Source organism: Variovorax sp. KK3 (assembly GCF_001984055.1).
Lineage (GTDB): Bacteria > Pseudomonadota > Gammaproteobacteria > Burkholderiales > Burkholderiaceae_C > Variovorax.
This window is the reverse complement of the sequence record NZ_LYVO01000001.1, coordinates 111,811-166,258: the sequence shown is the minus strand read 5'-3', so window position 1 is coordinate 166,258 and position 54,448 is coordinate 111,811. Positions and strand designations below refer to the sequence as shown.

Genomic DNA, 54,448 nt, shown 5'->3' with positions numbered 1-54,448 from the left:
TCTTGCCGCGCCAAGGCTCCAGCAGGGCGCGCTCTTCGGCCGAAGGCAAGCCCTCGGCCGCGCAGTCGGTGTTGCCGAACAGGTCCTTCACGCGCGGATACCCGCCGTAGAACATCTGGCGGTTCATCCACTCGTAGTCGAGCGCCAGGCCCAGGGCTTCGCGCACGCGCGGGTCCTTCAGGCGATCGCGGCGCGAATTCAGCACATAGCTCTGAAAGCCGGAAGGCTGCTTGTGCTGAAACGCGTACTTGACCAGTTCGCCCGTGTCGAAGCGCCTGCCGTTCACGCGGCGCGCCCAATCGCCGGCCGAATAGAAGGTCATCATGTCGAACTCGCCGGCCTTCAGCGCCTCCAGGCGTGCCGTGCTGTCCTTGTAGATCTTGACGGTGATGCGGTCGAAGTTGCCGGTGCCGCGCTTGACGCCGAGGTCGCGCGCCCAGTAGTTCGGGTCGCGCACGTAGGTGATGTCCTTGCCGAAGCGCACTGGCCCGATTTTGTAAGGGCCGCTTCCGATGGGGATGTCCATCACGACCTGGTCGAAGGGCTTGGCCTTGCCGTTCTCCATGCCCCACTTGCGGCTGAAGACCGGCAACCCGCCCACCACCAGCGGCAGTTCGCGGTTCGGCTTCTTGAAGCGGAACTTGACGGTGCGCCCGTCGAGCACGTCGACGCCCTCCACCTCGTCGAGCAGCGTCTTGTAGCCCGGCTGGGCGAAGGGGCTGATGAGCGTGTCGTAGCTGTGCTTGACGTCGGCGGCCTCGACCGGCGAACCGTCGTGGAAGCGCGCCTCGGGCCGCAGCCGGAAAGTGGCGCTCAAACGGTCGGCCGCCACGCTGACGTCTTCGGCCAGCAAGCCGTAGCCCGATGCAGTCTCGTCCATCGAGCCTGCCAGCAACGTGTCGAACAGCATGCCGGCCAGATAGGCGGGCGCCGAACCCTTGATCGTGAAGGGGTTGTACTTGTCGAAGGTGGAGTAGCGCAGGTTGCTCACCAGACGCAGTTCGCCACCTTTGGGCGCCTCGGCGTTCACGTAGTCGAAGGACCTGAAGCCCTGGGGGTATTTCAAGTCGTCCCAAAGCGCGTATCCATGCGCAGCCCAGGCGGGCATCGCACACCAAGACAGACACAGGAGCCAGAGAACCCGCATGCGAGAATTCTGCCCAAGATTTTCACGAGGTCGCTCCATGGGCTTTCTTTCTGGCAAAAAATTTCTGATCACCGGCGTGCTGAGCAACCGCTCCATCGCCTACGGCATCGCCAAGGCCTGCCACGCGCAGGGCGCCGAACTCGCCTTCAGCTACGTGGGCGAGCGCTTCAAGGACCGCATCACCGAGTTCGCCGCCGACTTCGACTCCAAGCTGGTGTTCGACTGCGACGTCGGCGACGACGCGCAGATCGCCAAGCTCTTCGGCGACCTGTCGCAGACCTGGCCCAAGTTCGACGGCTTCGTCCACAGCATCGGCTTCGCGCCGCGCGAGGCGATCGCCGGAGACTTCCTCGACGGCCTGTCGCGCGAGGGCTTCAAGGTGGCCCACGACATCAGTGCGTACAGCTTCCCGGCCATGGCGAAGGCTGCCCTGCCCTATCTCAACGACAAATCGGCCTTGCTCACGCTGACTTACCTGGGCTCCATCCGCGCCCTGCCCAACTACAACACGATGGGCCTGGCCAAGGCCTCGCTCGAGGCTTCGGTGCGCTACCTCGCCGAGTCGATCGGGCCCAAGGGCATGCGCGTCAACGGCATCAGCGCAGGGCCCATCAAGACGCTGGCCGCCAGCGGCATCAAGGGCTTCGGCAAGATCCTCTCGGTGGTGGCCGAGGTCTCGCCGATTCGCCGCAACGTGACCATCGACGAAGTCGGCAACGTCGCCGCCTTTTTGCTGAGCGACCTGGCCAGCGGCGTCACGGCCGAGATCACCTACGTGGACGGCGGATTCAGCCAGGTGGTCGGCGGCATCGCCGAGTAGTCGGTGCGCCGGGGCCGGCAACGTGCCGGCCGGAAGTGAACAAGAAAAGCGTCAACAGGGAATCACACATGGATCGTCGAAAGCTCCTGCTCCTGGGGCCAGCTCTCGCGCTGGCACCTTTGCTGGCCACCCACGCGGCGGCACCACCTTCGCTGATGCTGGCCGACGTCTACCGCCGTGGCATGCCGCTCGCGGACTACTGGGTCAGCGAAAAATACGACGGCGTGCGTGGCTATTGGGACGGCAAGCAGCTCTGGACACGAGGTGGAGCGCTGGTCGTGGCACCGGCCTGGTTCACCGCCACATTGCCGAACGTGCCGATGGATGGTGAGCTCTGGGCCGGGCGCGGCCGCTTCGCCAAGACGGTGTCGATCATCCGCAGCCAGACGCCCGACGACACGGCTTGGCGTGAGATCCGTTTCATGGTCTTCGACCTGCCGGCAGAGGCAGGCGACTTCACGACGCGCCTTGCGGCCCTGCGCCGTCTGCTTCCGTCGCCAGCCGCGCCGTGGGCGGTGGCGGTGCCCCAATTGCGCGCCTCCACGCACGAAGACCTGCAGGCCCTGCTCGACAAGACGGTACGCATGGGCGGCGAAGGCTTGATGCTGCACCGGGGCTCGTCGACGTACCGTGCAGAGCGCTCCGCCGACCTGTTGAAGGTCAAGCCCTTCGACGAGGCCGATGCGCGCGTGCTCGCGCAGTTGCCGGGCCAGGGCCGGCACGCGAAGCGCATGGGCGCCTTGCTCGTCGAGACACCGGAGGGCAAGCGCTTCAAGCTCGGCGGTGGCTTCAGCGACGCGCAGCGAGCGCATCCTCCGGCCATCGGCAGCTGGGTCAGCTATCGCTACACCGGCACCACGGGCAGCGGCCTGCCGCGCTTCGCACGCTTTCTGCGCGTGCGGGACGACCTCGCCTCGTCCTGAGGCGCCCCGCCCAGGTTCGACTTACTTCGGCAGCAGCACCTTGTCGACGACGTGGATCACGCCGTTGGACTGGTAGACGTCCGCGGTGCTCACAGTGGCCCAACCACCGTTCTCGTCGCCGACCATGATCTTGCCGCCGCTCTGCTTGACCATGAGGGTGCCGCCGGCTGCGGTCTTGAGCGTGGCCATGCCCTTGCCGTCCATGATCTGGCTGCCGAGGGCGGAAGCGTCCAGTTTGCCCGGCACGACGTGGTAGGTCAGCACCGTCGTGAGCTTGCCCTTGTTCTCGGGCTTCAGCAGCGTGTCCACCGTGCCCGCGGGCAGTGCGGCAAACGCAGCGTTGGTCGGCGCGAAGACGGTGAACGGACCTGGGCCCTTGAGCGTCTCGACCAGGCCGGCCGCCTTGACTGCAGCGACCAGCGTCGTGTGGTCCTTCGAGTTGACTGCGTTGTCGATGATGTCCTTGGTGGCATACATCGGCGCGCCGCCGACCATGACCTGGGCGGTCGCGACGACAGCGCCGGTAGCCATCGCGACGGCCAGGGTGAAAGATGCGAGACGGTGGAACTTGCTGCTCATGATGGAATGCTCCTTCGGGGGTTGAGACCGTCGCCCGATTGGCGATGGCTGCAAGGAGTACGGCGCCTGCGCGCAATCGGATTCGCATTCGTCGCAACACTTGGAACGCATGCGATGCATAGCGTGCGATGGCGATGCGATCGCGATGCTTTGGCGCCTCGTTACCATCGCGGGCATGCTTCCGCGTCCGCTTCCGCCGAACCACCCGCCCCGCCCTGTCGACCACTCCTGCTGCACAGCGGGCCGCACGTGGCGTTGAGCGGTCCCGTCGTGCTGGCGGTGCTCTTCGCCGCGCTGCTGCACGCCGGCTGGAATGCGCTCATCAAGTCGGGGGAAGACAAGGCACTCGACACCGGTCTGGTCCACAGCGTCGGCATCCTGCTCGCCATTCCGCTGCTGATGCACACGGGGCTGCCGCCGGTGGCCGCATGGCCCTACATGGCGACCTCGCTGCTGATCCACATCGGCTACTACATCGCCCTCACCGGTGCCTACAAGCACGGCGACCTGAGCCTCACCTATCCCGTGATGCGCGGATGCGCGCCGTTGCTGGTCGCGCTCGGCAGCCTCGTGGTCATCGGCGAGGCCATCTCGACGACGGCCTGGGCCGGCATCGTTCTGTTGTGCGTCGGCGTGGTGACGCTCGGGTTGTCGCGCTCCGCGCTGAGCGATGGCCACGATGCGCAGCGCGGCAAGGCACTGGCCTTCGCACTCGCGAACGCCGGCATCATCGCGCTCTACACCGTGGTCGACGGCATCGGCGTTCGCATCGCCGGCGATGCCGTGGCCTACGTCGCCACGCTCTTCCTCTTCGATGGCATTCCGTTTCTGCTGCTCGTGCTGTGGCGCCGCCCTGGCCGCCGCCGCGACGCGCTGACGTACATGGCGGGGCGATGGAAGATCGCCCTGGTCGGCAGCGCCGCGTCGCTCGCCAGTTACGGCATCGCGCTGTGGGCCATGACGCGCGCGCCGGTGGCCGTGGTAGCCGCGCTGCGCGAGACCTCGGTGCTGTTCGCGGCCGTGATCGGCGTGCTGTTTCTGCGCGAAGCCTTCGGCTGGCAGCGCGCCGCCGGCACGCTGGTCATCGTCGGCGGCGTCGCGCTTCTCCGGCTCGGCTGACTCAGCCGGCCTTCACGCAGTCGGCGTAGTAGCGCTTGCGGCCCTTCTCGTCGACGCGCGCCACCAGGCCGTGGATGTCGGTCTCGAAGCCCGGACATTCCTTGTTGAACTCGCGCGCGAACTTGAGGTAGTCGACGATCCGCTTGTTGAACACCTCGCCCGGGATCAGCAGCGGAATGCCGGGCGGGTACGGCGTGATCAGGCTGGTCGTGATGCGGCCTTCGAGCTTGTCGATCTCCACGCGCTCGGTCTTGCGGTGCGCGATGTGCGCGAACGCGTCGCTGGGCTTCATGGCCGGCGTCAGGTCGCTCAGGTACATCTCGGTGGTGAGGCGCGCGACGTCGTGGCGCGCATAGAGCGCATGCACGTGCTGGCACAAGTCGCGCAGGCCGAGGCGCTCGTAGCCCGGCTGGGCCTGGCAGAACTCCGGCATGATGCGCCACATCGGCTGGTTGCGGGCGTAGTCGTCCTTGAACTGCTGCAGCGCCGTCAACAGCGTGTTCCAGCGGCCCTTGGTAATGCCGATGGTGAACATGATGAAGAAGCTGTAGAGCCCGGTCTTCTCGACGATCACGCCGTGCTCCGCGAGGAACTTGGTGACGATGCTTGCCGGAATGCCGGTGGGCGCGAACTTGCCGTTGAGATCCAGGCCCGGCGTCACGATGGTCGACTTGATCGGGTCGAGCATGTTGAAGCCGTCGGCCAGCTTGCCGAAGCCGTGCCAGTTGCGCGCGCCGTTCTTCGCCTTCGCGCCGCTGCGGGTTTCGCCCTGCATGATCCAGTCGCTGCTGCGGCCGATGCCCTCCTCGACGAGTTTCTCGGGACCCCAGACCTTGAACCACCATTCGTCGGCGCCGAACTCCTCTTCGACCTTGCGCATGGCGCGGCGGAAGTCCAGCGCTTCGAGGATGCTTTCTTCCACCAGCGCAGTGCCGCCAGGCGGCTCCATCATCGCGGCCGCGACGTCGCAGCTGGCGATGATGGCGTACTGCGGGCTGGTCGACGAATGCATCAGGTAAGCCTCGTTGAACAGGTCGCGGTCGAGCGCGCGGTTCTGCGAGTCCTGCACCAGCACGTGGCTGGCCTGGCTGATGCCGGCCAGCAGCTTGTGCGTGGACTGCGTGGCGAACACCAGCGACTCCTTCGGCCGCACGCGGCGCTTGCCCATCGCATGGTATGCGCCATAGAAAGGATGAAAGGCCGCATGGGGCAGCCAGGCCTCGTCGAAGTGCAACGTGTCGACGTAGCCGTCGAGCATGCCCTTGATGGTCTCGGTGTTGTAGATCACGCCATCGTAGGTCGACTGCGTGAGCGTCATCACGCGCGGCTTGACGTTGTCGGCATCGACATGCGACAGCAGCGGATTGGCGCGGATCTTGGCCTGGATGGCCTCGGGCTCGAACTCGCTCTGCGGAATCGGGCCGATGATGCCGAAGTGGTTGCGCGTCGGCTTCATGAACACCGGAATCGCGCCGGTCATGATGATCGCGTGCAGGATCGACTTGTGGCAGTTGCGGTCGACCACCACCACGTCGTCGGGCGCCACCGTGTGGTGCCACACCATCTTGTTGCTGGTGCTGGTGCCGTTGGTCACGAAGAAGCAATGGTCAGCGTTGAAGATGCGCGCCGCATTGCGCTCGCTGGCCGCCACCGGGCCGGTATGGTCGAGCAGCTGGCCCAGTTCCTCCACCGCATTGCAAACGTCGGCACGCAGCATGTTCTCGCCGAAGAACTGATGGAACATCTGGCCCACCGGGCTCTTCAGGAAGGCGACGCCGCCGGAATGGCCCGGGCAGTGCCACGAATACGAACCGTCTTCCGCGTAGTCGATCAGCGCCTTGAAGAACGGCGGCTGCACGCCTTCGAGGTACGACTTGGCTTCGCGGATGATGTGGCGCGCCACGAACTCCGGCGTGTCCTCGAACATGTGGATGAAGCCGTGCAGCTCGCGCAGGATGTCGTTGGGCAGGTGACGCGAGGTCTTCGTCTCGCCGTAGATGTAGATCGGCACGTCGGCGTTCTTGCGCCGCACTTCGCCGATGAAGTTACGCAGGTTGAGCACCGCCGGGTCGAGGTCGGGGCCGGGGGTGAACTCCTCGTCGTCGATCGACAGGATGAACGCGCTGGCCCGGCTTTGCTGCTGGGCGAACTGGCTCAGGTCGCCGTAGCTGGTGACGCCGAGCACTTCGAACCCCTCGCTCTCGAAGGCCTGGGCCAGGGCACGGATGCTGAGCCCCGAGGTGTTCTCGGAGCGGAAGTCCTCGTCGATGATGACGATGGGAAAGCGAAATTTCATGAGGCGGCTCCGGGGAGAGGCGACGGGCAAATAGGCGCGAAGTGTACGGAATTCAGATGAACCTTCTGTCGCTTTGACAGAATGGCATGAGTTCAATCAGACAAAGAGGAGTCGAGTCATGGCGAGTTCCACCATCTGGTGGCTGGCGGCAGGGGCGGCAATCGTGCTCGAGCTGCTTTCCGGTACCGTGTATCTGCTGCTCATGGGCGCTGGCTTCGCGGCGGCAGCCATCGCGGCCCATGCCGGCGCCGGCCTCGGCACGCAGCTCGTCGTGGCGGCGGTCGTCGGGGTGGGCGCCGTGCTGGTCTGGCACACCGTGCGGCGCCGGCGCCCGGCCGATCCGCCCGTCACGGCCAATCGCGATATCAATCTGGACATCGGCGAGAGCGTGTTCGTCGAGGCCTGGAACCCGGACGGCACGGCCTCGGTCCGCTATCGCGGTGCGCAGTGGACCGTGGTGCCGCGCGCCGGCACCACGCCCGCGGTGGGTGAGCACCGGGTGGCCGAGGTCATCGGCAGCCGCCTGGTCGTCGACAAGATCTGACCGTCGTCGAAGCAACAAGCACAACGAGGAATCAACTTCATGGAATTCACCATCCCTCTCGTCATCCTGGTCATCGCGATCATCGTCATCAGCCAGTCGGTCAAGTTCGTGCCTCAACAGAACGCCTGGGTCCGCGAGCGCCTGGGCCGCTACCACAGCACCATGACGCCGGGGCCCAACTTCCTGATCCCTTTCATCGACAAGGTGGCCTACAAGCACAGCCTGAAGGAAATTCCGCTCGACGTGCCGAGCCAGATCTGCATCACGCGCGACAACACCCAGCTGCAGGTCGATGGCATCCTGTACTTCCAGGTGACCGATCCGATGCGTGCGAGTTACGGCTCGTCCAACTACATCGTGGCCGTCACCCAGCTCGCCCAGACCTCGCTGCGCAGCGTGATCGGCAAGCTCGAGCTGGACAAGACCTTCGAGGAGCGCGACATCATCAACGCACAGGTGGTGGCCGCCATCGACGAAGCAGCGCTCAACTGGGGCGTGAAGGTGCTGCGCTACGAGATCAAGGACCTGACGCCGCCCAAGGAGATCCTGCATGCCATGCAGCGCCAGATCACGGCCGAGCGCGAGAAGCGCGCGCTGATCGCGGCGTCGGAAGGGCGGCGCCAGGAGCAGATCAACATCGCGACCGGCGAGCGCGAAGCCTTCATCGCCCGCTCCGAAGGCGAGAAGCAGGCCCAGATCAACAACGCCCAGGGCGAGGCTGCCGCCATCACCGCGGTGGCCGAAGCGACGGCCGGCGCCATCGAGCGGGTGGCAGCCGCCATCCGGCAACCCGGTGGCGAACAGGCGGTGCAGCTCAAGGTCGCCGAGCGCGCGGTCGATGCCTACGGCAAGGTTGCGGCCGATGCCACCACCACCTTGATCGTGCCGAGCAACATGAACGAGACCGCAGCCCTGATCGCCTCGGCCATGCGCATGGTGCAGGCCGGAAAGGCGTCGGGCCAGGCTTGAGTTCGCCCACATCCCCGCTCGAGAACGCGCAAATGCGACTGCTACAATCGCGAGCTTCGGAGCGGTGGATGAGTGGTTTAAGTCGCACGCCTGGAAAGCGTGTGAGGGTTAATAGCCCTCCGCGGGTTCGAATCCCGCCTGCTCCGCCAGATCAACTGGCAAAACAACCCGTCGATGCATCGCTGCTTGACGGGTTTTTTCATGCCCGCACGCGTCATCGACGGTCATGACGCGGCAGCACGCTACCGGCATGCCGCGTCGATCGACCGGCTTTTTCCTACGCTGCCGCGCGCCGCTGACGCCATTGCCGGCCGACGTGCCAGAGTTACGCTGCTCCAACCCATGGCGCTATCCACGTTTCTGGTCGAGGACAACAAGACGATCCGCGACAACCTGATCCCCGCTCTCGAAGACCTGGTGGGCGCACGCGTGATCGGTTGCGCGGAGAGCGAGTCGGAAGCATCCACCTGGCTCGCGGCCCATGCCGGCGAATGGCAGCTCGTGGTGGTCGACGTGTTCCTCAAGCAGGGTTCAGGCCTCGGCGTGCTGCGAACCTGCAAGCAACGCAGGCCGAACCAGCGTGCTGTGGTGCTGAGCAACTACGTCAACGCCGACATCCGGGCGCGTTGCACCGCACTGGGCGCGGACGCGGTGTTCGACAAGTCCAGGGAACTCGAAGCCTTCTTCGACTACTGCAACGACGCGAGCCGCACCACGCAATGACCGGAGCGCACGAAGCGCTCTGACCAATAAAAAAGGGCCCCTCTGAAGGGGCCCTTTGTCGTTGCGGGTCGTTCGACCTGCGCGGGATCAGCTTCCGCGCACCACGGCGATCTGCGTACGGGCACCACCCTTGTACGTGTAGATCGTCAGCGCACCGTTCTTGATGTCGCCCTTCTCGTCGAAGGCGATCGGTCCGGTCACGCCCTTGTACTGGATCTTGCCGAGTTCGGGCAGGTACTTCTCGGGCTCGATCGAGCCCGCCTTGACCATGGCTTCGGCCAGCACGTTGACCGCGTCGTAGACGTAAGGCGCATAGATCTGCACCTCGACGTTGTTCTTGGCCTTGAACTTGGTCTTGAAGTCTTCCAGCGGCTGCTTGAAGTCGCCTTCGACGCCACCCGCTTCCGCGCACACGACCATCTCTTCGCCGATGGCATCGCCGGCCAGCTTGGCCAGTTCGCCGGTGCACAAGCCGTCGCCACCCATGAACTTGACGTTCAGGCCGAGTTGCTTGACCTGCTTGAGCATCGGGCCGCCCACGGCGTCCATGCCACCGAAGAACAGCACGTCGGGCTTGGCGCCCTTGAGCTTGGTCAGGATGGCGTTGAAGTCGGTCGACTTGTCGGTGGTGAACTCGTGGCCGACGATGGTGCCGCCGGCGGCCTTCACAGCCTTCTCGAACTCTTCGGCGACGCCCTGGCCGTAGGCCGTGCGGTCGTCGATCACGGCGATGTTCTTGCCCTTGAGCGTGTCGACCGCGTACTTGCCCAGCGTGCCGCCGAGCTGCGTGTCGTCAGCCACCACGCGGAAGGTGGTCTTGAAACCTTGCCGGGTGTACTTGGGGTTGGTTGCCGAAGGCGAAACCTGCGGAATGCCGGCGTCGCTGTAGAGCTTGGAGGCGGGGATGGTGGTGCCCGAGTTCAGGTGACCGACCACGCCGTTGACCTTGCTGTCGACCAGCTTCTGGGCCACCGCGGTGCCCTGCTTCGGATCGGCCGCATCGTCTTCTGCGAGCAGTTCGAACTTGGCGACCTTGTCACCGATCTTCACGCCCTTGGCGTTGAGGTCCTCGATGGCCATGCGGGCACCGAGTTCGTTGTCCTTGCCCAGGTGGGCGATGGCGCCGCTGGTGGGGCCGACGTGACCGATCTTGACCACCAATGCATCGGCCGGAGGTGCGGCAGGTGCGGGCGCCGCTGCGGTCGGGGCAGCCGGCGCGGGTGCAGCAGGCGCTGCCTCTTCCTTCTTGCCACAAGCCGCGAGCGTGAGCGCTGCCAGCGCGACTGCAGTCCATTTCAATTGCATGAGGTACCTCCAGGTATTGGTGGATAAGGGTAAAGAAATACGGCCATTGGCCCTGCGTGCAAACCCTCAGCAAGTTCCGCGCCGCAGGCCCCGAGCGCTCCCGCGCTTGCGACCTGGCGCGCAGTGTAGCCCAAGGTTTACGGGCGAAAAGCTGGCGTTGACCCTGTGTTGTCCGAAAGCTCCCGCGCCAATGCCTCGCTGATCAACGCGCGCAACGCCTGCTCGATTTCGACGCGCAGTTTGGGGATCATGTTGTCGAGCTGTTGCTGAACAGCGGCTGACACCGCGTCGGTCAGTCGCTCTTCGAGCGACAGGTCGATGCGCTGCAGCACCCGGTGCAGAAGCTGCTCCTCGAGGCCGAAGGACTCGTCGTCCAGCAAAGCCTGGGGGCTGAGCGCGACGGCGTGCGACAGGTCTGCCGCAGGCGCTTCCGGCGCGGCTTCCGGCACTTGACCGGGCTGCTCCTCCAGCACCGCAGTGAGCGTGGGTACGAAACGCGGCGGCTTGCGTTCGGACATCAGGCGCCGCTCCCCGCGAAGTCGTGGCGCTGGATCGCATAGCCCCGGTCGGCATAGTGGCGCCAGCGCCGGCGCCCAAACTGGCGGTCGGCATCGTCGGAGCTCACCACATCGATCAGGCGCTCGAAGCGCTCGAAGCCTGCGGGCACCTCGATGCCCAGGTTCACGAGGACCTGGCGATGGGGCAGTACCGCGTCGCCGCGCTCGCTCAGCACCACCGGCGAGCGCGAGAGCTGGCCCGGCTCGCCGTCGCCGCGGCAGTGGGCGATGAACTCGGTAGGCGCGAAGGTCCAGAGGGCCTGGTCGACCGCTTCGAGCGTCTCCGCATCGGCCACCACCACCACGCGCGCACCGCGGGCGCCGACCGCCTTCCGCAACAGTCGGCAGGCGTAGCCGATCTTGTCGGGCGTGTTGAAGTGGAAGTCGATGCCAGTCATCTCGTCATGCCGCCTGCCGGGCTTTGGATGGCTTGCGGCCCTTGCGCGGCGTCGCATCGGCCGCGCCCTCGCCCACCCGCGCCAGCAGAAAGGACAGCAGCAAGCCGACCGGGCGGCCGGTCGCGCCCTTGGCCGAGCCGCCCTTCCAGGCGGTGCCCGCGATGTCGAGGTGGGCCCAGGGGAAGTCGCCCGCGAAGCGCTGCAGGAACTTGGCCGCGGTCACCGCGCCGCCGGCGCGACCCGCCACGTTGGCCACGTCGGCGAAGTTCGTCTTGAGGCCCTCGGCGTAGTCGTCGTCGAGCGGCATGCGCCAGCAGCGATCTTGCGACGCCTCACCGGCTGCGAGCAGCGCATCGGCCAGTGCGTCGTCGCTCGAGAACAGGCCGCTGCGCACGCCGCCCAAGGCGACCACGCAGGCGCCGGTCAGCGTGGCGATGTCGACCACCGCGGCAGGATTGAAACGCTTCGCGTAGCTCAGCGCGTCGCACAGGATGAGCCGCCCCTCGGCATCGGTGTTGAGGATCTCGATGGTCTGGCCGCTCATGCTCGTGATGACGTCGCCGGGCTTGATGGCACGCCCGTCGTTCATGTTTTCGCAGGTCGGGATGAGCCCCACGACGTTGAGCGCGGGCCGGATGTCGCCGAGGGCGCGGAACACGCCCAGCACGCTGGCGGCGCCGCACATGTCGAACTTCATTTCGTCCATTTCGGCCGCGGGCTTGAGCGACACGCCCCCGGTGTCGAAGGTGATGCCCTTGCCCACCAGCACGACGGGCGCCTGCTCCTTGGCAGCGCCCTGGTAGCGCAGCACGACGAAGCGCAGCGGCTCGGCCGAGCCTTGCGCAACGGCACGGAAGGCGCCCATGCCCAGCTTCTCGATCTCCTTGGGGCCCAGCACTTCGCACTTGATGCCCGGCAATGCGCCGAGTTCGCGCGCCGCTTCGGCCAGCATGGTCGGGGTGCAATGGTTGCCGGGGCGATTGGCCCATTCCTTCGCCAGTTCGACACCCGCGACCGTGGCGACGGCCTCGTCGAACGCGTCGCGCAGCGCGCCCGAATCGGCCACGCCCAGCACCACCTGCCGGATCGAACGCGGCTCGGCCTTCGATTTGGTGGTGGTGTACACGTAGCTCGCATCGGCCGCAGCACCCAGCGCGCTGCGTACACCGTGCGCATCGGTGGCTTGCGCGAAGACGATCGCGATGCGCTTGGGCTCCGACGAGCGCGACGCCGACACCGCCGCCAGCACGCCGCTGCGCACCGAACCGGGCTTGCCGTCGCCGACCGACACCAGCAGCAGCCGCGGGGCGACGATGCCGGCGGGCCGGTACAGGGCCAGCGACTTGCCGGCCTTGTCGCTCAGGTCGCCGGCCTTGCGGGCATCGGCGACGAGGCTTGCGAGAGGGTCTTTGGAAGAGAGGTTGCCTGCGGCGACGAGCACGATCAGCACGTCGCATTTTTCGGTGGCAGCCTGGGCGGTGGAGAGGGTCTTGAGTTGAAAGTCCATAATCCTTTTTTTCCCCAGACGATGTTATTCCATTCCTCCATACGCAAGGAGCTGTCGCGCAGCTTCGGGGCCACGCTGGTGGTGCTGATCACCATCGTGATGACCATGATGCTGATCCGCACGCTCGGCCTTGCTGCCAAGGGCAGCGTCAATCCATCCGAGGTCTTCCTGGTGATGACCTATACGGTGCTGGGCTACATGCCCACCATCCTGAGCCTGAGCCTGTTCGTGGCCATCGTCGGCACGCTGTCGCGCATGTACCGCGACAGCGAGATGGTGATCTGGTTCGCCAGCGGCCGCGGCCTGGCCGACTTCGCGCCGCCACTATTCCGCTTCGCGTGGCCCATTCTGCTGCTGGTCGCCGTGTTCGCTCTGGTCGGCTGGCCTTGGGCGAACTCGCAGACCCAGGGCATGCGTGAGCAGTACCAGCGCCGCAGCGACATCGAGCGCGTCGCCCCCGGCGAGTTCCGCGAATCGGCAGGCCGCCTGCGCGTGTTCTTCATCGACAAGGACTCGCCCGACAGCGCCACGGCCAACAACGTGTTCATCTCGTCCATCGAGCGCAACCGGCAGATCGTCACGTCGGCGCAGAGCGGCCGCATCGAAAGCATCGGCGACACGCGCTACCTGATGCTGAGCAACGGCCAGCGGCTCGAGCGCCCGCTGGTCCCCGGCGAGGTCAAGATCAGCGAATTCAAGACCTACGGCGCCAAGGCCGGCAGCGACATCGACGCCACCGGCAACGCGGCACCCGTGCGCGCCCGTACCACGCTGGCACTGCTGCGCGAGCCCAGCGCGAGCAACCGCGGAGAACTGGCGTGGCGCCTCGGCATGGTGCTGGCGGCCATCAACTTCGTGCTGCTGGCGCTCGGTGTGTCGAGCGCCAACCCGCGCGTGGGCCGCAGCGGCAACCTGCTGCTCGCGCTGTGCGCCTTCGTCCTTTACTACAACCTGCTCAACCTCGGGCAGAACTGGGTCGGCATGGGCCGCTACAGCGCAGGCGGCTTCATGCTGGCGCTGCACGGCGGCGCCTTCGTGCTCGCCTTGCTCTGGCTCGCCAAGCGGCATTTCAACTGGCACTGGCGATCGATCGTGGCGCGACCGCGTTCCCCGGCGCGCACCCCGACGTGAAAACCATTCGCCGATTGATCTATGTCGAGGTGTTGAAGGCCGTCGCCTTCGTCACGCTCGGCTTTCTCAGCCTGTTCTTCTTCTTCGACTTCGTCGACGAACTGCAGTCCATCGGCCAGCCCGGCACGTTGAACTACGGCGCAGTCCAGGCGCTGATGTTCGTCGCGCTGCTGATACCGAGCCATCTCTACGAGTTGCTGCCGATCACCGTGCTGATCGGCACCATCTTCGTGATGGCGCGGCTGGCCCAGAGTTCGGAATACACGATCCTGCGCACCAGCGGGCTCGGGCCCTGGCGCGCGCTGCGCACGCTGCTGGTGCTGGGGCTGGGCTTCGTGGTCCTGACCTTTGCCGTGGGCGACTACCTTTCGCCCGCTTCCGACCGGGCCGCGCAGTTGTTGAAGTCGCGTTATCAGGGCACCTACTCGATGGTCGGGTACACCGGCGCGTGGCTGCGCGAGAAGCAAGGCGACAAGTCGTACGCCGTGAACGTGGCGTCGATCGCGCGCAACGGCACGCTGCGCGATCCGCGCATCTTCGAATTCGACGCGCGGGGCCTACTGGTCTCTCAGATATTCGCCGGCCAGGGGCACGTGACGAACGGCGCCTGGCTGCTCGTCGGCGTCGAGCAGCAGCACTACGACACCGGCACCGCCGACAAGGTGCGCATCACCACCACCAAGGTGCCGGTGCTGAAGTGGCCCAGTTCGCTCACCAACGAGATGGTGTCGGTGGCGCTGCTGCGGCCGGACCGCATGCGCACCATCGATCTCTTCGAGTACATCCAGCATCTCGATGCCAACGGCCAGACCGCGCAGCGCTACGAGATCGAGTTCTGGCGCAAGGTGTTCTACCCGCTCTCCTGCCTGGTGATGGTGGTGCTGGCCCTGCCCTTCGCCTACCTGCACTTCCGGCAGGCAGGCATCACGGCCTACGTCTTCGGCGGCGTGATGATCGGCATCAGCTTCTTCCTGCTGAACAACGTGTTCGGCTACCTGGGCAATCTGAGCAACTGGTGGCCCTGGATCACGGCCGCGGCGCCAGGGTTGATCTATTCGGTGATGTCGCTCGCGGCCTTCACCTGGCTGGTGCTGCGGCGGTAGCGGCGCGATGGCGACAGGCGCGGCACCCAGCACCACGGGCATCGTCCTGCTCGCACACGGCTCGCGCGACCCGCGCTGGCGGGCACCGGTCGAGGCGGTGGCGCAACGCGTCGCCGAGCTCGCGCCGGCGGTTCTGGTGCGTTGCGCCTACATCGAGCTGTCGCAACCGGACCTCGAAGGCGCGGCGGCCGAACTGGTGTCCGCCGGGGCCGCAGCCATCCACGTGCTGCCGCTGTTTCTGGGTGTGGGCAAACATCTGCGCGAAGACCTGCCACGGCTACTCGACGCATCGCGCCTGGCGCATCCGCACGTCGCCATCACCCTCGCTCGGGCCGTGGGCGAGGAGCCACAAGTCGTCGACCTGCTGGCCCGCCTGGCGCTGAAATACTGAACTTCCGGTGTTTTCGATAGACATCGAAGGCATAATGAATTCCGAAATAAGACGGAATTTGTTATGAATCTTCACCAGTTCAAGTTCGTTCAGGAAGCGGTGCGGCGCAACCTCAACCTGACCGAGGCGGCCAAGGCGCTCCACACGTCCCAGCCGGGCGTCTCGAAGGCGATCATCGAGCTCGAAGAAGAACTGGGCGTCGAGATTTTCGCGCGGCACGGCAAGCGGCTGAAGCGGGTGACGGAGCCGGGCCATCACGTGCTGGCCAGCATCGAACTGATCATGCGCGAGGTGGGCAACCTCAAGCGCATCGGCGAGCAGTTCAGCGCGCAAGACAGCGGCACGCTGTCGATCGCCACCACGCACACGCAGGCGCGCTACGTGCTGCCGGTGCCCGTGGCCAAGTTGCGCGAGGCGTATCCCAAGGTCAACGTCAGCCTGCACCAAGGCTCGCCCGACCAGGTGGCGCGCATGGTGATCGACGAAATCGCCGAAATCGGCATCGCCACCGAGTCGTTGGCCGACTACTCGGAGCTCGTCACCCTGCCCTGCTACGAATGGCAGCACGTTCTGGTGCTGCCGAAGTCGCATCCCCTGGCGGACAAGGAACGCATCCATCTCGAAGACCTCGCGGCCGAGCCGATCATCACCTACCACCCGTCGTTCACCGGCCGTACGCGCATCGACCACGCGTTCGCGCAGAAGAAGCTGTCGCCGCGCATCGCGCTCGAGGCGATCGACTCCGATGTGATCAAGACCTACGTGCGTCTCGGCCTGGGTGTGGGCATCGTGGCCGAAATGGCCGTGCGCGACGACTCCAATGCCGACCTGGTGGTACGCCCCATGGGCCACGTGTTCGGTTCGAACATCGCGCGGGTCGCCTTCAAGCGCAGCGCCTACCTGCGCAACTTCGTCTTCAAATTCGCCGAGCTGCTGTCCGACCGGCTCGATCGCAACCTGATCGCCAAGGCGTTGGCCGGTCACAACGAGGACTACGAACTGTGAACTCGCCCGTCGCACGTACCCCGGCGTTGCAAACCAAGCTGCCGACCGTCGGCACCACCATCTTCACCGTGATGTCGGCGCTGGCCGTCGAGAAGAACGCGGTGAACCTGGGCCAGGGTTTTCCGGATTTCGACTGCGACCCGAAGCTGCTGGAGGCGGTGACGGCGGCCATGGCCGCCGGCCACAACCAGTACCCGCCCATGCCGGGCATCCTGCCGCTGCGCGAAGCGATCGCCGGGAAGATGCAGGCGCTGTACGGCCGCCGCTACGACCCGGCCAACGAGATCACCGTCACCGCCGGCGCGACGCAGGGCATCATCACCGCAATCCTCGCCGTGGTACGCGCGGGCGACGAGGTGATCGTGCTCGAGCCCTGCTACGACAGCTACGCGCCCAACGTCGAACTGGCCGGCGGCACCGTGGTGCGCGTGCCGCTCACGCCGGGCAGCTTCAGGCCCGACTTCGACAAGATCGCCGCCGCGATCACGCCGCGCACGCGCGCCATCATCGTCAACACGCCCCACAACCCGAGCGCCACGGTGTGGACCGAGGCCGAGATGCGCCGCCTCGACGAGTTGCTCGCGCCGACCGACGTGCTGGTGATCAGCGACGAGGTCTACGAGCACATGGTCTTCGACGGCGCGATTCACCAGAGCGCCGCGCGTTTTCCGGGCCTGGCGGCGCGCAGCTTCATCGTCAGCAGCTTCGGCAAGACGTACCACGTGACCGGGTGGAAGGTGGGCTACGTGGCTGCGCCGGCCGCGCTGAGCGCCGAATTCCGCAAGGTGCACCAGTTCAATGTGTTCACCGTGAACACGCCCATGCAGCACGCGCTGGCACGCTACATGGCCGATCCGGCGCCGTATCTGGAGCTACCGGCCTTCTACCAGCGCAAGCGCGACCTGTTCGCCGAGGGCCTGGCCAAGACGCGCTTCAAGCTGTTGCCGAGCGCCGGCACCTACTTTCAGTGCGTGGACATCCGCGAGGTCAGCGACCTGGGCGAAGCCGAGTTCTGCCAGTGGCTCACCAGCGAAATCGGCGTGGCGGCAATACCGCTGTCGGCCTTCTACGCCGAAGGCTTCGACCAGCGGGTGGTGCGCTTCTGCTTCGCCAAGAAGGACGACACCCTGCGCAGCGCGCTCGACCGGCTGGCCAAGCTCTGACGCCTCGACGCGGCGAAGCCGGGCCCGCGCCCTCCGCGTACCTTCTGACACAAACGGTAGGAGAGTCCTGACCGCCGGAGGGCGCGCGTTCCGGCGCTCCGGCGCCGCAGCGCCGCGGACCATCAAGGCTTCGGTACACAAATAGCCAAGGAGAAACTCCATGCTCTCGACAATCCTGCTGGTCGTCTTGATTCTGCTGCTGGTCGGCGCCCTGCCGAGCTGGGGCTACAGCCGCAGCTGGGGCTATGGCCCGAGCGGCGGCCTGGGACTGGTCGTGTTGGTCGTGGTCGTCCTGCTGCTCATGGGACGCATATAGCGCAAGCGATCGACCATTGAAGAAAAGTCCACCGAGGTGGACTTTTCTTCGTCCGGCCGCTTCGTTCGGCTGGCGATGCCTCACCCGTGCAGTTGAGCCCACAGCTTGTCGAGCCGCTTGGTGCTCACCGGTTGCGGCGTGCGCAGCTCCTGCGCGAAGAAGCTCACGCGCAATTCTTCGAGCAGCCAGCGCAGCTCTTCCATTCGTTCGTCGACCGCACCCTTCCGTTCGGCCACCAGGCGCCAGTAGCGCTGCTCCTGCGGCCGTAGTTCCGCGAGGCGCTGACTGTCGCGGGCAGGGTCGGCACGCAGCTTGTCGAGGCGCAGCACGATGGCCTTGAGGTAGCGCGCGAAGTGCGCCAGCCGCGGCCATGGCGTGTCGGCGACGAAGCGCTTGCCTACCAGCCGCTGCAGTTGCTGTGCCGCGTCGGCCGTCGCGTCGGGCTGGATCTTGGTGTCCTTGATCTTGCGTGCGGCCAGCACGTATTCGGCAAGAACGCTGCCGGCGAGCCGCGCGACCTCGTTGGCGATCAGGGTCAGGCGGCCGCGGCCTTCGTCCACCCGGCGCTCGAAAGCCGCCCGATCGGTGGGCAGGGGCTCCTGCAGAAAGGCGCGGTCAAGAGCAACCTCCACAACCTGCGCGCGCAGTTCCTCGGCAGTGCCCAGCGGCATGTAGGCAACCGCCATCTTCTGCAGATCGGGGATGTTCTTTTCGAGGTACTTGAGCGCATCCTTGAGCTGCAGCGCAAGCAGCCGGCGCAAGCCGGCACGGTGCTTGGCGGCGGCCACGGCAGGCTCGTCGAAAACTTCGATGGTGACCGCGTCGCCGGCATCGACCAGCGCCGGGAATCCGATCAGCGACTGCGCACCGCGACGGACCTCCATCAGCTCCGGCAGTTCACCGAAGCTCCAATCGGTGTAGCGCTGTCCGGCGGGAAGTGCGGCGGGCGTGTCTGCTGCCTTGATGGCCGGCCGCGGCGCGTCACGCGTCGCTCCGGCCGGCGCCGTCTCGACGCCGGCGCGCACCTGCAAACCCGCCAGCGCCTGGAAGGCGCCACGTGCCTGAGACCCCAGTTCGGATTTCAGCGCGCCGAGGTTGCGGCCCATGCCCAATTGGCGGCCGTGTTCGTCCACCACGCGCAGGTTCATGAACAGGTGCGGAGGCAGCATGTCGAGCTTGAAGTCGGTGCGCTTCACGTCCAGGCTGGTTTCGTCGCGCACGCGCTTGAGCAGCACCTCGGTCAATGACCCTTGACCGAATCGCTCGGGCAGCGACAGCTCGGCGGCCAGGCGCGCGGCCGACTCGGGCAAGGGCACGAAGCGGGAGCGCGGCCGCTGCGGCAGGCTCTTGAGCAGCGCCTGCACCTTGTCCTTGAGCATGCCGGCGACCAGCCATTCACAGCGCTCTTCGCTCACCTGGTTCAACACGAAGAGCGGTACGGACACGGTCAGGCCGTCCTTGGGATCGCCGGGCTCGTGCAGGTAGGTGGCCGCGCAGTCCACGCCGCCGAGGCGCAAGGTGGGCGGAAACGACTGCGTCGTGATGCCGGCCGCCTGGTGCCGCATCAGCTCCTCGCGCGCCAGGTACAGCAGCCTCGGTGCGTCCTTCGAGGCCTGGCGGTACCAGCTTTCGAAGGCATGGCCGCTCGCCACGTCAGGCGGCAGCTGCGCGTCGTAGAAGGCGTAGATCAGCTCCTCGTCGACCAGCACGTCCTGCCGGCGCGACTTGTGCTCCAGGCCTTCGACTTCGCGCACCAGCTTTCGGTTGGCCGCCAGGAACGGCAGCCGGGTTTCCCATTGCCCGCCGACCAGCGCCTCGCGAATGAAGATCTCGCGCGCAGCGACCGGATCGATCCGGCCGAAATCCACACGGCGCCCGCTGTACACCACGAGCCCGTACAGCGTGGCACGCTCCATCGCCATCACCTGCGCGCCCTTCTTCTCCCAATGCGGGTCGAGCAGCTGCTTCTTGAGCAGGTGGGCCGCCACCTGTTCGAGCCACTGCGGCTCGATGTTGGCGATGCCGCGGCCGAAGAGACGTGTGGTTTCCACCAGCTCGGCACAGACGATCCAGCGCCCGGGCTTCTTCTTGAGATGCGCGCCCGGATGGCGATGGAACTTGATGCCGCGCGCACCCAGGTACGCCTCTTCCTCTTCCATCTTCCAGCCCACGTTGCCGAGCAGGCCGGAAAGCATCGACAGGTGCAGGCTCTCGTAGCCCGCGGGCGCGCTGTTGATGCGCCACTTGTGTTCGGTCACCACCGTCAACAGCTGCGAATGGATGTCGCGCCACTCGCGCACGCGGCGGATGTTGATGAAGTTCTGGCGCAACAGCTGCTCGTATTGGCGGTTGCTGAGTTTGTGGGTATCGCCGTGGCCGCCGCGTGCATCGCGAATCCACTGCCACAAGCGCAGATAGCCGCTGAACTCGCTCTTCTCGTCGTCGAACTTGGCATGCGCCTGGTCGGCCTGCTGCTGCGCCTCGAGCGGCCGGTCGCGCACGTCCTGCACCGACAGGGCACTGGCGATCACCAGAACTTCCTCGAGCGCACCGCGCGTGCGCGCCTCCAGGATCATGCGGCCGACCCGCGGGTCGAGCGGCAGCTTGGCCAGCTCCTGCCCCATGGGGGTGAGCTCGTTCGCATCGTCGACAGCGCCCAGTTCGTTGAGCAGCTGGTAGCCGTCGGCGATCGCACGCCGCTGTGGCGCCTCCAGAAACGGAAAGCGCTCCACGTCGCCCAGGTGCAGCGACTTCATGCGCAGGATGACCCCGGCCAGCGAAGAGCGCAGGATTTCCGGGTCGGTGAAGCGCGGGCGGCTCAGGAAGTCCTTCTCGTCGTACAGCCGGATGCAGATGCCGTTGGCGACGCGCCCGCAACGGCCCGCCCGTTGATTGGCCGCAGCCTGGCTGATCGGCTCGACCAGAAGCTGCTCGACCTTGCTGCGGAAGCTGTAGCGCTTGACGCGCGCCGTGCCCACGTCGATCACGTTGCGGATGCCGGGCACGGTCAGCGAGGTCTCGGCGACATTGGTCGCCAGCACGATGCGGCGGCCGCTGTGGCTGTCGAAGATGCGGTCTTGCTCGGCCTGCGACAGGCGCGCGAAGAGCGGCAGCACCTCGGCGTTGCGCAGCAGTGGCTGGTGGCTCAGGTGCTTGCGCAGATGGTCGGCCGCCTCGCGGATCTCGCGCTCGCCGGGCAGGAAGACCAGGATGTCGCCGGCATCGCGCGGATCGCGCCAGAGTTCGTCGACCGCATCGGCGATGGCATCGTTCAGGTCGTGGTCGCGCGACTCCTCGAAGGGGCGGTAGCGCTGCTCGACCGGGTACATCCGGCCCGAGACATAGATCGTCGGCGCAGGGCCCTTCGCAGAGGCGAAATGCTGCGCGAAACGCTCCGCGTCGATCGTGGCCGAGGTCACGATCACCTTCAGATCGGGTCGCCGCGGCAAGATCTCGCGCAGGTAGCCCAGCAGGAAGTCGATGTTGAGCGAGCGCTCGTGCGCCTCGTCGATGATCAGCGTGTCGTAGGCCTTCAGCAGCGGATCGGTCTGCGTCTCGGCCAACAGGATGCCGTCGGTCATCAGCTTGACCGAAGCGTCGCGCGACAGGCGGTCTTGAAAGCGCACCTTGTAGCCGACCACATCGCCCAGAGGTGTCTTTAGTTCCTCCGCGATGCGCTTGGCGACCGAACTGGCGGCGATGCGGCGCGGCTGCGTATGGCCAATGAGCCGGCCGCGCCCCGGCGGTGCATTGAGCTTGCCGCGGCCCAGGGCCAGTGCGATCTTGGGCAACTGGGTCGTCTTGCCCGAGCCGGTCTCGCCGCAGACGATGACGACCTGGTGGGCGGCGATGGCCTCCATGATCTCGTCGCGCCGCGCCGACACCGGCAAGGACTCGGGGAACTCGATGGAAAGGCGCGGTTGTGCTGGGGACTCGATCACGGCTGGCATTATGCAGCAGCGCTCACTGGTTCACAGGTTCACGTGTTTCTGTGTAAGATGGCCGCCAGGAGTGCGCCATGTCCAATCTCACCATTTCCGTCGACGACGAACTCATCAAGCAGGCTCGCGTTCGCGCCATCCAGCAGGGCACCTCGTTGAGCGCCAAGGTGCGAGAGTTCTTGCTGCAGTACGTCAATGAAAGCGACGACACGCGGCAAAAGCAGCGCGACGAAGCCACTGCCAGATTGATGGCCGCCATCGACAACGCCGCGACGCACGCGGCGCCCCAGACGGCAGACGCGGATGCACAGCGCCGCCCCCTGCGCGACGAGCTGTACGACGGCAACTTCCGCAGCCGTGACCGCGACCACGACCGCGATCACACCGCGACTTCACGAGCGCCCCGCTGATCGATGCCGGCGTTCTTCGACACCAACGTCCTCGTCTACTGCGTCGACCCCCGCGATGCGGCCAAGCAGGCACGTGCACGCGAGCTGGTCGCCTCTGCCAGCGCCGGCAATGCCGGCATGGTGAGCACGCAAGTGCTGATCGAGCTTTTCAGCGTGCTCACCCGCAAGCAGAAAATCCCCGAGGCCATCGCGGCGGAACTGGTGCAGGCCTACACGCTCTGGCCCGTGGTCGACAGCGACCTGAAGCTGTGCCAGTCCGCCACCGCCACGGCCGTGGAACATGGCCTGTCGATCTTCGATGCGATGATCGTGCAGGCCGCCATCCGCAGTGGCGCCGACATTCTGTACAGCGAAGATCTGCAGCACGGCCGCGAATTCGGGCCGCTGAAGCTCGTGAACCCCTTTTCCTGACACGCCGGTTATGTCCACCGTCTTCAATTTCACTTTCGTCCCGTGGTTCCGCTCGGTGGCGCCCTACATCCACATGCACCGTGGCAAGACCTTCGTGGTCGCCATGGCCGGCGAAGCCATCGCCGCCGGCAAGCTGCCGAGCATCGCGCAAGACCTGGCGCTCATCCAGAGCATGGGCGTCAAGGTGGTGCTGGTGCACGGCTTCCGCCCACAGGTCAACGAGCAACTGCGCGCCAAGGGCCACGAAGCGAAGTACTCGCACGGCATCCGCATCACCGACGAAGTGGCGCTCGACTGCGCGCAAGAGGCCGCCGGCCAGCTCCGCTACGAGATCGAGGCGGCCTTCAGCCAGGGCCTGCCGAACACGCCGATGGCCGGATCGACCGTGCGCATGATCTCCGGCAACTTCATCACCGCGCGTCCCGTGGGCGTGGTGGACGGCGTCGATTTCCAGCATTCCGGCCTGGTGCGCAAGGTCGATGCCGCGGGCATCCGCCGCGGCCTCGAATTCGGCGCGATGGTGCTGATGTCGCCCTTCGGCTTCTCACCGACCGGCGAGGCGTTCAACCTGACGATGGAAGAGGTAGCGACCAGCGTGGCGATCTCGATCCAGGCCGACAAGCTGATCTTTCTGACCGAGGTGCCGGGCATCGCGCAAGATCCGACGATCCCGGTCGGCGAAGACAACCCGATCGACACCGAGCTTCCGCTCGACAGCGCGCGCAAGCTGCTGGCCTCGCTTTCGCCCGCGCAGCGCCCGAGCGACACCGCTTTCTACCTTCAGCACTGCGTGAAGGCCTGTGAGGCCGGCGTGGAGCGCAACCACATCATTCCCTTCGCGGTCGACGGCTCGCTGCTGCTGGAGGTGTACGTGCATGACGGCATCGGCACCATGGTGATCGACGAAAAGCTCGAATCGCTGCGCGAGGCGACGGCCGACGACATCGGCGGCATCCTGCAGCTGATCGAGCCCTTCGAGCGCGACGGAACGCTGGTCAAGCGCAGCCGCACCGAGATCGAGCGCGACATCGGCCAGTACAGCGTGATCGAACACGACGGCGTGATCTTCGGCTGCGCCGCCTTGTACCCCTACCCGGAAGCGAAGACCGCGGAGATGGCGGCCTTGACCGTGTCGCCGCAATCGCAGTCGCAAGGCGACGGCGAGCGCATCCTCAAGCGCATCGAACATCGTGCCAAGGCCAGCGGCCTGGACAGCATCTTCGTGCTCACCACCCGCACCATGCACTGGTTCCTCAAGCGCGGCTTCCAGCAGGTCAACCCCGAGTGGCTGCCCGAAGCGCGCAAGCGCAAGTACAACTGGGACCGCAAGAGCCAGGTGCTGGTGAAGAAGCTTTGAACATCGACGACGCGACATCGACGACATGAATCCCCTGCTCTCCAAGCTGCAACCGTATCCTTTCGAGCGCCTGCGCCGCCTGTTCGCCGAGGTCACGCCGAACCCGGCCTTCGCGCCGATCAGCCTGGGCATCGGCGAGCCCAAGCATCCGACCCCTGCTTTCATCAAGGAAGCGCTGACGGCTGGCCTCGGGCAACTCTCCGCGTATCCGGCCACCGCCGGTGACCTGAAACTGCGGCAGTCCTTCACCGGCTGGCTGCAGCGCCGCTACGCGCTCGAACTCGACCCTGCCACCCAGGTGCTGCCGGTCAATGGTTCGCGCGAGGCATTGTTCGCCCTGGCACAAACGGTCATCGATCCGTCGAAGTCGCCCGCCCCGGTGGTGCTGTCCCCCAATCCCTTCTATCAAATCTACGAGGGCGCCGCTCTGCTCTCGGGCGCGGAGCCTTACTACGTGCCGAGCGTGCCGGCGCGCAACTTCGCGGTGGACTGGGACAGCGTGCCCGGCGACGTGTGGGAGCGGACACAGCTGGTCTTCGTCTGCTCGCCCGGCAATCCCACGGGTGCCGTCATGCCACTCGACGAGTGGAAGAAGCTCTTCGCGCTGTCGGACCGCCACGGCTTCGTGATCGCGGCCGACGAGTGCTACAGCGAAATCTACTTCCGCGACGAGCCGCCGCTCGGAGGCCTGCAAGCCGCAGCCGCACTGGGCCGCGGCGACTTCCGCAAGCTGATCGCACTCACCTCGCTGTCGAAGCGCAGCAACGTGCCCGGCTTGCGCAGCGGCTTCGTGGCGGGCGATGCGTCGATCATCAAGTCGTTTCTGCTCTATCGCACCTACCACGGCAGCGCGATGAGCGGCGCCGTGGCCGCCGCCAGCATCGCGGCCTGGGGCGACGAAGCGCACGTGGTCGACAACCGCGCACAGTACCGCGCCAAGTTCGCCGCCGTCACGCCGGTGCTCGAGCAGGTGCTCGACGTGCGCCTGCCCGATGCCAGTTTCTACCTGTGGGCAGGCGTGCCGGCCGCCTGGCAGGGCGACGACCAGGCCTTCGCCCGCGAGCTCTACGCTCAATACAATGTCACCGTGCTGCCCGGCAGCTACCTCGCGCGCGACGCCGGCGGCACCAACCCGGGCCGCGGGCGCATCCGCATGGCGCTGGTCGCCGACACCGCCGAGTGCACCGAGGCCGCACAGCGCATCGTGAACTTCATCCAGAACCGAGCTCATTCATGACCCAGCAACTCCAGCAGACCATCGACGCCGCGTGGGAAGACCGCGCCAACATCTCCGCCACCAGCGCCCCGAAAGAGGTGCGCGACGCCGTCGAGCATGTGATAGCCGAGCTCAACAACGGCCATCTGCGCGTCGCCACCCGCGAGGCCGTGGGCCAATGGACCGTGCACCAGTGGATCAAGAAGGCGGTGCTGCTGTCCTTCCGCCTGCGCGACAACGAGCAGATGCAGGCCGGCGCACTGGGCTTCTACGACAAGGTGCCGACCAAGTTCTCGCACCTGTCGGCCAACGAACTCAAGGACGCCGGCGTGCGCATCGTGCCGCCGGCCGTCGCACGCCGCGGCAGCTACATCGCCAAGGGCGCGATCCTGATGCCTTCCTACGTCAACATCGGTGCGTACGTGGGCGAAGGCACCATGGTCGACACCTGGGCCACCGTCGGCTCCTGCGCCCAGATCGGCGCCAACGTCCACCTGTCCGGCGGCGTCGGCATCGGCGGGGTGCTCGAGCCCCTGCAAGCCGGACCCACCATCATCGAAGACAACTGCTTCATCGGCGCCCGCTCCGAAGTGGTCGAGGGCGTGGTGGTCGAAGAGAACTCCGTGCTGTCGATGGGCGTGTACATCGGCCAGAGCACGCCCATCTACGACCGCGCCACCGGCGAGGTGAGCTACGGCCGCGTGCCGGCCGGCTCGGTGGTCATCAGCGGCACCCTGCCCAAGGACAACGGCAAGTACAGCCTGTACGCCGCGATCATCGTCAAGCGCGTGGACGCGCAGACGCGTGCCAAGACCTCGCTGAACGACCTGCTGCGCGACTGATCCACTGCGCCGGCCGACGACCGCTTTTACAACAACGCTGGAGGAGTGAGCCGATGAAGACGATGGAGAGAATTCTTCGCCTGATGGCAGAGCGCAAGGCATCCGACATCTACCTGTCGGCCAACTCCCCGGCGCTGATCCGCATCAACGGCAACTGCGTGCCGATCAACGCGCAAGTGCTGCCGGCCGAGGCTCCGCTGGCCCTGCTGGCCGAAGTGGTGTCGGAAGAACGCATCGCCGAATTGCAGCGCACCGGCGAGCTCAACATGGCCGTCGCGCTCGAAAGCGCGGGCAATTTCCGCGTCAGCGCCATGCGGCAACGCGGCAGCTATGCGGTGGTGGTGCGGCACATCGCCTCGGTCATTCCGTCTTTCGACGAACTCAGCCTGCCCGACATCCTGAAGACCCTGGTGATGGAAAAGCGCGGGCTGATCCTCATGGTGGGCTCCACCGGCGCCGGCAAGAGCACCACGCTGGCCTCGATGCTGGACTACCGCAACGAGAACGCCACCGGCCACATCCTCACGGTCGAAGAGCCCATCGAATTCGTGTTCACCAACAAGAAGTCGATGGTGAACCAGCGCGACGTGGGCAGCGACACGCAGTCGCTGCAGATCGCGCTGAAGAACGCGCTGCGCCAGGCGCCCGACGTGATCCAGATCGGCGAGATCCGCGACCGCGAAACCATGACGGCCGCCATCGCCTACGCCCAATCGGGCCACCTGTGCGTGGCCACGCTGCATGCCAACAACAGCTATCGCGCACTCAATCGCATCCTGAGCTTCTATCCGGTCGAGGTGCGCCCCACCCTCCTCAACGACCTGAGCGGTGCGCTGCGCGCCATCATCGCCCAGCGCCTGCTGCGCACGCCCATCGGCACCCGCGTGCCGGCGCTCGAGGTGATGCTCAACACCGCGCTGGTGGCCGAACTGATCGGCAAGGGCGACTTCTCGGGCGTCAAGGAAGCGATGGAACAGTCGATGGCCGAAGGCTCGCAGACCTTCGAAGAAGACATCGCCCGCCTCGTCATCGAAGACCGCGTCACCCGCGACGAAGGCTTGTCGCAGGCCGACTCGCCGACCAATCTCATGTGGCGCCTGCAGAATCGCAACGCCGCACCACCGCCGCGCAAGGACGAGCGCGCCCTGCTCGATCAGCCCGACGAACCCTCCTTCACGGACATCACGCTCGACGTCCGACATTAGCCTTTCCTTCATGTCTCGCACGCTCCTGCTCGCCGAACAACTGATCTCCCGCCCTTCCGTCACGCCGGACGATGCGGGCTGCCAGCAGATCCTCGGCGAGCGGTTGGCGCGGCTGGGCTTTCGCCTCGAGACCATCGAAAGCGGCCCCGCGGACTTTCGCGTGACCAACCTGTGGGCGTTGCGGCCAGGCGCGGCCGGCGGCGATGCAGCCCGCACACTGGTATTTGCTGGACATACCGACGTCGTGCCGACCGGGCCGCTCGAACAATGGACGAGCCCGCCCTTCACGCCCACCCACCGCGAGGGCCGGCTCTACGGTCGCGGTGCCTGCGACATGAAGACCTCGCTGGCCGCTTTCGTCGTCGCCATCGAAGACTTTCTGGCCGCCACGCCCGATCCGCGGCTCGCGCTGGCCCTGCTGCTCACGAGCGATGAAGAAGGCCCGGCCGTCGACGGCACCGTGAAGGTCTGCGAGGCACTGACGGCGCGCGGCCAGCGCCTCGACTATTGCATCGTCGGCGAGCCCACCTCGGTGCAACGCTGCGGCGACATGATCAAGAACGGCCGCCGCGGCACCATGAGCGGCCGGCTGACGGTCAAGGGCGTGCAGGGCCACATTGCCTACCCGCATCTCGCAAAGAACCCGGTGCATGCCTTCGCGCCTGCGCTGGCCGAACTGGTGGCGATCAATGCGGCCGGCGGGTGGGATGCCGCGGCCAATCCGTACTTTCAGCCCACCAGCTGGCAGATCAGCAACATTCACGCGGGCACCGGCGCCAGCAACGTCATTCCGGGCAGCGCGGTCGTCGACTTCAATTTTCGCTTCTCGACCGAAGCCACCCCGGAGTCGCTGCAGGCTCGGGTGACGGCCGTGCTCGATGCGCATGACGTCGACTACACCCTGACCTGGACCGTCGGCGGCCTGCCCTTCCTGACCACGCCGGGTGAACTGGTCGCCGCGGTGCAGCAGGCCATCCGCGAAGAGGCCGGCATCGAGACCGAGCTCTCCACCAGCGGTGGCACCAGCGACGCCCGCTTCATCGCGCGCATCTGCAAGCAAGTCGTCGAACTGGGCCCTGTGAACGCCAGCATCCACAAGATCGACGAGCACATCGCCGTCGACGAGATCGAGCAGCTCAAGAACATCTACCAACGCACGCTGGTTCGGCTCGAAGCACTGCAAACGCCATGACCACGGTGATCGATCTCATCGAGGCCGGCGAAAAGCAGCTGGCCGATGCCGGCGTGGCCTTCGGCCACGGCACGACCAACGCCTTCGACGAGGCCGCCTGGCTGGTGCTGTGGCGCCTGGGCCTGCCGCTGGACGCCCTCGACGAGGCCGCCGAACGCCCCGTTTCCCCAGCCGACGCGGCGCGGGTCGCCGATTTGATGGCCGCGCGCATCGCGACCCGCAAGCCTGCGGCCTATCTGACCAAGGAAGCCTGGCTGCAAGGCGTGCCCTTCTACGTGGACGAGCGCGCCATCGTGCCGCGCAGCTTCATTGCCGAGTTGCTGGCCGACGGCGGTATCGACCCGTGGCTCAGCGAGTCGACCCGGCAGGTGCTGGACCTGTGCACCGGCAACGGCAGCCTGGCCGTGCTGGCCGCCATGGCGTACCCGGACATCAGCATCGATGCGGCCGACCTGTCGACCGATGCGTTGGAAGTGGCCGCCATCAACATCACGCGTCACGGCCTGGACGACCGCGTTCGATTGGCTACGTCGGACGGGCTGGCCGCGTTGCCCGGTCCGTACGACCTGATTCTGTGCAACCCGCCCTACGTCAATGCGCAGAGCATGTCCGCCCTGCCCGCCGAATACCGTGCCGAGCCTGAACTGGCGCTGGCAGGCGGCAGCGACGGCATGGACTTCATTCGCCGCCTGCTTGCCGATGCGCCAACCCGGATGAGCGAACAGGCCGTGCTGGTGCTCGAGATCGGCAACGAGCGCGTGCACTTCGAAACAGCCTTCCCGAAACTCGAGGTGGTGTGGCTCACCACCAGCGCGGGCGACGACCAGGTCTTGCTGGTCACCCGCGACTCTCTTCTCTCATGATCACTCTCAGAAACGTCATCCTCCGCCGCAGCGCCAAAGTGTTGCTGAACGGCGCGAGCGTCACCATCAATCCCGGCGAAAAGGTGGGTCTGGTGGGCCGCAACGGTGCGGGCAAGTCGACCCTCTTCGCGCTCTTCAACGGCACGCTGCATGAAGACGGCGGCGATTTCTCGGTGCCCCAGGCCTGGCGGCTGGCGCAGGTCGCGCAGAACATGCCCGAGACCGACGAGTCGGCCTCCGACTTCGTGGTGGGTGGCGACACGCGCCTCGTGGAACTGCGCGATGCGCTGGCACGTGCGGAAGCACAGCACGAGGCGGAACCCGACGACGCCGAGATCGGCATGGCGCTCGCGCATGCCTACACCGATCTGCACGACGCCGGCGAGCACGATGCATTGCCGCGCGCGCAGGCGCTCATCCTGGGGCTGGGCTTCAAGGTGCACGAGCTCGATCAGCCGGTCAACAGCTTCTCCGGCGGCTGGCGCATGCGGCTGCAGCTGGCGCGGGCGCTGATGTGCCCGAGCGACCTGCTCCTGCTCGACGAACCGACCAATCACTTGGACCTGGACGCGCTGGTGTGGCTCGAATCGTGGCTGCAGCGCTACGCCGGCACCATGATCGTCATCAGCCACGACCGCGAGTTTCTCGACGCCGTGACCGACGTCACGCTGCACATCGTGCACGAACAGCTCACCCGCTATGGCGGCAACTACAGCGCCTTCGAGACCCTGCGCGCGCAGCAACTCGAGCTTCAGCAGGCCGCCTTCGCGAAGCAGCAGGACAAGATCGCCCACCTGCAGAAGTTCATCGATCGCTTCAAGGCCAAGGCCAGCAAGGCGAAGCAGGCCCAGAGCCGGGTCAAGGCCCTGGAGCGCATGGAACGGGTCGCGCCGCTGCTGGCCGAGGCCGATTTCAGCTTCGAGTTCAAGGAGCCGGGCAACATCCCGAATCCGATGCTCACCATCGGCGATGCCAGCTTCGGCTATCGCTTGGACGACGCGCCGCCCAAGACCATCCTCACCGGCGTCAATCGCTCGGTGCTGGCCGGGCAGCGCATCGGCATCCTCGGCGCGAACGGCCAGGGCAAGTCGACCCTGGTCAAGACCGTCGCCCGCGAGATGGGCGCGCTGGCAGGCGCGGTGACCGAGGGCAAGGGCCTGAACATCGGGTACTTCGCGCAGCAGGAACTCGACGTGCTGCGGCCGCAGGACACCCCCCTCGAGCACATGGTGCGCATGGCGCGCGAACTCGGCTCCAGCACGCGCGAACGCACGGGCGAGCAAGACCTGCGCGGCTTCCTCGGCAGCTTCAATTTCAGCGGCGACATGGTGAAGCAGCCGGTCGGCACCATGAGTGGCGGAGAGAAGGCGCGACTGGTGCTTGCGATGATGGTCTGGCAGCGGCCCAACCTGCTGCTGCTCGACGAGCCGACCAACCATCTGGACCTGGCCACGCGCGAGGCGCTGGCCGTGGCCCTCAACGAGTTCGAGGGCACGCTGATGCTGGTGAGCCACGACCGTGCACTGCTGCGCTCGGTCTGCGACGAGTTCTGGCTGGTCGGCCGTGGCCGCGTCGGCGACTTCGACGGAGACCTCGACGACTACCAGCGTTATCTTCTGGAAGAAGCCAAGCGCGTCCGCGAAGAGGCACGGCTCGCCTCCCGCGAGCCCGAGATCGCCACACCGCCGGCGGCGCCAACGCCAGCGGCCGCGCCCGATCGTCAGCAACGCAGCAGCCAGGCCAAGCCGCTCAAGCGCGAGTTGCAGCAGGTGGACGAGCGGCTCGCCGCTGCCGGCGCGGAGAAGTCTTCGCTCGAGGCCCGGCTCAACGCACCGCTGCCGGCCGCAGAGATCGCCGAGGCCGGCCGGCGCCTCAAGGCGCTGAACGACGAGATCGGCCAGCTGGAGGAACGCTGGCTGGCGCTGTCCGACCAGATCGAGGCGCTGGCCGTCGGCTGAACGGACGTGATAGCCTCCGGCAGACCATGCCCTCGGCCATCGAACTCGCCCGTGGTGATCCCGAGCTGATCGCTGCCATTCAGCGCAGCCGCCGTCTGCTCGGGCGCAAGGCGCTGATTGCCGCCGCGGCCAGCGCAGTGCCCATCCCAGGTGTGGACTGGGCCGCCGATGCCGCCCTGCTTTCCCGACTCATTCCCAAGATCAGCGCCGAATTCGGCTTGTCGGTGACCCAGCTCGAAGGGCTGGCACCTCACCAACGTGATCGCATCCAGAAGGCCGCCACCGCGGCCGGTGCCTTGCTGGTGGGCCGGCTCGTCACGCGCGAGCTGCTGCTGAAGCTGGCGCGCCATGCCGGCATCCGGCTGACGGTGAAGCAGGCCACCAAGTACGTGCCGGTCGCAGGGCAAGTGGTCTCAGCCGCGATCGGATACGCCGCAATGCGGGCCTTGGGCGAACTGCATATTCGCGACTGCGTCCAGGTCGCTCAATCGGTGCGTCACCTGCTCCCCTCACCTGGCATCGCCGCGGCAGCGATCGAGGCTCCCCGCGAAACGCCTCGAAGGCGTTTAGGCTGGCCGGGCCTGCGTTGGCGTTGAAACTTGATGTTTCTTTTCGTGCGTTTGTCCCCACAGGCGATTGGCCTACCACCTCGCAGGAAAATTTGCCATTGTCGAGATGGACATAATGGCGGCATAACCATGACAGCCCTGCCAAGGGCGGCCCAGGAGTCAGGATCACATCAGGATCGAGGCGAGGAGTTCAACGATGAATGAGACAGATCTCGCAGCGTCAGTGGAAAGGCTCATGACACGAGTCGACTACTACCTGCACTGCGAGCTGGACGAGGAATACGACCACGAGCGGCCCGACATCGCGCGGCGCCATCTCGAAGCGGCGCTGCGGCAAGAACTGCTGCGAGCCAGCGCTGTCGGCCTCGTCTCGGCCATTGCGGGCGTCCAGCCCGAAAGCTGAAGCGCTTCCCGAAGTCGAAGTCAACGACGGCGCAGGGGCTCCTGCGGCGCGAGCGACCAATTGGCAGTCGCTTCAGCGGCCGCCTGCGCTTGGCGCTCGTTGATCTTCTTGGCGGTCAGCTGCGCCGACATCTCCAGCTTCTTCAGGTCTTTCTGCGTCAGGTCGTTGTTGGGCGCAAAGCTGAAACAGCAGATCGTGCCGTACACACGGCCATCGGCCAACACCACGGGCGTGCTCATGTGGGCCCCGATCGGAAACGGCGCACGCGGCAGGCTTCGCGCCTCCGGCAACATACCGACATCGTGGATCAGTTGCGGCAGCCGCCCATCGACCACGCGCTGACAGTAGGACTCCTCCAGCGACGACGACTGGCCCGCTTCGATCACCCTGGCTTCGGGCCGGGTGTCCACGCGCTTGAACACGCGTCGTCCATCGGAGAACTCCGAGACGAAGGCCACGTCCATCTTGAGGTGCTCGCGCAGGAGGCGCAGAACCTCCCCCACGGAGTTGTCGATCAGTTCGTCCGAGCCATCGCTGGTAGCGACCAGCAGCTCGGAAATCTTGACGTCGAAAGCGTCAGGGGCGTAGTCGGAATCGTGAAGGGACATGCGCGAAGATTCTAAGCAGCTCCGGGCCCATTGCAGAGCTAGCGCCGCGACACGGCCCACTCTGCAGCGCGGCGCAAGGGCGACCAGGCACTGCGAGCGGCCACGACGCGTTCGCGGACGATCGCGGCGGCCCGACGCTGCCGGGCGACGGACTCGATGGCCATCGCCACCAGCGCAGCAGCGGGATCGCCCCGAAGCGCGTGGTCCCGCAACGCCTGCGCAACCTGCTCCAGGTCGTCGCTGCTCAGGCGAGCGAAGCGAAGGTCGTCCTCCTGGAAGGCCATTACAAGGTGCTGATCAGCCGAACGAGGACGGGCACGGCCACGACCAGCACGCCGAGCATGACATTGCGCCTCCAGGCCATGGCGCGCTCAGCGCGCTGTGCGTCGCGAAAGGACGCCAGAAATGCGCGTTGCGATGCCGGGTCGCATTGATCTTTCCACCATTCGTGGGACACGGATTGGGCTTGGTTCGTCGTCATGTAACCTATTGTGCTTAATGTCGAAACTTAAACCAAGGTAGTAATCCACGATTTTTTTAGTACTTTCCTCCTCCAAATGGAGGAGGCGCAGGCCGACTTCCAAGCCGAAGGACAAGCCTTTACACCATCATCTGACCGAAGCCGTTAGAGTTTTCCCGTGGACCCCTGGCAACCCAATCTCAACTGGATCACCGAGCTGATCGCCGTCGGCGGCAGCTTCCCGTCGGAGTGCGCCGAACTGCTCGCACGCGAACACCGTGTCCAGGCCATCGTCGACCTGCGTGGCGAAGCCATGCCCGACACCCAGCTGTATCACCGCCACGGCATCACCCTGCTGCACCTGCCCACCTCGGACATGCACCCGGTGGAGGTACCCGATCTGGAGCACGGCATCCGCTTCGCGAACGAGTTCCTCGACCAAGGCCAACGCGTGCTGATCCACTGCGAGTTCGGCATCGGCCGCTCGGCCACGCTGGCTTTGTGCCTGCTCGTGCATCGCGGCCAGTCGCCACTGGAAGCGCTCGCGCTGATGAAGAAGCAACGGCCCATCGTCGCGCCCTCTCCGCCTCAGTTTCGCTGCTGGTCGGCCTGGCTCGAGAGCTACCGGTTTTCAAGCGACGTCGACTGGGACGTGCCCAGCTTCTCGCAGTTCAAGGCGCTGGCCTATGAGCGCGGCGGGAAGTAGACAAAGCAAGAGCGCGCGTCGATTGCCATGTGCTCAAAAGTAAACCCGTCATCGATGACCGATGACGGGTTGCTCAGCGCTTGGGGTCGGGGTGGTAGGACGTACAAGATTCGAACTTGTGACCAACGGATTAAAAGTCCGCTGCTCTACCAACTGAGCTAACGTCCCCCGATTTTTTTGCTTCGCCAGCCTGAGCCGGCAAAGCCCGAAATTATAGCGTCCCGCTGCGGGCGATCTGGTCCAAGATCCATCCCGCTGCGCATTGACCGAAGGTCGCGGTCACGCTGACCACCGAGCCGTAGCCGTGGCAGTTCAACGAGCCGTCGGCGTCTTCGATGGCGCAAGAGGCATCGGGCGGTGCCACGCTCTCGCGACTGAAGACGCAGTGCACGCCCATCTTGCGGCCTTCGCGCGGCGCGCCGTGCTCCTTGCGCAGGCGCTGTCTCAATTGCGCAAGCAATGGGTCGTGCGTGACGGCGGCCAGATCGTCGATGTCCACCTTGTGCGCCATTCGCTTGCCGCCGGCCGCGCCGACGCTGACGAACTCGACGCCGCTCGCGCGCGCCCACGCCGCCATCGCGACCTTGGCCCGCACCTGGTCGCATGCGTCGACGATGCCGGACACGGGCCCATTCGCCGCAATGGCATCGGCCACGAGCGACTGCCAGTTGTCCGGCTCGACGAAGTCATCGATCGCCAGGACTTCGCAGCCCGGGTTGATGTGCGCGATGCGTTCGCGCATGGCCTCGACCTTGGCCTGGCCGACCGTGGTGTCGAGCGCATGGATCTGGCGGTTGATGTTGGACTCGGCGATGTGGTCCAGGTCGATCAGCGTGAGCCGGCCCACGCCACTGCGCGCGAGGGCTTCGACAGTCCAGGAGCCGACGCCGCCGATACCTGCGACGACCACGTGCGCGGCACGGATGCGTGCGGCGCCCGGCACGCCAAAGAGCCGCTCCAGCCCGCTGAAACGGCGGGCAAGGTCGGCGTCGCCGAACCCGGCGGAAGCGGATTCGATGGGGGCGCTCAAGTACGCGGACTCCGCGTCAGCGCAGTCGCGACAGGCGCTCGCGGCCTGCCTGAGCGGCCTCGGACTGCGGATAGGCCTTTACCAGGTCTTCCAGCGTGCGGCGCGCCGCACGGTTGTCCTTGAGTTCGATCTGGCAATTGGCGATCGACAGCACGGCCTCGGGTGCCTTCGCATGGTCGGGCGCCAGCGACAGCATCGACCGGAAGTTTGCGATGGCCTCGTTGTAGTTGCGCGTGGCGTACTGCGCATTGCCCAGCCAGAACAATGCCGAGGCGTTGTAGCCGCTCTGCGGGTAACGCTTGACGAATTCGGCGAACGCGGTTTGCGCCTGCGCGAACTGCCCACCACGGAACACGCCCAGGGCCGCTTCGAAGTCGGCCTTCTCACGCGGGTCGGCATTGAATTCGCGGCCGTCGACCGAGACCTTCGAAGGCTCGCTCTGCTTCAGCCGGTTGTCGATGTCGCCCTGACGCTGCTGCATCTCGGTGACCGAGCGCGTGAGCTGCTCGTTCTGGCCCGTCATGCGTTGCAGTTCGCCGCGCATCTGCTCGATCTGTGTCTGCAGCTCGAGCAGGCTGCGCCGCAGCTGTGCGTTCTCGTCGTTCTGCCTCTGCTCGGCCTGCTGGCGCATCGTCTCGACCCGCTGGCGCAGGTCGAGGATGGCGCGCCGCGCTTCGTCGTCCTCGAACAACGCAGCCTGTGCGCCCAGAGAGGCGCACAGCAACGCAGCGGCAAGCGCCGCACCGCGCAACGGGGAAACGAATCGCATCATCGACGGTAGGTGATCTCGGCGCGGCGATTTTGCGCCCATGCGTCTTCACCGGTGCCTTGGGCGGCCGGCTTTTCCTTGCCGAAGCTCACGGCCTCGATCTGGTTGTCCGACACGCCGAGCAACACGAGCGCACGGCGCACGGCTTCGGAACGCTTCTGGCCGAGCGCCAGGTTGTACTCACGGCCGCCGCGCTCGTCGGTGTGGCCTTCGATCGAGATGCGGCGCTGCGTGTTGGCCTTCAGGAAGCGCGAGTGGCCGTCGATCAACGACTGGAACTCGGGCTTGATGGTGTAGCTGTCGAAGTCGAAATAGACGATGCGCGCCACACCTACCGGGCCCTGCGCCGTCTGCGCATTCGGGTCGATGGTGACCGGTGCCACGCCGCTCGCGGCACCACTGCCCGAGCCCGCTCCACCAGAGCGATCCACCACCGGCGCATCGTTGAGCTTGGTGCCCGACGAGCACCCGGCGATGAGCGCCACGATGGCCAGCGAATAAATCGTACGTCTTAACATTTCGAACTCCTCAGGTTGATCATTCATTGCTTTTGAAACGGACCCCAGTCCGGTTCACGGATGTCTCCTGCCTGCCCGGCAAGTCGTGCTTTTATTTTTCCGTCCAGCGTGGTGGTCATCAGCGCCTCGCGCCCTCCCAGGCGAGTGGCATAGAGGATCAGCTTGCTGTTGGGCGCGAAACTGGGGTTCTCGTCGGCCGTCGTGTCCGTCAGTGCCGTCACGTTGCCGCTTGCCAATTCCATCACGTGGAGTTTGAAGGCTCCGCCCACCCTCGAGATGTAGGCCAACCACCGGCCATCGGCGCTGATGGAAGGAGAAATGTTGTAGGTGCCGCTGAAGGTCACGCGCGTCGGGTTGCCGCCACTGGCGCCCATCTTGTAGATCTGCGGCGCACCACCGCGGTCGCTCACGAAAAAGATGGTGCCGCCGTCCGCGGAATACACGGGCTCGGTGTCGATGCCGTTGCTCTGCGTCAAGCGCCGCGGCTCACCACCGCCGGCGGGAATGGTGTAGAGCTGAGATCCGCCATCGCGGCTCAGCGTGACAGCCAGCGTGTTGCCATCGGGCGACCAGGCAGGCGCGCTGTTGGACCCCTTGAAGTTGGCCACCAACCGGCGTTGGCCACTCGACACCGAATGCACGTACACCACGGGCTTGCGCGACTCGAAGGACACGTAAGCCAGCTGTGAGCCATTCGCGGACCACACCGGAGAAATGATCGGCTCGGGGCTTGCGAGCGCGGCCTGCGCGTTCTCGCCATCGGCATCGGCCACCCACAGGTTGTAGCGGCTGCCGCCCTTCGTCACATAGGCGATGCGGGTCGAGAAGATGCCCTTCTCGCCGGTCAGTTTCTCGTACACGTAGTCGGCGATGCGATGCGCCGCGAGGCGCAGGTCGCCTTGCGGCACGGTGTAGCTCTGGCCGCCGAGGTCTTGCCCTCGCACCACGTCCCACAGACGAAACTTGACGTCGAAGCGGCCATCCGCCAAACGCGTGACACTGCCGGCCACGAGCGAATCGGCCGTGCGCTGGCGCCATAGGCTCAGATCGGGCCGCGATGCTTCATCGAGCGCCTGCCCGCTTGCATCGACGCCGCGAAACTGCCCGCTGCGTTCGAGGTCGGACTGCACGATGGCCGAGATCTTCTGCGGCGACGCATCTTCGCCCTTGAAGGGGACGAGCGCGATCGGCAACTGCGTCAAGCCGACGCCCGAAACTTCCACCCGGAATTGGGCGAAGGCAGGAGCGAGGGGGGAGGCAGCCAGGGCCGCGATAACGGAGCGGCGGGTGAAGAACGATGAAGAAGGGGTCGGGGAAAGTTCTTGCAACGGCTTTTTCATGCGGTTCGGAGAGCAATCCGAGAATTTAGTTTCATGCCCGGACGAAAGAGGCCACATGGTACACACTGCGATGAGGCACCCGTCACAAAACGTGTATGTACCGGCGCGGTCCTACAAGAGGCGCGAACCTTAGAATGCGCCGCCATGCAGCCTTCCCCTGCCGCCGAGCCGGCGCGCCCCCCTTTGACGCGCCGACTCGCTCGGCTCATGACCTGGTTCGGAGGCGCACGGCGCTGGTGGGCATTGGGCCTCAGCGGTGCCCTGATCGCGGCGGTGACCGAGCCCTTGATGGCCGCGATGCTCAAGCCCTTGCTCGATCGCGGCTTCAACCGCGGAGAACTGCCACTGTGGGCCATTCCCGCCGCGGTGATCCTGCTGTTCGCGGTTCGCGGCGTGGCGCAGTTCGTCTCGCAATACGCGCTCGCTCGCATCGCCAACGAAGGCATGCAGCGGCTTCGGCGCGTGCTCTTCGAACGCCTGCTCGCGGCCGAGCTTGCACTGTTCTCGCGACAGTCGGCCAGTTCGCTATCGAACACGGTGGTGTACGAAGTGCAGACCGGCGCCATGCTGCTGGTGCAGGCGCTGCTCGGCCTCTCTCGCGACGGCTTCACGCTGATCGCGCTGCTGCTGTACCTGGTTTACCTCAACTGGAAACTGACGCTCATCGTCGGCGTGCTGGTGCCCGGTGTGGCGTGGATCATCAAGGCTTTTTCGAAGCGGCTGTATCGACTCACGCAGCTCGGCCAGAAGGCCACAGATGAGCTGGCCTACGTGGTCGAAGAGAACGTGCTGGCGCATCGCATGGTGCGGCTGCACAACGCCGAAGCCGCGCAGGTGCAACGCTTCGAGCGCCTGAGCCACGATCTCAACCGATTGGCGGTGAAGTCGACCATCGCATCGGCTGCGACCACGCCGCTGACGCAGATCGTCGCTGCGGTCGGCCTCTCGGCCGTCGTGATGATCGCGCTGTGGCAAAGCGGCAAGCAGGGCTTCACGGTCGGTGGCTTCGTCGCCTACATCACCGCCATGCTGATGCTGATCGCGCCCATCCGGCGCTTGGCCGACATGACGAGCCCCATCACGCGGGGCCTCGCCGCACTCGAACGTGGACTGGCGCTGATCGACGAGGTCGCGCCGGAAACGCAAGGCACTCATCGATCCACGCGCGTGGCGGGCCGCATCGAACTGCGCTCGGTCAGCGTGAACTACCGCGGCGCCGACGAGGCACGCGCGCTCGACGGTGTGAGCCTTGCCATCGAGCCTGGAGAGAACGTCGCTTTCGTCGGCCCCTCGGGCTCGGGCAAGACGACGCTCGTCAACCTGCTGCCCCGCTTCGTGCTGCCCAGCGCGGGCGAGATTCTGCTCGACGGCCACGACGTCGGCCGCTGGCAGCTCGGCAACCTGCGCTCGCAGTTCGCGATGGTGAGCCAGGACGTGGTGATGCTCAACGACACGCTCGCGGCCAACGTGGCGCTGGGCGCCGAAATCGATCGCGAGCGTGTCGCCGCCTGCGTGCAGGCCGCCAACCTCGCGATGCACGTCGAAGGCCTGCCGCAGGGCATCGACACGGTGCTCGGCCACAACGCGACCCAGCTGTCCGGCGGCCAGCGCCAACGCCTGGCCATCGCGCGTGCGCTCTACAAGAACGCGCCGGTGCTGCTGCTCGACGAGGCCACCTCCGCGCTCGATACCGAATCGGAGCGCCTGGTGCAGGAAGCCCTGCAGCGGCTCATGCAGGGCCGCACCACCCTGATCGTCGCGCACCGGCTGTCGACCATCCAGCACGCCGACCGCATCGTCGTGATGGACCATGGCCGCGTCGCGGAGCAAGGCAGCCACGCGCAACTGATGGCACTCGATGGCCTTTACGCGCGGCTGCAGGCACATGCAGTGCGCGTGGCGCCGGAAGGCGGCGAACCCAGTCTCTGAGTCCGTGGCCCCGTGGGCTGCCAAGAATCGGCCGCCGACGTCAACCGACGTTGCGCACCGCTCGGTAAGCAGCTTGCAACGCGCGCATCATCGATGCATGCAAGCCGCCCAACTTCGGTTGCTGCCCGTACGGCGCTTGAGCAGGCACGGCGAAGAAATCCTCGGTCCAAGGCAGTTCGATCTGCTGTTCCAGGTTGAACTTCGTGTCGAAGGACAGGCCCGCAGCGCTGTATGCGGCAGGATTCGCCTGCTTCGTGATCGCGAACTCGCCCGTCTGAAGTCGCTGCACTGTCTGTGACGTACCGTAGGCCACGGTCACGGCCAAGCCGTCCTCTCGTTCGATGACCTCGCACACGAGCGCAGGTCGGGGCTTGGGCCCGGGGCTTCGCAGCGGAATCTCAGGGAACCGACACCAGACGATATCCCCTGGCGTCGGGGGTAGCCACGCTGCCACGTCAGAACAAAGACTGCTTCGACGTGATCTTGCCCTTGGGCAAGGCAGCGTCGGCGATCTTGCGCAGGGCTTTGAGCTGTTGCGCCGAAAGCGGCCCCTCATCGGGTTCATAGGCCGGCAGCTCTTCTTTGGCCAACCGTGAAAGCGCCATGTGCACGACTTCGGTCTCGGAGAGGTCGAAGCGCTCGGCCATGGCCTTCACGGTTTCACGGGTGACCCCGAACTGCGTGTTTCGACTACGAAACTTCAACAGCAGGCCAGATGGTGGGGCAGACATGCAGGCTCCTTCTATATATATCCAATATATACGATGGAGTCGTGTCGATGGCGCCCAGCCATCCGCCGGAACCTCAGAGCAACACGATGTCGTACTGCCCCTGCCCCATCGCCGGCTCGGCCTGCAGCGAGATCGGCTTGCCGATGAAGTCGCTGAGCCCGGCCAGGTGCTGGCTCTCCTCGTCGAGGAACAGCTCGATCACCTGGGGTGACGACACGATGCGGAACTCGCGCGGCGTGAACTGGCGGGCCTCGCGGAGGATCTCGCGCAGAACGTCGTAGGCCACGCTGCGCGCGGTCTTGACGATGCCCTGCCCGCTGCAGGCCAGGCAGGGCTCGCACAGCATGTGGGCCAGCGATTCGCGCGTGCGCTTGCGCGTCATCTCCACCAGTCCCAGTTGCGAGAAGCCGCCGGCCGTGGTCTTGACCCTGTCGCGCGCGAGCTGCTTGCGAAACTCGGCCAGCACCTGCTCGCGGTGGTCGTCGCGCACCATGTCGATGAAGTCCACGATGATGATCCCGCCCAGGTTGCGCAGCCGCAGCTGCCGTGCAATGGCCTGCGCCGCCTCCAGGTTGGTCTTGAAGATGGTGTCGTCGAAGTTGCGAGCACCGACGTAGCCTCCGGTGTTCACGTCGATGGTGGTGAGCGCCTCGGTCTGGTCCACCACGAGGTAGCCGCCCGACTTGAGGTCGACGCGCCGCCCCAGGGCCTTGGCGATCTCCTCGTCGATCGAATACAGGTCGAAGATGGGCCGCTCGCCCTTGTAGAGCTGCAGTTTGCCGGCCGCCTTCGGCATGAACTCCAGGCCGAACTTGAGCAGCGCATCGAACTGCTCGCGCGAGTCGAGGCGGATGGTCTGGGTGTCTTCGGTCGTCAGGTCGCGCAGCACGCGCTGCAGCAGGTTCAGGTCCTGGTGGAGCAGCGAGAGCGGCGCCATGCGGGTCGACAACTCGCGGATGCGTGACCAGGTCTTGCGCAGATAGGCGATGTCCTCGGCCAGCTCGGCGTCGCTCGAATCCTCGCCGTTGGTGCGCAGGATGAAGCCGCCCGTGGCCTCGGGCACCACGCCGCCGCTGCCGGCCGCGGCGGCGGCCTCGATCAGCGCCTGCATGCGCGCACGCAGCGCATCGCGCAGGTCGGACGGGATCTTCTGCGACACGCCCACATGGTTGTCCTGCGGCAGGAACACCAGCAGCCGGCCTGCGATGCTGATCTGGGTCGACAGCCGCGCGCCCTTGGTGCCGATCGGGTCCTTGATGACCTGCACCAGAAGCGACTGCCCCTCGAAGACCTGCTTCTCGATCGGCACGACCGACCCGCCACGGCCATCGCGTTCGACCACGGTGCTCGGCCTGGAGCCCGGCGTGAACGGGGCCACGATGTCCGCGACGTGGAGGAACGCGGTGCGGTCCAGCCCGATGTCGATGAAGGCCGACTGCATGCCCGGCAGCACGCGCGAGACCTTGCCCAGGTAGATGTTGCCGACCAGCCCGCGCTCGAGCGTGCGCTCCACGTGGAGCTCCTGCACGGCGCCGTGCTCCACCAGCGCGACGCGGGTCTCTTGCGGAGACCAGTTGATCAGGATGTCTTGCATGTTGTATTGGCCGCTCTACAGCGCGAAACCGGCCTTGCGCAGCAACTGGGCCGTCTCGAACATCGGGAGCCCCATGATGCCCGAATGCGAGCCGCTGATGTGCGCCACGAAGGCGGCGGCGCGCCCCTGTATCGCGTACGCACCGGCCTTGCCTTCCGGCTCGCCGCTGTCGACGTAGGCCGCGATGCGCCGGGCGTCGACGTCGGCGAAGCGCACACGCGACACGCTGAGCGCCGCGTGGCGACGCCGGCCGTGCTGCAGGGCGACCGCCGTCAGCACCCGGTGCGTGCGGCCCGACAGCAGCGCCAGCATGCGCCGCGCATCGTCACGATCCTCGGGCTTGCCCAGGATGTTGCGTCCGAAGGCCACCGTGGTGTCCGCACACAGCACCGGCGCCGCCGGCAGGCCGAGCCGACGATGGCGCGCGACCGCGGCGTCGAGCTTGAGCCCGGTGACCCGCTGCACATAGGCGGTGGGCGATTCGCCGGGCAGCACCTGCTCGAGCGCCTCGGCGTCTTCGTCGGCACCCGCCAGCAGCAACTCGTGGCGCACGCCCAACTGGCCCAGCAGTTGGGCCCGGCGCGGACTCTGCGAAGCCAGGTAGATGAACGGTTCCGTCATTCGCGGTGGTACGGGTGGCCGGCATTGACCGACCAGGCGCGGTAGAGCTGCTCGACCAGCAGCACACGGGCCATGGCATGCGGCAGGGTCAGGTCGGACAGCCGGATGCGTTCGTGCGCCGCGGCCTTGAAGGCCGGGTCGAGCCCGTCCGGGCCGCCGATGACCAGCGCGACGTCGTCGCCCTCCCCCTGCCAGGCTTGCAAGCGCGCCGCGAGTGCCTTGGTCGTCAACGCCGTGCCGCGCTCGTCCAGCGCGACGATGCGCATGCCTTTGGCGATGGCGGCCTCGATGCGCTCGCGCTCGGCGGCATACAGCGTTTCCAGCGTCTTGGAGCCCCGCGGCTCGGTCTTGACCGCGCGCAGCTCCAGCTTGAGTTCCGGCGGGAATCGCTTGGCGTAGTCGTCCCAGGCGGTCTGTGCCCAGTCGGGCATGCGCTGCCCGACCGCGACCACCAGGAGCTTCATGCGCGTGCCGAGGCGGTCTTGCGCGGTGCCGACTTCGCGGCCGGCTTCTTGGCGGCGGGCTTCTTGGCAGTGGGGTTCTTGGCCGCGGCCTTCTTCGCGGGCGCCTTGTTCACGACCACCGTCTTGACCGCCGCCTTCTTCGCCGCGGGCTTCTTGCCGGCAGCCGGCTTGGGCTTGGCGGCCGCGTCGGCCGCGCGCTGCGCCGTCTTGGCCGCGCTGGAGCGCCTGAGCGAGGGCGTCTTGGCAGCGGGCGCAGGCGCTTTTTCCTCGGACGGCCGGGCCACGGCAGGCTTGGCAGCGCCGAATTTCAGGCGCACCGGCTTGTCGCCCCAGATCTCTTCGAGGTGGTAATACTGCCGGATGGCCGGCTGCATGATGTGCGCGACCGCGGCGCCGCAGTCGACGATGATCCATTCGCCGTTTTCCTCGCCTTCCACCCGCGGCTTGGTGAAGCCGGCGTCGCGCACGGCATCGCGCACGCTGGCGGCGAGGGCCTTGGTCTGGCGATTGGAGGTGCCCGAGGCGACGATCACGCGCTCGAACAAGGGCGATAGATGCTCGGTGTCGAAGACCTGGATGTCCTGCGCCTTGACGTCCTCGAGGCCATCGACGATGGCTCTCTGGAGTTTCTGGGTGTCTTTTTTGGCGGCGGCTTCAGTACTCATCAGGTGGTTCGATAAAGATGGTGTTGGTCAATATAGCGTGCAACTGCCGGAGGAACCAGTCGGGAGAGGTCCTGCCCCAGCGCGGCTTTCGCTCGAATCTCGGTGGCGCTCACGTCCATCGGCGTGATGGCCAGCGTCTCGAAACGGGCGCCGGGCGGTGCGCCCGGCAAGGCCAGCGGATCGAAGGCGCCGGCACCGGGCCGCTGCGCCACCGCGACGACGGCCATGGCCAGGATGTCCTGCCAGCCGTGCCACCGGGGCAGCGATGATGCCTGGTCGGCGCCGAGGATGAGCACGAGCTCCGCCGCGGGTTGCTCCCCGCGCAGCTCGCGCAGGGTGTCCAGAGTGTAGGTGGGACCGGCGCGGCGCAGTTCGCGGTCATCCACTACCGCACCCGGCAGGCCCTCGAAAGCCAGGCGTGCCATCTCGAGGCGGTGGTGGCCGGCGCTCAGCCCGCGCGCCTTGTGCCAGGCGTCGCCGGTCGGCAGGATGTGCAGTCGGGCCAGCCCCAGCTGTGCCAGCGCCGCCTTCACCAGGGAAACATGCGCATCGTGGGGAGGATCGAAGGCTCCGCCGAACACACCCACCCGAGGCGGCTTCAGAGCCATTCGCGGCGCACGAGGAAATCGCTGTAGAGCGCCGCTTCAGGCGTGCCGGGCTCGGGATGGCGACGATAGGCCCAGCTGGCCAGGGGCGGCATCGACAGCAGGATCGACTCGGAGCGCCCGCCCGACTGCAACCCGAAATGCGTGCCGCGGTCCCAGACCAGGTTGAATTCGACGTAGCGCCCGCGCCGGTAGAGCTGAAAGTCGCGCTCGCGTTCGCCGTAGGCCATGGCCCGGCGGCGCTCCACGATCGGCTGGTACGCCGGAAGAAAGGCGTCTCCCACCGCGCGCAGCATGGCGAAGCTGCGCTCGAAGCCGAGCTCGGAGAAGTCGTCGAAGAACACACCGCCCACGCCGCGCTGCTCGTCGCGATGCTTGAGATAAAAATACTCGTCGCACCAGGTCTTGAAGCGGGGGTACTTGTCGTCGCCGAAGGGCGCCAGCGCATCGTGGCAGCTGCGGTGGAAATGCACGGCATCGTCCTCGAAGCCGTAGTACGGCGTGAGGTCCATGCCGCCGCCGAACCAGCACACGGGCTCTCCGCCCGCAGGCAGTGCCGCCAGCATGCGCACGTTCATGTGCACCGTCGGCACGTAGGGGTTGCGCGGATGGAACACCAGCGAGACGCCCATCGCCTCGAAGGGCGCGCCTGCCAGTTCGGGGCGGTGCTGCGTGGCCGATGGCGGCAGCTTCGGCCCGCGCACCTGCGAGAAGCCGCAACCGGCACGCTCGAACAGCTCGCCACCTTCCAGGATGCAGGTCAGGCCATTGCCCTGAAGCGTTTCGCCAGGGGCTTTTTCCCAGGCATCGCGCACGCAGGCCTTGCCGTCGGCGACTTCGACCGCGTCCATGATGCGCTGCTGCAACGCGCGCAAGTAGTCACCGACCGCTTTCGGATCGTCGCCCATCAGCCGGCGGGCGTGCGCGCCTGCGCGGCGCGGAAGCCGATGTCCTTGCGGTACTGCGCGCCATCGAAATGCACGCGCGCCGCCACCGCGTAGGCGCGCTGCTGCGCCTGCTTGACGCTGTCGGCCAGCACCGTGACGCACAGCACGCGGCCACCGCTGGTCTTGAGTTCGCCGTCTTCCAGCGTGGTGCCGGCATGGAAGACCACGGCATCGGGTGCATCGGCCGGAATGCCGTGAATGCGATCGCCCTTGCGCGGCGACAGCGGATAGCCGTGCGCGGCCATCACGACACCGAGCGCCACCCGGCGGTCCCAGTCGAGCTCGATCTGGTCCAGCGTGCCGTCGGTGGCATGCCAGAACACCTCGAACAGGTCGGACTTCAGGCGCATCATGATCGGCTGGGTCTCGGGGTCGCCCATACGGCAGTTGAATTCGAGTGTCTTGGGGTGTCCGCTCGCGTCGATCATGAGGCCGGCGTACAGGAAGCCGGTGTATGGGATGCCATCCTTCTCCATGCCGCGGATGGTGGGCAGGATGATCTCTCGCATGGCCCGCGCATGCACTTCGGCGGTGACCACCGGCGCCGGCGAATACGCACCCATGCCACCGGTGTTCGGGCCTTGATCGCCGTCCTGCAGGCGCTTGTGGTCCTGGCTGGTGGCCAGCGCGGTCACGTTCACGCCGTCGCACAGCACGATGAAGCTGGCTTCCTCGCCTTGCAGGAACTCCTCGATCACCACGCGCGCGCCGCCCTCGTTGTGCGAGATGCCGAGCTTGTTGTCGACCAGCATGAAGTCGATGGCCTCGTGCGCCTCTTGCGCGCTCATGGCCACCACCACGCCCTTGCCCGCGGCCAGTCCGTCGGCCTTGACCACGATCGGCGCGCCCTTGGCATCGACGTAGGCATGCGCCGCCGCGGCATCGGTGAAGGTTTCGTACTCGGCCGTCGGGATCTTGTGGCGCCTCATGAACGCCTTGGAGAAAGCCTTGGAGCTCTCCAGTTGGGCCGCCGCCTTGGTCGGCCCGAAGATGCGCAGGCCGTGCGCGCGGAATTCGTCGACCACGCCGGCCGCCAGCGGCGCCTCGGGGCCGACAACGGTCAGCGCGATCTTTTCCTTTTGCGCCCAGGCCCGCAACGCGGCGGGCTCGGTGATGTCGATGCAGTCGTAGCGTTTGTCGGTGCGCGTGCCGCCGTTGCCGGGCGCCACGTAGACGCGGCTCACGCGCGCGGCCTGGCACAGGCGCCACGCCAGGGCGTGCTCGCGCCCCCCTCCGCCGATCACCAGTACCTTCATTCGCAGGCTTTCATGGTCGCCGCCTTCACTCGGAAATCGCGGCGTTGTGATGGACATCCTGCACGTCGTCCAGGTCTTCGAGCACGTCGAGCAGCTTCTGCATCTTCGCGGCGTCTTCGCCGGCGAGTTCGATGGTGTTCTCGGCCCGCATGGTGACCTCGGCCACCTCGGGCTTCAGGCCTGCGGCCTCGAGCGCATCGCGCACCGCCTCGAAGTCGGCAGGCGCTGTCAACACCTCGATGGCACCGTCGTCGTCGGTGATCACGTCCTCGGCGCCGGCTTCGAGCGCGATTTCCATCACCTTGTCTTCGCTGGTGCCGGGCGCGAAGACGATCTGGCCGCAATGCTTGAACTGGAAGGCCACCGAACCCTCGGTGCCCATGTTGCCGCCGTGCTTGCCGAAGGCATGCCGCACTTCGGCCACGGTGCGCACGCGGTTGTCGGTCATGGTGTCGACGATGATCGCGGCACCGCCGATGCCGTAGCCCTCGTAGCGGATTTCCTCGTAGCTCACGCCTTCGAGGTTGCCGGTGGCCTTGTCGATGTTGCGCTTGATGGTGTCGGCCGGCAGGTTGACCGCCTTGGCCTTGTCCACCGCGAGCCGCAGGCGGGGGTTGGCGCTCAGGTCGCCGCCGCCGGCCTTGGCCGCGACCATGATTTCACGGATGGCACGGGTCCAGAGCTTGCCGCGCTTCTCGTCCTGCCGGCCCTTCCTGTGCTGTATGTTCGCCCACTTGCTGTGTCCGGCCATGGCTTGCTCTCTCGCTCTCTCGTGTTTCCTAAGCAGGCCGCGAGTTTACTTCCGCGCGCGCGGCGAGCCGGCCGCCAAGAGATGAGTCTCTGCAGCTTTTTGGGATAATCCGCGCCAGATGCGCCGTGACCCCCAGGGCATCGTGCGGTATCCAATCCCTCAGAGCGCATGAACAATCCTCCAACAACAGACAGTGCCCCGGCCGCCGCGGTCGACTCCTGCGACGTGCTGGTCATCGGTGGAGGCCCGGCCGGGTCGACCGCCGCGGCGCTGCTGGCGCAGCAGGGCCGCAATGTCGTCCTGCTCGAGAAAGAGCACCACCCCCGCTTCCACATCGGCGAATCGCTGCTGCCGGCCAACGTGCAGCTGTTCGACCGGCTGGGCCTGCGCGAGGACATCGAACGCATCGGCATGCCCAAATGGGGCGTCGAGTTCGTCTCGCCCGACCATGACCACGCCACCATGGTCGAGTTCGGCGACGCCTGGGACAAAACCATGCCCTATGCATGGCAGGTGCGCCGCTCCGAGATGGACGAGATCCTGTTCCGCAACGCCACCGCGAAGGGCGCGCAGACCATCGAAGGCTGCCGCGTGCGCGAGGTCAAGTTCGACGCCGAAGGCGCCACCGTCACCGCCCACCTCGACGACGGCGCCGTGCGCACGTGGCGCGCGCGCTTCGTTCTCGACGCCTCGGGCCGCGACACCTTCCTCGCCAACAAGCTCAAGGCCAAGCAGAAGAACCCGCGCCACAACAGCTCCGCGCTCTTCGGCCACTTCCGCAACGCCGATCGCCTGCCGGGCAAGCTCGAAGGCAACATCACCATCTTCTGGTTTGCGCACGGCTGGTTCTGGTACATCCCGCTGGCCGACGGCACCACGAGCGTGGGCGCGGTCTGCTGGCCCTACTACCTCAAGTCGCGCAGCAAGCCGCTGAACGAATTCTTCGCCGACACCATCGCGCTGTGTCCGCAACTCGCGCAGCGGCTGTCGCGGGCGACGCTGGTGGACGACGCGGTCTACGCCACCGGCAACTATTCGTACACCAGCACCCATTGCAGCGGCGAGCGCTACCTGCTGCTGGGCGATGCCTACACCTTCATCGACCCGGTGTTCTCGTCGGGCGTCTACCTCGCCATGTACAGCGCCTTCGAGAGTGCCGAGGTGGTTGCCACGGCACTCGACCGGCCGGCCCAGGCCGCCGCCGCGCGCCAGCGCTTCGAGCGCGACATGCGCAAGGGACCGCGCGAGTTCTCGTGGTTCATCTTCCGCGTGACCAACCCGACCATGCGCGAGTTCTTCATGTACCCGGAGAACCCGATGCGGGTGAAGGAGGCACTGCTCTCCCTCCTGGCCGGCGACATCTATGGCAAGACGCCCATCTGGCGCTCGCTGCGTGTGCTCAAGACGCTGTACTACCTGGTGTCCGCAGGCCACCCGAAGCGGACCTGGCTGGCCTGGCGGCGAAGGCGCAGGAACGTCCGCGACCTCGGGCCGCTCGCCGGCGAAAACGTGGTTGACGCACGGTGAGCGCCGCACGGCCGCCTGAAGGCGCTCGCCCTCTCCTTCAGCAGGGGGTGCGCGCAGTACACGAAGCGACGAGCCTGGGGGAGGTTCTCCGGTGAGCGCCAGAGATTTCCACGGGGTGCCACCCCTGCGCGTCGAGCGGCTGTCGCTGACTGACAGCCTGGCCCTCTCCGCCGATGGGCATGCACCCTTCGGTGCGCTGGGCTACGGCGCGCCCGGCAATCTGGCCTGGATGCCCACGGTCAATGCGCGCGTCATCTCCGATGCCGGCGCCATGGCCGACGTGTGGCACGCCAGCGAGCACGTCGAGTCGGGCACCAGCGGCGTGGTGCGATGGCGCTGCGACGGGCACTGGCTGCTCGGCGCCATCGACCTGGACGAAGCCGCGGAAGGCGCCGGCCTGACCGAACTCGCCCACCGCGCCTACCACGACCTCTTTCGTTCGTTGCAGCAAACCGGCTGCACCCACCTGCTGCGCATCTGGAACTACCTGCCACGCATCAACGCCGACGGCGGCGGGCTGGAACGCTACCGCCAGTTCAACCTGGGCCGCCAGCAGGCCTTCGTCGAAGCCGGGCAAGCGGCCTTCGAAGGCGCACCGGCAGCCTGCGCGCTGGGCATTCACCAGGGTGCACTGTGCATCCGCTTCCTGGCCGGTCGCAGCGCGCCGATGCCGCTGGAAAACCCGCGGCAGGTCTCGGCCTACCACTACCCGCCCACCTACGGCCCGCGCTCGCCCACCTTCTCGCGCGCGGCGCTCGCCGAGATCGGCGGCGGCGACGTCGCGCTGTTCATCTCGGGCACGGCCAGCATCGTCGGCCACGAGAGCGTGCACCATGGCGACGTGCGCGCGCAGACCGAGGAAACGCTGCGCAATCTCGAGGCCGTGATCGGTGCCGCCAACGAGCGCTGCTCCGCGCGCTTCTCGCTGGACGCGATCGACGCGGTGGTCTACGTGCGCCACGTCGCCGATGCCCCGGTCGTGCGCGACATTCTGGCTCGGCGCCTCGGTGCCGGCTCCCGCACGATGCGACACGCGGTCTACCTCGAAGCGGACATCTGCCGCCAGGACCTGCTGGTGGAAATCGAGGCGCATGCCGTCGCCGGCGGTGCGCTGGGCGGCTGAGGGCACGGGTCGGCCATGAAGCGCCTGCTGCGCTGGATCGTCACCATCCCGCTCGCCCTGCTGCTCTACGCGCTCCTGGCGGCGCTGGGCATGGTCTCGCTGGTGTGGAACCTGGCGTCGATGCTGCTCTACCCCCTGCTGCCGGCGCCGACGGGCCGTGCCATCGGCCGTGCCGCGATCGCCTGGTCCTACCGCACCTTCTGGGCCGCCGCGTCCGCGGTCGGCATGATGCGCATCGATGCGTCGTGCCTCGACGCGCTGCGGCACGAGCGCGGCCTGATCATCGTGGCCAACCACCCCACGATGCTCGACGCGCTGCTGCTGGTGGCGCGCCTGCCGCGCAGCGCCTGCATCATGAAGGCCGACCTCATGCGCAACATCTTCCTGGGCGCCGGCGCGCGCCTGGCGCGCTACATCCGCAACGATTCGGCACGCACCATGGTGCGCCTGGCGGTGGAAGACCTCAAGGACGGCGGGCAGCTCGTGATCTTTCCCGAAGGCACGCGCACCGTCACGCCGCCGCTCAACGCCTTCCGGCCCGGCGTGACGCTCATCGCCAAGCTGGCGCAGGCGCCGATCCAGACCGTCTTCATCGACACCGACTCGCCCTACCTGTCCAAAGGCTGGCCCTTGTGGCGCGTGCCGCCGCTGCCCATCGTCTTCACGCTGCGGCTGGGCCGGCGCTTTGCACCGCAGCAGGACAGCAATGCCCTGCTCGCCGAAATCGAACAGTATTTCCGACACCCGATGGAACAGCGCGCCACCGACGCGCAGCCCGAATGCCAGCAGTCTCGCGCACCCACCTTGTCCTGATCCCGAGCTACAACACGGGCGAACGCCTCTTCTCCACGGTCGCCGCTGCCCGTGCCCAATGGAACCCGGTCTGGGTCGTGGTCGACGGCAGCACCGATGGCACCGGCGAGCGGCTGCAGAAGATCGCCGAAGGCGACCCCGGCCTGCGCGTCTGGTTGCTGCCGCAGAACCAGGGCAAGGGCGCCGCAGTGCTGCACGGCCTGCGCGCCGCGCAGGAGGCGGGCTACACGCACGCGCTGACCATGGATTCGGACGGCCAGCATCCGGCCGACCTGATTCCCGCCTTCATGCAAGCCTCGCAGGCGCGGCCCGAAACGATGGTGCTGGGCCGCCCCGTCTTCGACGCTTCGGCGCCGCTGCTGCGCGTGCGCGGCCGCAAGTTGTCGAACGGCTGGACCCAGCTCGAGACGCTGTTCGCCGGCGTCGGCGATTCGCTCTACGGATTCCGCGTGTACCCCGTGCCCGACCTCATCGCGGTCATGGCGCGCCAACCGTGGATGCGCCGCTTCGACTTCGACACCGAGGCCGTGGTGCGCCTGGCCTGGCGAGGCGTCAAGCCGGTGAACATCGACGCCCCGGTCAAATACCTGACGGCCGAGGAAGGCGGCGTCTCGCACTTCAACTACGTGCGCGACAACCTCCTGCTGACCTGGATGCACACCCGGTTGATGATCGAGTTCGTGCTGAGGCTGCCGGGCCTGCTGCTGCGCAGGCTCCGCCGGGCCCCGCCGTTTCAGCGCTGAGCAGGCTGCGTGCAGAAGTCGCGGCACCGAAATGCCGCGGCCTCCGTGTCAGCCTTGCAAGAGCCGGCCACCGCACCTGTCGATCGACGCTTTCATCCGCTGCACCGTCGCGCGGCGGATCGGATAGGCGCCAGCGCGCTCGGCAAAGGTCAATGCCTGCACGAGCATCCTGTCGATCGTGCCCTCGGCCGCCTTCGGCGGCACGCCACCCTCCACTGCCAGTCGCAGCAGATGGGATCGTTGCACGGCATCACCTTCGCCGCAGACGTCCATGTGGTGCTGGCCACTCGGGCCGTCGCTGAAGCTCAGGTCGAAGGCCGGGGCCAGCCGCCATCGCCGATCCTGCCCGAGGCGCCAGGCAAAGTTCTTCGGGTGGTCGTCGCGGTTGTGGAACAACACGTTGAAGACCGCGCGCTCATAGGCTTTCTCCACCTCGCGTTCGTCCCGGGTCAACAGGCGCGTCGCCCGCAGGAGGGCGGTGTAGTCTGCACTGCCCGGCAATCGGAAGTCCACCTGCAGCAGGCCGGCCAGGCTGTGCACCGGCACGCGCAAGCCCTGTTCCCGGTCGAAGCGCGCCACACCGAAGGCCGCCAGCTTGGGCGATAGATCGAACCACGCGGTGGCCGGAACCTCCAGCGCGCAATCGCGGGCCAGCTCGGCATACATCTGCTCGATGGCACAAGCTTCCTTATGCTCGCCCTGGCCCGGAAACTTCACCAGCCAAGGGGCGCCCGGAGCGTCGCCGCGCGTGCTGACATGACCGGTCTCGGCGTCGTACTGCACAAGGGCCTTGGGCCTGGCGCCCTGGGGGGAACCGCCCGTCAACGCCAGCTCGCGCAAGGCGGCACCAGCGTCTCCGGCCAAAGCACGCTCGCTTTCTTGGGCCAGGGCCAACAGGTTCCAATCCGGTTCCTCGGCATCCGGGGCCAATGCCGGCACGAAGCGCAGGGCGCCCATGGCGCGGCTCCCAATGAAAGCCAGGCGATCCAACGGCCCGGGATGGCGCAGGCCCTGCTGGCGGAACAGCCGATCCATCAGCAGCAGGCCCCAGCCGTCGGGCAGGCTGTCGGCAATCAGGCCCGGAAGGCGGTTCAGATGCAGCGGAAAGTTGCCATAGGCGCTGCCGCGCAGCTTGAGGTGCAGCGGCGAAAGTTCCAGGCCTCGGTTCAACGCTTCGGACGAGTACTCGAACAGCAAGGTGCTGCCATCGTCGGCGAGCAGTCCCAAAGGCCAATCCTCACCCCAGCCGCAGTAATGGACTGCCAGCCGCTTCAATCGCTTCTCCGGCGGGGTGCACGCTGCCGCAGACGAACCGCCGTGGCGTGCTCCATCTGCGCAATGGATTGGCGCTTCAGCACAAAAAGGTCTTCGAGTTCATTCACCAGCCCGAGCGCCTGCGCCGCGCGGACAAGGGTTTCCAGCGAGGACCGGCCGCTGCTCTCCAGCGTGCGCAGCGCACCCAGCGACAGACCGGCCATTTGCGCCAGCTCGTGCTGGGGCAAGCCTTGAGCCAGCCGATGCGCACGGATGCGTTGGCTAAGGGAAGCCAGGATTTCGCTGGTGGTCGCCAGATTAAATGCCATTTTTGCGGTCTTTAATGACGAAAATCGACATTAAAAGCCATTCTAATGGCGTTTATGCCCTCCTGGATACTGCCCCTCCGCGCCACGACGCAACGCGCGTCGACGGCGCCCAACGGGCTCAGACCATTCCGCCGTTGATCGAAATCACCTGCCCCGTGATGTACCCCGCGTCGGCACTCGCCAGGAAGGCCGTGAGTGCGGCCACCTCGTCCGGCTTGCCCGCCCGCTTGGCCGGCACCAGTTGATCGATCAAGGTCTTGTCGAAGGCGCCATCCGCCATCGGCGACGCGATGATGCCGGGCGCGATGGCGTTGACCGTGACCCCGCGCGCCGCCACCTCGAGCGACAGCGCCTTGGTGGCGCTGTTGAGCGCACCCTTGGCCGCCGCATAGTTCACCTGCCCGCGGTTGCCGGTGAGCGAAGCCACGGACGACATGTTGATGATCCGCCCCCAGCGCGTCCGCAGCATCGGCAGCAGGAGCGGCTGGGTGACGCGGAAGAAGCCGTTGAGCGATACGTCGATCACCTTGTGCCACTGCTCTGCGCGCATGCCGGGCAGCACGGCGTCGTCGTGCACGCCTGCGTTGTTGACCAGCACCTGCACCGGCCCGGCCGCGAGCATGGCCTCGCAGGCCTGGCGCGTGGACTCGTCGCTGCCGAGGTCGAACACGTGGCATTCGGCGCGCCCGCCGGCGGCCGTGATGTCGGCGGCCAACTTCTCGACGGCCTCCGGGCGGGAGTTGGCGTGCAGCAGCACGGTGGCGCCATCGCGGGCCAGGCGCTGCGCGATGGCGGCGCCCAGGGCGCCGCTGGCGCCGGTGATCAACGCGCGTTTTCCGTCGAGGCTCATGAAGAGGTCTTGCTTTCCGTGGGGAGCGGCATGGGGAGCGGCGTATTCAGCACCACCACGGCACGGCCTTCCGCCAGCGCGCGGCCCGCGTCGTTCTTTACCGTGAATTCGTAGAGCACCTGGCTCGCATCGCCCGAAACGCGCTGCGCATGCACCTGCAGTGCGCCTTCGACGTCGTCGAGCCGGGCGACGGCCAGCCGCACGTTGCGCGCACTGGCCAGGAAGCCGGCCGACGGCGGACTGCCCTCCTGTGCGATCAGGCCGCCGTGCAGCGCCATGGCCTGCGCGGCGTACTCGATCAAGTTCGGCGACAGCAGGCCGCGGGCCGTGCGCAGCGGGTTGTCCGCATGCCGGTGGCTGCAGGTGCTGCAGTGGACGTGGTGCGTGTCCCACGACTCCAGGCGATCGAGCAGGCACATGCTGCCGCTGTGGGGGATCAGGCGCGCGATGCC

57 protein-coding genes and 2 tRNA genes (2 of these 59 running past the window's edge) are annotated in these 54,448 nt (G+C 66.6%); 30 read left to right on the top strand and 29 right to left on the bottom strand.

Going from position 1 to position 54,448, the window contains the following annotated elements; all coding sequences use genetic code 11:
- Positions 1-1,147, bottom strand: the 5' portion of a protein-coding gene (locus B0W80_RS00840; RefSeq protein ID WP_076997195.1) for an extracellular solute-binding protein. Its footprint begins 659 nt before the window's first position; 1,147 of the gene's 1,806 nt are visible here — the first part of the coding sequence; the start codon lies at positions 1,145-1,147; its stop codon lies off the left edge, out of view.
- A gap of 37 nt (positions 1,148-1,184) precedes the next feature.
- Between B0W80_RS00840 and fabI the strand changes: the two genes are divergently transcribed.
- Positions 1,185-1,967 (top strand): enoyl-ACP reductase FabI, encoded by a 783-nt coding sequence (gene fabI / locus B0W80_RS00835; RefSeq protein WP_076997194.1) that lies wholly within the window; start codon positions 1,185-1,187, stop codon positions 1,965-1,967.
- 68 nt (positions 1,968-2,035) lie between these two features.
- A complete protein-coding gene (locus B0W80_RS00830) occupies positions 2,036-2,890 on the top strand; it encodes a DNA ligase (protein WP_076997193.1) in 855 nt (284 codons plus the stop codon).
- A 21-nt stretch (positions 2,891-2,911) separates the two neighbouring features.
- On the opposite strand, the gene B0W80_RS00825 is transcribed toward B0W80_RS00830, so the two are convergent.
- On the bottom strand, positions 2,912-3,469 hold the full coding sequence (locus B0W80_RS00825; RefSeq protein WP_076997192.1) for a fasciclin domain-containing protein: 558 nt from the start codon (positions 3,467-3,469) through the stop codon (positions 2,912-2,914).
- A gap of 249 nt (positions 3,470-3,718) precedes the next feature.
- Here B0W80_RS00825 and B0W80_RS00820 point away from each other — a divergent pair, with 249 nt between their 5' ends.
- The gene (locus B0W80_RS00820) at positions 3,719-4,588 is read left to right on the top strand and encodes an EamA family transporter (RefSeq protein WP_256856433.1); all 870 of its coding nucleotides are present in this window, start codon (positions 3,719-3,721) and stop codon (positions 4,586-4,588) included.
- 1 nt (position 4,589) lies between these two features.
- On the opposite strand, the gene B0W80_RS00815 is transcribed toward B0W80_RS00820, so the two are convergent.
- Positions 4,590-6,884 carry an arginine/lysine/ornithine decarboxylase gene (locus B0W80_RS00815; protein ID WP_076997190.1) on the bottom strand — a complete coding sequence of 765 codons (2,295 nt, stop codon included), beginning with the start codon at positions 6,882-6,884 and terminating at the stop codon, positions 4,590-4,592.
- Positions 6,885-7,002: 118 nt separating this feature from the next.
- Here B0W80_RS00815 and B0W80_RS00810 point away from each other — a divergent pair, with 118 nt between their 5' ends.
- From B0W80_RS00810 to B0W80_RS00795, 4 genes are all read left to right on the top strand, one after another.
- Complete coding sequence (locus B0W80_RS00810; protein ID WP_076997189.1) at positions 7,003-7,428, top strand: NfeD family protein; 426 nt, start codon at positions 7,003-7,005, stop codon at positions 7,426-7,428.
- Positions 7,429-7,467: 39 nt separating this feature from the next.
- Positions 7,468-8,397, top strand: coding sequence for an SPFH domain-containing protein (locus tag B0W80_RS00805; RefSeq protein WP_076997188.1), 930 nt, complete (start codon positions 7,468-7,470; stop codon positions 8,395-8,397).
- 58 nt (positions 8,398-8,455) lie between these two features.
- A tRNA-Ser gene (locus B0W80_RS00800) sits at positions 8,456-8,546 on the top strand.
- A 193-nt stretch (positions 8,547-8,739) separates the two neighbouring features.
- Positions 8,740-9,120 carry a response regulator gene (locus B0W80_RS00795; protein ID WP_076997248.1) on the top strand — a complete coding sequence of 127 codons (381 nt, stop codon included), beginning with the start codon at positions 8,740-8,742 and terminating at the stop codon, positions 9,118-9,120.
- An 87-nt stretch (positions 9,121-9,207) separates the two neighbouring features.
- Here the strand turns inward: B0W80_RS00795 and B0W80_RS00790 are convergent, their stop codons facing one another.
- The 4 genes from B0W80_RS00790 to B0W80_RS00775 form a co-directional block, all read right to left on the bottom strand.
- Positions 9,208-10,425 (bottom strand): branched-chain amino acid ABC transporter substrate-binding protein, encoded by a 1,218-nt coding sequence (locus B0W80_RS00790; protein WP_076997187.1) that lies wholly within the window; start codon positions 10,423-10,425, stop codon positions 9,208-9,210.
- Between the two features lie 137 nt (positions 10,426-10,562).
- Complete coding sequence (locus tag B0W80_RS00785) at positions 10,563-10,943, bottom strand: hypothetical protein (protein ID WP_076997186.1); 381 nt, start codon at positions 10,941-10,943, stop codon at positions 10,563-10,565.
- A complete protein-coding gene (locus B0W80_RS00780; RefSeq protein ID WP_076997185.1) occupies positions 10,943-11,380 on the bottom strand; it encodes a DNA polymerase III subunit chi in 438 nt (145 codons plus the stop codon). Before B0W80_RS00780 ends, B0W80_RS00785 begins: the two co-directional genes overlap by 1 nt.
- A 4-nt stretch (positions 11,381-11,384) precedes the next feature.
- Entirely contained in the window at positions 11,385-12,887 is a 1,503-nt protein-coding gene (locus B0W80_RS00775; protein WP_076997184.1) for a leucyl aminopeptidase, read from the bottom strand.
- Between the two features lie 21 nt (positions 12,888-12,908).
- On the opposite strand from B0W80_RS00775, the gene lptF reads away from it, so the two are divergent.
- The 6 genes from lptF (at position 12,909) to B0W80_RS00745 (ending at position 17,996) form a co-directional block, all read left to right on the top strand.
- Positions 12,909-14,018, top strand: a complete 1,110-nt coding sequence (gene lptF, locus B0W80_RS00770) for an LPS export ABC transporter permease LptF (RefSeq protein WP_076997183.1) — start codon at positions 12,909-12,911, stop codon at positions 14,016-14,018.
- Positions 14,015-15,121, top strand: coding sequence for an LPS export ABC transporter permease LptG (gene lptG, locus B0W80_RS00765; RefSeq protein WP_076997182.1), 1,107 nt, complete (start codon positions 14,015-14,017; stop codon positions 15,119-15,121). The genes lptF and lptG overlap by 4 nt, the downstream gene beginning before the upstream one ends.
- Before the next feature lie 7 nt (positions 15,122-15,128).
- Positions 15,129-15,512, top strand: a complete 384-nt coding sequence (locus B0W80_RS00760) for a sirohydrochlorin chelatase (protein ID WP_076997181.1) — start codon at positions 15,129-15,131, stop codon at positions 15,510-15,512.
- Between the two features lie 63 nt (positions 15,513-15,575).
- On the top strand, positions 15,576-16,517 hold the full coding sequence (locus tag B0W80_RS00755; protein ID WP_076997180.1) for a CysB family HTH-type transcriptional regulator: 942 nt from the start codon (positions 15,576-15,578) through the stop codon (positions 16,515-16,517).
- Positions 16,514-17,680, top strand: coding sequence for a pyridoxal phosphate-dependent aminotransferase (locus tag B0W80_RS00750; RefSeq protein WP_076997179.1), 1,167 nt, complete (start codon positions 16,514-16,516; stop codon positions 17,678-17,680). Before B0W80_RS00755 ends, B0W80_RS00750 begins: the two co-directional genes overlap by 4 nt.
- 160 nt (positions 17,681-17,840) lie before the next feature.
- Positions 17,841-17,996, top strand: a complete 156-nt coding sequence (locus tag B0W80_RS00745; RefSeq protein ID WP_076997178.1) for a DUF3309 family protein — start codon at positions 17,841-17,843, stop codon at positions 17,994-17,996.
- An 80-nt stretch (positions 17,997-18,076) separates the two neighbouring features.
- On the opposite strand, the gene hrpA is transcribed toward B0W80_RS00745, so the two are convergent.
- Positions 18,077-21,937 carry an ATP-dependent RNA helicase HrpA gene (gene hrpA / locus B0W80_RS00740; protein WP_256856432.1) on the bottom strand — a complete coding sequence of 1,287 codons (3,861 nt, stop codon included), beginning with the start codon at positions 21,935-21,937 and terminating at the stop codon, positions 18,077-18,079.
- A 77-nt stretch (positions 21,938-22,014) separates the two neighbouring features.
- On the opposite strand from hrpA, the gene B0W80_RS00735 reads away from it, so the two are divergent.
- The 11 genes from B0W80_RS00735 (at position 22,015) to B0W80_RS35310 (ending at position 32,363) form a co-directional block, all read left to right on the top strand.
- Positions 22,015-22,347 (top strand): DUF6364 family protein, encoded by a 333-nt coding sequence (locus B0W80_RS00735; RefSeq protein WP_076997176.1) that lies wholly within the window; start codon positions 22,015-22,017, stop codon positions 22,345-22,347.
- A 3-nt stretch (positions 22,348-22,350) separates the two neighbouring features.
- The gene (locus B0W80_RS00730; protein ID WP_076997175.1) at positions 22,351-22,758 is read left to right on the top strand and encodes a PIN domain-containing protein; all 408 of its coding nucleotides are present in this window, start codon (positions 22,351-22,353) and stop codon (positions 22,756-22,758) included.
- Positions 22,759-22,768: 10 nt separating this feature from the next.
- On the top strand, positions 22,769-24,115 hold the full coding sequence (gene argA / locus B0W80_RS00725; RefSeq protein ID WP_076997174.1) for an amino-acid N-acetyltransferase: 1,347 nt from the start codon (positions 22,769-22,771) through the stop codon (positions 24,113-24,115).
- Between the two features lie 25 nt (positions 24,116-24,140).
- Positions 24,141-25,352 (top strand): succinyldiaminopimelate transaminase, encoded by a 1,212-nt coding sequence (dapC, locus tag B0W80_RS00720; protein ID WP_076997173.1) that lies wholly within the window; start codon positions 24,141-24,143, stop codon positions 25,350-25,352.
- The gene (dapD, locus tag B0W80_RS00715; RefSeq protein ID WP_076997172.1) at positions 25,349-26,173 is read left to right on the top strand and encodes a 2,3,4,5-tetrahydropyridine-2,6-dicarboxylate N-succinyltransferase; all 825 of its coding nucleotides are present in this window, start codon (positions 25,349-25,351) and stop codon (positions 26,171-26,173) included. The genes dapC and dapD overlap by 4 nt, the downstream gene beginning before the upstream one ends.
- A gap of 53 nt (positions 26,174-26,226) precedes the next feature.
- A complete protein-coding gene (locus tag B0W80_RS00710) occupies positions 26,227-27,378 on the top strand; it encodes a PilT/PilU family type 4a pilus ATPase (RefSeq protein ID WP_076997171.1) in 1,152 nt (383 codons plus the stop codon).
- Between the two features lie 10 nt (positions 27,379-27,388).
- On the top strand, positions 27,389-28,570 hold the full coding sequence (gene dapE, locus B0W80_RS00705) for a succinyl-diaminopimelate desuccinylase (protein ID WP_076997170.1): 1,182 nt from the start codon (positions 27,389-27,391) through the stop codon (positions 28,568-28,570).
- The gene (gene prmB / locus B0W80_RS00700) at positions 28,567-29,433 is read left to right on the top strand and encodes a 50S ribosomal protein L3 N(5)-glutamine methyltransferase (RefSeq protein ID WP_076997169.1); all 867 of its coding nucleotides are present in this window, start codon (positions 28,567-28,569) and stop codon (positions 29,431-29,433) included. The genes dapE and prmB overlap by 4 nt, the downstream gene beginning before the upstream one ends.
- The gene (locus tag B0W80_RS00695) at positions 29,430-31,391 is read left to right on the top strand and encodes an ABC-F family ATP-binding cassette domain-containing protein (protein WP_076997168.1); all 1,962 of its coding nucleotides are present in this window, start codon (positions 29,430-29,432) and stop codon (positions 31,389-31,391) included. Before prmB ends, B0W80_RS00695 begins: the two co-directional genes overlap by 4 nt.
- A gap of 26 nt (positions 31,392-31,417) precedes the next feature.
- Positions 31,418-31,987, top strand: a complete 570-nt coding sequence (locus B0W80_RS00690; RefSeq protein ID WP_256856431.1) for a hypothetical protein — start codon at positions 31,418-31,420, stop codon at positions 31,985-31,987.
- Positions 31,988-32,195: 208 nt separating this feature from the next.
- The gene (locus B0W80_RS35310; protein ID WP_179106797.1) at positions 32,196-32,363 is read left to right on the top strand and encodes a hypothetical protein; all 168 of its coding nucleotides are present in this window, start codon (positions 32,196-32,198) and stop codon (positions 32,361-32,363) included.
- A gap of 20 nt (positions 32,364-32,383) precedes the next feature.
- Here B0W80_RS35310 and B0W80_RS00685 read toward each other — a convergent pair whose 3' ends face one another.
- Together B0W80_RS00685 and B0W80_RS00680 are read right to left on the bottom strand one after the other, a co-directional pair.
- Complete coding sequence (locus tag B0W80_RS00685) at positions 32,384-32,971, bottom strand: GAF domain-containing protein (protein ID WP_076997167.1); 588 nt, start codon at positions 32,969-32,971, stop codon at positions 32,384-32,386.
- A 38-nt stretch (positions 32,972-33,009) separates the two neighbouring features.
- Positions 33,010-33,255, bottom strand: a complete 246-nt coding sequence (locus B0W80_RS00680) for a hypothetical protein (protein WP_076997166.1) — start codon at positions 33,253-33,255, stop codon at positions 33,010-33,012.
- 354 nt (positions 33,256-33,609) lie between these two features.
- Between B0W80_RS00680 and B0W80_RS00675 the strand changes: the two genes are divergently transcribed.
- Positions 33,610-34,137, top strand: a complete 528-nt coding sequence (locus B0W80_RS00675) for a dual specificity protein phosphatase family protein (RefSeq protein ID WP_076997165.1) — start codon at positions 33,610-33,612, stop codon at positions 34,135-34,137.
- A gap of 92 nt (positions 34,138-34,229) precedes the next feature.
- Here the strand turns inward: B0W80_RS00675 and B0W80_RS00670 are convergent.
- The 5 genes from B0W80_RS00670 to tolB form a co-directional block, all read right to left on the bottom strand.
- Positions 34,230-34,305 (bottom strand) — tRNA-Lys (locus tag B0W80_RS00670).
- 43 nt (positions 34,306-34,348) lie between these two features.
- Positions 34,349-35,167, bottom strand: coding sequence for a ThiF family adenylyltransferase (locus tag B0W80_RS00665; protein ID WP_076997164.1), 819 nt, complete (start codon positions 35,165-35,167; stop codon positions 34,349-34,351).
- Positions 35,168-35,183: 16 nt separating this feature from the next.
- A complete protein-coding gene (gene ybgF, locus B0W80_RS00660; protein ID WP_076997163.1) occupies positions 35,184-35,939 on the bottom strand; it encodes a tol-pal system protein YbgF in 756 nt (251 codons plus the stop codon).
- The gene (gene pal / locus B0W80_RS00655; RefSeq protein WP_076997162.1) at positions 35,936-36,454 is read right to left on the bottom strand and encodes a peptidoglycan-associated lipoprotein Pal; all 519 of its coding nucleotides are present in this window, start codon (positions 36,452-36,454) and stop codon (positions 35,936-35,938) included. Before pal ends, ybgF begins: the two co-directional genes overlap by 4 nt.
- A gap of 23 nt (positions 36,455-36,477) precedes the next feature.
- On the bottom strand, positions 36,478-37,794 hold the full coding sequence (gene tolB / locus B0W80_RS00650; RefSeq protein ID WP_256856430.1) for a Tol-Pal system beta propeller repeat protein TolB: 1,317 nt from the start codon (positions 37,792-37,794) through the stop codon (positions 36,478-36,480).
- Between the two features lie 144 nt (positions 37,795-37,938).
- Between tolB and msbA the strand changes: the two genes are divergently transcribed.
- On the top strand, positions 37,939-39,723 hold the full coding sequence (gene msbA, locus B0W80_RS00645) for a lipid A export permease/ATP-binding protein MsbA (RefSeq protein ID WP_076997161.1): 1,785 nt from the start codon (positions 37,939-37,941) through the stop codon (positions 39,721-39,723).
- Positions 39,724-39,763: 40 nt separating this feature from the next.
- Here msbA and B0W80_RS00640 read toward each other — a convergent pair whose 3' ends face one another.
- From B0W80_RS00640 to B0W80_RS00595, 10 genes are all read right to left on the bottom strand, one after another.
- Positions 39,764-40,048 (bottom strand): hypothetical protein, encoded by a 285-nt coding sequence (locus tag B0W80_RS00640; protein WP_256856429.1) that lies wholly within the window; start codon positions 40,046-40,048, stop codon positions 39,764-39,766.
- Between the two features lie 130 nt (positions 40,049-40,178).
- Positions 40,179-40,454: a hypothetical protein gene (locus B0W80_RS00635; protein ID WP_076997159.1), complete on the bottom strand. Its 276-nt coding sequence runs from the start codon at positions 40,452-40,454 to the stop codon at positions 40,179-40,181.
- Between the two features lie 73 nt (positions 40,455-40,527).
- Positions 40,528-42,048, bottom strand: coding sequence for a ribonuclease G (gene rng / locus B0W80_RS00630; RefSeq protein ID WP_076997158.1), 1,521 nt, complete (start codon positions 42,046-42,048; stop codon positions 40,528-40,530).
- A gap of 15 nt (positions 42,049-42,063) precedes the next feature.
- On the bottom strand, positions 42,064-42,669 hold the full coding sequence (locus B0W80_RS00625) for a nucleoside triphosphate pyrophosphatase (protein ID WP_076997157.1): 606 nt from the start codon (positions 42,667-42,669) through the stop codon (positions 42,064-42,066).
- Positions 42,666-43,133: a 23S rRNA (pseudouridine(1915)-N(3))-methyltransferase RlmH gene (gene rlmH / locus B0W80_RS00620; RefSeq protein WP_076997156.1), complete on the bottom strand. Its 468-nt coding sequence runs from the start codon at positions 43,131-43,133 to the stop codon at positions 42,666-42,668. Before rlmH ends, B0W80_RS00625 begins: the two co-directional genes overlap by 4 nt.
- Positions 43,130-43,798, bottom strand: a complete 669-nt coding sequence (gene rsfS / locus B0W80_RS00615; protein ID WP_076997155.1) for a ribosome silencing factor — start codon at positions 43,796-43,798, stop codon at positions 43,130-43,132. Before rsfS ends, rlmH begins: the two co-directional genes overlap by 4 nt.
- Positions 43,798-44,406: a nicotinate (nicotinamide) nucleotide adenylyltransferase gene (nadD, locus tag B0W80_RS00610; protein ID WP_076997154.1), complete on the bottom strand. Its 609-nt coding sequence runs from the start codon at positions 44,404-44,406 to the stop codon at positions 43,798-43,800. Before nadD ends, rsfS begins: the two co-directional genes overlap by 1 nt.
- Positions 44,397-45,311 carry an oxygen-dependent coproporphyrinogen oxidase gene (gene hemF / locus B0W80_RS00605; protein ID WP_076997153.1) on the bottom strand — a complete coding sequence of 305 codons (915 nt, stop codon included), beginning with the start codon at positions 45,309-45,311 and terminating at the stop codon, positions 44,397-44,399. Before hemF ends, nadD begins: the two co-directional genes overlap by 10 nt.
- The gene (gene purD / locus B0W80_RS00600) at positions 45,311-46,606 is read right to left on the bottom strand and encodes a phosphoribosylamine--glycine ligase (RefSeq protein ID WP_076997152.1); all 1,296 of its coding nucleotides are present in this window, start codon (positions 46,604-46,606) and stop codon (positions 45,311-45,313) included. The genes hemF and purD overlap by 1 nt, the downstream gene beginning before the upstream one ends.
- Before the next feature lie 25 nt (positions 46,607-46,631).
- The gene (locus B0W80_RS00595) at positions 46,632-47,357 is read right to left on the bottom strand and encodes a YebC/PmpR family DNA-binding transcriptional regulator (RefSeq protein WP_076997151.1); all 726 of its coding nucleotides are present in this window, start codon (positions 47,355-47,357) and stop codon (positions 46,632-46,634) included.
- 168 nt (positions 47,358-47,525) lie between these two features.
- Here B0W80_RS00595 and B0W80_RS00590 point away from each other — a divergent pair, with 168 nt between their 5' ends.
- The 4 genes from B0W80_RS00590 (at position 47,526) to B0W80_RS00575 (ending at position 51,563) form a co-directional block, all read left to right on the top strand.
- Positions 47,526-48,884, top strand: a complete 1,359-nt coding sequence (locus B0W80_RS00590) for an NAD(P)/FAD-dependent oxidoreductase (protein ID WP_076997150.1) — start codon at positions 47,526-47,528, stop codon at positions 48,882-48,884.
- Between the two features lie 91 nt (positions 48,885-48,975).
- Entirely contained in the window at positions 48,976-50,007 is a 1,032-nt protein-coding gene (locus B0W80_RS00585; RefSeq protein WP_076997149.1) for a hypothetical protein, read from the top strand.
- A 15-nt stretch (positions 50,008-50,022) separates the two neighbouring features.
- Complete coding sequence (locus B0W80_RS00580) at positions 50,023-50,820, top strand: lysophospholipid acyltransferase family protein (RefSeq protein WP_076997148.1); 798 nt, start codon at positions 50,023-50,025, stop codon at positions 50,818-50,820.
- A complete protein-coding gene (locus B0W80_RS00575) occupies positions 50,787-51,563 on the top strand; it encodes a glycosyltransferase family 2 protein (protein WP_076997147.1) in 777 nt (258 codons plus the stop codon). Before B0W80_RS00580 ends, B0W80_RS00575 begins: the two co-directional genes overlap by 34 nt.
- Before the next feature lie 48 nt (positions 51,564-51,611).
- Here B0W80_RS00575 and B0W80_RS00570 read toward each other — a convergent pair whose 3' ends face one another.
- From B0W80_RS00570 to B0W80_RS00555, 4 genes are all read right to left on the bottom strand, one after another.
- Complete coding sequence (locus tag B0W80_RS00570) at positions 51,612-52,838, bottom strand: type II toxin-antitoxin system HipA family toxin (protein WP_076997146.1); 1,227 nt, start codon at positions 52,836-52,838, stop codon at positions 51,612-51,614.
- A complete protein-coding gene (locus tag B0W80_RS00565; RefSeq protein WP_076997145.1) occupies positions 52,835-53,146 on the bottom strand; it encodes a helix-turn-helix domain-containing protein in 312 nt (103 codons plus the stop codon). The genes B0W80_RS00570 and B0W80_RS00565 overlap by 4 nt, the downstream gene beginning before the upstream one ends.
- 118 nt (positions 53,147-53,264) lie before the next feature.
- Entirely contained in the window at positions 53,265-53,996 is a 732-nt protein-coding gene (fabG, locus tag B0W80_RS00560) for a 3-oxoacyl-ACP reductase FabG (RefSeq protein WP_076997144.1), read from the bottom strand.
- Positions 53,993-54,448, bottom strand: the 3' portion of a protein-coding gene (locus B0W80_RS00555; RefSeq protein WP_076997143.1) for a hydroxymyristoyl-ACP dehydratase. The gene runs 30 nt beyond the window's last position; only the last 456 of its 486 coding nucleotides appear in the window; its start codon lies beyond the right edge, outside the window; it ends in the stop codon at positions 53,993-53,995. The genes fabG and B0W80_RS00555 overlap by 4 nt, the downstream gene beginning before the upstream one ends.

What these genes read in the sequence shown, in the direction of transcription:
- fabI (WP_076997194.1), top strand. Translation starts at nt 1,185, where the DNA reads ATGGGCTTTCTTTCTGGCAAAAAATTTCTGATCACCGGCGTGCTGAGC.
- B0W80_RS00830 (WP_076997193.1), top strand. Translation starts at nt 2,036, where the DNA reads ATGGATCGTCGAAAGCTCCTGCTCCTGGGGCCAGCTCTCGCGCTGGCA.
- B0W80_RS00825 (WP_076997192.1), bottom strand. Translation starts at nt 3,469, where the DNA reads ATGAGCAGCAAGTTCCACCGTCTCGCATCTTTCACCCTGGCCGTCGCG.
- B0W80_RS00815 (WP_076997190.1), bottom strand. Translation starts at nt 6,884, where the DNA reads ATGAAATTTCGCTTTCCCATCGTCATCATCGACGAGGACTTCCGCTCC.
- B0W80_RS00810 (WP_076997189.1), top strand. Translation starts at nt 7,003, where the DNA reads ATGGCGAGTTCCACCATCTGGTGGCTGGCGGCAGGGGCGGCAATCGTG.
- B0W80_RS00805 (WP_076997188.1), top strand. Translation starts at nt 7,468, where the DNA reads ATGGAATTCACCATCCCTCTCGTCATCCTGGTCATCGCGATCATCGTC.
- B0W80_RS00795 (WP_076997248.1), top strand. Translation starts at nt 8,740, where the DNA reads ATGGCGCTATCCACGTTTCTGGTCGAGGACAACAAGACGATCCGCGAC.
- B0W80_RS00790 (WP_076997187.1), bottom strand. Translation starts at nt 10,425, where the DNA reads ATGCAATTGAAATGGACTGCAGTCGCGCTGGCAGCGCTCACGCTCGCG.
- B0W80_RS00785 (WP_076997186.1), bottom strand. Translation starts at nt 10,943, where the DNA reads ATGTCCGAACGCAAGCCGCCGCGTTTCGTACCCACGCTCACTGCGGTG.
- B0W80_RS00780 (WP_076997185.1), bottom strand. Translation starts at nt 11,380, where the DNA reads ATGACTGGCATCGACTTCCACTTCAACACGCCCGACAAGATCGGCTAC.
- B0W80_RS00775 (WP_076997184.1), bottom strand. Translation starts at nt 12,887, where the DNA reads ATGGACTTTCAACTCAAGACCCTCTCCACCGCCCAGGCTGCCACCGAA.
- lptF (WP_076997183.1), top strand. Translation starts at nt 12,909, where the DNA reads ATGTTATTCCATTCCTCCATACGCAAGGAGCTGTCGCGCAGCTTCGGG.
- B0W80_RS00760 (WP_076997181.1), top strand. Translation starts at nt 15,129, where the DNA reads ATGGCGACAGGCGCGGCACCCAGCACCACGGGCATCGTCCTGCTCGCA.
- B0W80_RS00755 (WP_076997180.1), top strand. Translation starts at nt 15,576, where the DNA reads ATGAATCTTCACCAGTTCAAGTTCGTTCAGGAAGCGGTGCGGCGCAAC.
- B0W80_RS00745 (WP_076997178.1), top strand. Translation starts at nt 17,841, where the DNA reads ATGCTCTCGACAATCCTGCTGGTCGTCTTGATTCTGCTGCTGGTCGGC.
- B0W80_RS00735 (WP_076997176.1), top strand. Translation starts at nt 22,015, where the DNA reads ATGTCCAATCTCACCATTTCCGTCGACGACGAACTCATCAAGCAGGCT.
- B0W80_RS00730 (WP_076997175.1), top strand. Translation starts at nt 22,351, where the DNA reads ATGCCGGCGTTCTTCGACACCAACGTCCTCGTCTACTGCGTCGACCCC.
- argA (WP_076997174.1), top strand. Translation starts at nt 22,769, where the DNA reads ATGTCCACCGTCTTCAATTTCACTTTCGTCCCGTGGTTCCGCTCGGTG.
- dapC (WP_076997173.1), top strand. Translation starts at nt 24,141, where the DNA reads ATGAATCCCCTGCTCTCCAAGCTGCAACCGTATCCTTTCGAGCGCCTG.
- dapD (WP_076997172.1), top strand. Translation starts at nt 25,349, where the DNA reads ATGACCCAGCAACTCCAGCAGACCATCGACGCCGCGTGGGAAGACCGC.
- B0W80_RS00710 (WP_076997171.1), top strand. Translation starts at nt 26,227, where the DNA reads ATGAAGACGATGGAGAGAATTCTTCGCCTGATGGCAGAGCGCAAGGCA.
- dapE (WP_076997170.1), top strand. Translation starts at nt 27,389, where the DNA reads ATGTCTCGCACGCTCCTGCTCGCCGAACAACTGATCTCCCGCCCTTCC.
- prmB (WP_076997169.1), top strand. Translation starts at nt 28,567, where the DNA reads ATGACCACGGTGATCGATCTCATCGAGGCCGGCGAAAAGCAGCTGGCC.
- B0W80_RS00695 (WP_076997168.1), top strand. Translation starts at nt 29,430, where the DNA reads ATGATCACTCTCAGAAACGTCATCCTCCGCCGCAGCGCCAAAGTGTTG.
- B0W80_RS00690 (WP_256856431.1), top strand. Translation starts at nt 31,418, where the DNA reads ATGCCCTCGGCCATCGAACTCGCCCGTGGTGATCCCGAGCTGATCGCT.
- B0W80_RS35310 (WP_179106797.1), top strand. Translation starts at nt 32,196, where the DNA reads ATGACACGAGTCGACTACTACCTGCACTGCGAGCTGGACGAGGAATAC.
- B0W80_RS00685 (WP_076997167.1), bottom strand. Translation starts at nt 32,971, where the DNA reads ATGTCCCTTCACGATTCCGACTACGCCCCTGACGCTTTCGACGTCAAG.
- B0W80_RS00680 (WP_076997166.1), bottom strand. Translation starts at nt 33,255, where the DNA reads ATGGCCTTCCAGGAGGACGACCTTCGCTTCGCTCGCCTGAGCAGCGAC.
- ybgF (WP_076997163.1), bottom strand. Translation starts at nt 35,939, where the DNA reads ATGATGCGATTCGTTTCCCCGTTGCGCGGTGCGGCGCTTGCCGCTGCG.
- pal (WP_076997162.1), bottom strand. Translation starts at nt 36,454, where the DNA reads ATGTTAAGACGTACGATTTATTCGCTGGCCATCGTGGCGCTCATCGCC.
- tolB (WP_256856430.1), bottom strand. Translation starts at nt 37,794, where the DNA reads ATGAAAAAGCCGTTGCAAGAACTTTCCCCGACCCCTTCTTCATCGTTC.
- msbA (WP_076997161.1), top strand. Translation starts at nt 37,939, where the DNA reads ATGCAGCCTTCCCCTGCCGCCGAGCCGGCGCGCCCCCCTTTGACGCGC.
- B0W80_RS00635 (WP_076997159.1), bottom strand. Translation starts at nt 40,454, where the DNA reads ATGTCTGCCCCACCATCTGGCCTGCTGTTGAAGTTTCGTAGTCGAAAC.
- rng (WP_076997158.1), bottom strand. Translation starts at nt 42,048, where the DNA reads ATGCAAGACATCCTGATCAACTGGTCTCCGCAAGAGACCCGCGTCGCG.
- B0W80_RS00625 (WP_076997157.1), bottom strand. Translation starts at nt 42,669, where the DNA reads ATGACGGAACCGTTCATCTACCTGGCTTCGCAGAGTCCGCGCCGGGCC.
- rlmH (WP_076997156.1), bottom strand. Translation starts at nt 43,133, where the DNA reads ATGAAGCTCCTGGTGGTCGCGGTCGGGCAGCGCATGCCCGACTGGGCA.
- rsfS (WP_076997155.1), bottom strand. Translation starts at nt 43,798, where the DNA reads ATGAGTACTGAAGCCGCCGCCAAAAAAGACACCCAGAAACTCCAGAGA.
- nadD (WP_076997154.1), bottom strand. Translation starts at nt 44,406, where the DNA reads ATGGCTCTGAAGCCGCCTCGGGTGGGTGTGTTCGGCGGAGCCTTCGAT.
- hemF (WP_076997153.1), bottom strand. Translation starts at nt 45,311, where the DNA reads ATGGGCGACGATCCGAAAGCGGTCGGTGACTACTTGCGCGCGTTGCAG.
- purD (WP_076997152.1), bottom strand. Translation starts at nt 46,606, where the DNA reads ATGAAGGTACTGGTGATCGGCGGAGGGGGGCGCGAGCACGCCCTGGCG.
- B0W80_RS00595 (WP_076997151.1), bottom strand. Translation starts at nt 47,357, where the DNA reads ATGGCCGGACACAGCAAGTGGGCGAACATACAGCACAGGAAGGGCCGG.
- B0W80_RS00590 (WP_076997150.1), top strand. Translation starts at nt 47,526, where the DNA reads ATGAACAATCCTCCAACAACAGACAGTGCCCCGGCCGCCGCGGTCGAC.
- B0W80_RS00580 (WP_076997148.1), top strand. Translation starts at nt 50,023, where the DNA reads ATGAAGCGCCTGCTGCGCTGGATCGTCACCATCCCGCTCGCCCTGCTG.
- B0W80_RS00575 (WP_076997147.1), top strand. Translation starts at nt 50,787, where the DNA reads ATGCCAGCAGTCTCGCGCACCCACCTTGTCCTGATCCCGAGCTACAAC.
- B0W80_RS00565 (WP_076997145.1), bottom strand. Translation starts at nt 53,146, where the DNA reads ATGGCATTTAATCTGGCGACCACCAGCGAAATCCTGGCTTCCCTTAGC.
- fabG (WP_076997144.1), bottom strand. Translation starts at nt 53,996, where the DNA reads ATGAGCCTCGACGGAAAACGCGCGTTGATCACCGGCGCCAGCGGCGCC.